Source organism: Pseudomonas sp. BR20 (genome assembly GCF_050780135.1).
Classification (GTDB): Bacteria; Pseudomonadota; Gammaproteobacteria; order Pseudomonadales; family Pseudomonadaceae; genus Aquipseudomonas.
Genome location: NZ_CP172012.1, coordinates 1 through 55,902, shown reverse-complemented (window position 1 = coordinate 55,902; position 55,902 = coordinate 1). Strand labels below are relative to the sequence as shown.

51 protein-coding genes and 1 pseudogene (1 of these 52 only partly in view) are annotated in these 55,902 nt (G+C 62.1%); 27 read left to right on the top strand and 25 right to left on the bottom strand.

Translation table 11 applies throughout. From position 1 onward, the window contains the following. The 10 genes from ACHPFG_RS00260 to ACHPFG_RS00215 form a co-directional block, all read left to right on the top strand. Positions 1–923: the 3' portion of a DotU family type VI secretion system protein gene (locus ACHPFG_RS00260; RefSeq protein ID WP_145337407.1), read on the top strand. The gene continues 367 nt to the left of window position 1, outside the view; only the last 923 of its 1,290 coding nucleotides appear in the window; its start codon lies off the left edge, out of view; its stop codon occupies positions 921–923. Further along, positions 920–4,420, top strand: coding sequence for a type VI secretion system membrane subunit TssM (tssM, locus tag ACHPFG_RS00255; RefSeq protein WP_431701301.1), 3,501 nt, complete (start codon positions 920–922; stop codon positions 4,418–4,420). The genes ACHPFG_RS00260 and tssM overlap by 4 nt, the downstream gene beginning before the upstream one ends. Further along, positions 4,417–5,070, top strand: a complete 654-nt coding sequence (gene tagF / locus ACHPFG_RS00250) for a type VI secretion system-associated protein TagF (RefSeq protein ID WP_131697662.1) — start codon at positions 4,417–4,419, stop codon at positions 5,068–5,070. Before tssM ends, tagF begins: the two co-directional genes overlap by 4 nt. Beyond that, complete coding sequence (locus ACHPFG_RS00245; protein WP_131697661.1) at positions 5,071–5,790, top strand: PP2C family protein-serine/threonine phosphatase; 720 nt, start codon at positions 5,071–5,073, stop codon at positions 5,788–5,790. Beyond that, entirely contained in the window at positions 5,787–8,798 is a 3,012-nt protein-coding gene (locus ACHPFG_RS00240) for a serine/threonine-protein kinase (protein WP_431701300.1), read from the top strand. Before ACHPFG_RS00245 ends, ACHPFG_RS00240 begins: the two co-directional genes overlap by 4 nt. Beyond that, positions 8,798–9,502 carry an ABC transporter ATP-binding protein gene (locus tag ACHPFG_RS00235; RefSeq protein WP_431701299.1) on the top strand — a complete coding sequence of 235 codons (705 nt, stop codon included), beginning with the start codon at positions 8,798–8,800 and terminating at the stop codon, positions 9,500–9,502. Before ACHPFG_RS00240 ends, ACHPFG_RS00235 begins: the two co-directional genes overlap by 1 nt. Beyond that, positions 9,502–10,686: an ABC transporter permease gene (locus ACHPFG_RS00230; protein WP_431701298.1), complete on the top strand. Its 1,185-nt coding sequence runs from the start codon at positions 9,502–9,504 to the stop codon at positions 10,684–10,686. The genes ACHPFG_RS00235 and ACHPFG_RS00230 overlap by 1 nt, the downstream gene beginning before the upstream one ends. Further along, positions 10,679–12,388 carry a formylglycine-generating enzyme family protein gene (locus ACHPFG_RS00225; protein ID WP_431701297.1) on the top strand — a complete coding sequence of 570 codons (1,710 nt, stop codon included), beginning with the start codon at positions 10,679–10,681 and terminating at the stop codon, positions 12,386–12,388. Before ACHPFG_RS00230 ends, ACHPFG_RS00225 begins: the two co-directional genes overlap by 8 nt. An 84-nt stretch (positions 12,389–12,472) precedes the next feature. Beyond that, on the top strand, positions 12,473–13,396 hold the full coding sequence (gene tagQ, locus ACHPFG_RS00220; protein WP_431701296.1) for a type VI secretion system-associated lipoprotein TagQ: 924 nt from the start codon (positions 12,473–12,475) through the stop codon (positions 13,394–13,396). Positions 13,397–13,520: 124 nt separating this feature from the next. Beyond that, entirely contained in the window at positions 13,521–13,895 is a 375-nt protein-coding gene (locus ACHPFG_RS00215) for a hypothetical protein (protein WP_058424462.1), read from the top strand. Positions 13,896–14,010: 115 nt separating this feature from the next. Here ACHPFG_RS00215 and ACHPFG_RS00210 read toward each other — a convergent pair whose 3' ends face one another. The 6 genes from ACHPFG_RS00210 to exbB all read right to left on the bottom strand — a co-directional run bounded on the left by ACHPFG_RS00210 (position 14,011) and on the right by exbB (position 20,785). After that, positions 14,011–15,411, bottom strand: a complete 1,401-nt coding sequence (locus tag ACHPFG_RS00210) for an aminoacyl-tRNA deacylase and HDOD domain-containing protein (RefSeq protein WP_431701295.1) — start codon at positions 15,409–15,411, stop codon at positions 14,011–14,013. 77 nt (positions 15,412–15,488) lie between these two features. Further along, positions 15,489–17,564, bottom strand: coding sequence for an ATP-dependent DNA helicase RecG (gene recG, locus ACHPFG_RS00205; protein ID WP_431701294.1), 2,076 nt, complete (start codon positions 17,562–17,564; stop codon positions 15,489–15,491). A gap of 8 nt (positions 17,565–17,572) precedes the next feature. After that, positions 17,573–18,493, bottom strand: a complete 921-nt coding sequence (locus ACHPFG_RS00200) for a hydrogen peroxide-inducible genes activator (protein WP_015886540.1) — start codon at positions 18,491–18,493, stop codon at positions 17,573–17,575. A 142-nt stretch (positions 18,494–18,635) separates the two neighbouring features. After that, on the bottom strand, positions 18,636–19,385 hold the full coding sequence (locus tag ACHPFG_RS00195) for a TonB family protein (protein WP_431701293.1): 750 nt from the start codon (positions 19,383–19,385) through the stop codon (positions 18,636–18,638). Continuing rightward, positions 19,382–19,807, bottom strand: a complete 426-nt coding sequence (gene exbD / locus ACHPFG_RS00190; RefSeq protein ID WP_003195519.1) for a TonB system transport protein ExbD — start codon at positions 19,805–19,807, stop codon at positions 19,382–19,384. Before exbD ends, ACHPFG_RS00195 begins: the two co-directional genes overlap by 4 nt. Before the next feature lie 6 nt (positions 19,808–19,813). Beyond that, on the bottom strand, positions 19,814–20,785 hold the full coding sequence (gene exbB, locus ACHPFG_RS00185; RefSeq protein ID WP_431701292.1) for a tonB-system energizer ExbB: 972 nt from the start codon (positions 20,783–20,785) through the stop codon (positions 19,814–19,816). A 187-nt stretch (positions 20,786–20,972) separates the two neighbouring features. On the opposite strand from exbB, the gene ACHPFG_RS00180 reads away from it, so the two are divergent. Continuing rightward, on the top strand, positions 20,973–21,824 hold the full coding sequence (locus ACHPFG_RS00180) for an SDR family oxidoreductase (RefSeq protein WP_431701291.1): 852 nt from the start codon (positions 20,973–20,975) through the stop codon (positions 21,822–21,824). A 64-nt stretch (positions 21,825–21,888) separates the two neighbouring features. Here ACHPFG_RS00180 and ACHPFG_RS00175 read toward each other — a convergent pair whose 3' ends face one another. The 6 genes from ACHPFG_RS00175 to ACHPFG_RS00150 all read right to left on the bottom strand — a co-directional run bounded on the left by ACHPFG_RS00175 (position 21,889) and on the right by ACHPFG_RS00150 (position 27,185). Then, positions 21,889–22,632, bottom strand: a complete 744-nt coding sequence (locus tag ACHPFG_RS00175) for a hypothetical protein (protein ID WP_259244246.1) — start codon at positions 22,630–22,632, stop codon at positions 21,889–21,891. Between the two features lie 56 nt (positions 22,633–22,688). Next, the gene (locus tag ACHPFG_RS00170) at positions 22,689–23,069 is read right to left on the bottom strand and encodes a RidA family protein (RefSeq protein ID WP_003176922.1); all 381 of its coding nucleotides are present in this window, start codon (positions 23,067–23,069) and stop codon (positions 22,689–22,691) included. A 24-nt stretch (positions 23,070–23,093) separates the two neighbouring features. Beyond that, positions 23,094–25,199, bottom strand: a complete 2,106-nt coding sequence (gene spoT / locus ACHPFG_RS00165) for a bifunctional GTP diphosphokinase/guanosine-3',5'-bis pyrophosphate 3'-pyrophosphohydrolase (protein WP_015886535.1) — start codon at positions 25,197–25,199, stop codon at positions 23,094–23,096. A gap of 60 nt (positions 25,200–25,259) precedes the next feature. Then, positions 25,260–25,523, bottom strand: a complete 264-nt coding sequence (gene rpoZ / locus ACHPFG_RS00160) for a DNA-directed RNA polymerase subunit omega (protein WP_017735757.1) — start codon at positions 25,521–25,523, stop codon at positions 25,260–25,262. A 167-nt stretch (positions 25,524–25,690) separates the two neighbouring features. After that, entirely contained in the window at positions 25,691–26,311 is a 621-nt protein-coding gene (gmk, locus tag ACHPFG_RS00155; RefSeq protein ID WP_431701290.1) for a guanylate kinase, read from the bottom strand. 10 nt (positions 26,312–26,321) lie between these two features. Then, the gene (locus ACHPFG_RS00150) at positions 26,322–27,185 is read right to left on the bottom strand and encodes a YicC/YloC family endoribonuclease (RefSeq protein WP_431701289.1); all 864 of its coding nucleotides are present in this window, start codon (positions 27,183–27,185) and stop codon (positions 26,322–26,324) included. Positions 27,186–27,402: 217 nt separating this feature from the next. On the opposite strand from ACHPFG_RS00150, the gene rph reads away from it, so the two are divergent. Further along, entirely contained in the window at positions 27,403–28,125 is a 723-nt protein-coding gene (gene rph, locus ACHPFG_RS00145; RefSeq protein ID WP_124411079.1) for a ribonuclease PH, read from the top strand. Positions 28,126–28,147: 22 nt separating this feature from the next. Then, positions 28,148–28,516 (top strand): DUF4870 domain-containing protein, encoded by a 369-nt coding sequence (locus ACHPFG_RS00140; RefSeq protein WP_131697647.1) that lies wholly within the window; start codon positions 28,148–28,150, stop codon positions 28,514–28,516. Positions 28,517–28,574: 58 nt separating this feature from the next. Here ACHPFG_RS00140 and ACHPFG_RS00135 read toward each other — a convergent pair whose 3' ends face one another. Then, positions 28,575–29,354: an exodeoxyribonuclease III gene (locus tag ACHPFG_RS00135; RefSeq protein WP_003195493.1), complete on the bottom strand. Its 780-nt coding sequence runs from the start codon at positions 29,352–29,354 to the stop codon at positions 28,575–28,577. Positions 29,355–29,436: 82 nt separating this feature from the next. Here ACHPFG_RS00135 and pyrE point away from each other — a divergent pair, with 82 nt between their 5' ends. Continuing rightward, positions 29,437–30,084 (top strand): orotate phosphoribosyltransferase, encoded by a 648-nt coding sequence (pyrE, locus tag ACHPFG_RS00130; RefSeq protein ID WP_431701288.1) that lies wholly within the window; start codon positions 29,437–29,439, stop codon positions 30,082–30,084. A gap of 62 nt (positions 30,085–30,146) precedes the next feature. On the opposite strand, the gene argB is transcribed toward pyrE, so the two are convergent. The 4 genes and pseudogenes from argB to coaBC all read right to left on the bottom strand — a co-directional run bounded on the left by argB (position 30,147) and on the right by coaBC (position 34,403). Continuing rightward, positions 30,147–31,052: an acetylglutamate kinase gene (gene argB / locus ACHPFG_RS00125; protein ID WP_015886532.1), complete on the bottom strand. Its 906-nt coding sequence runs from the start codon at positions 31,050–31,052 to the stop codon at positions 30,147–30,149. Between the two features lie 18 nt (positions 31,053–31,070). Next, positions 31,071–32,492 (bottom strand): annotated as a pseudogene (locus ACHPFG_RS00120) (phosphomannomutase/phosphoglucomutase); the annotation flags it as partial. Positions 32,493–32,733: 241 nt separating this feature from the next. Further along, positions 32,734–33,189, bottom strand: coding sequence for a dUTP diphosphatase (gene dut, locus ACHPFG_RS00115; protein ID WP_431701287.1), 456 nt, complete (start codon positions 33,187–33,189; stop codon positions 32,734–32,736). Positions 33,190–33,194: 5 nt separating this feature from the next. Further along, entirely contained in the window at positions 33,195–34,403 is a 1,209-nt protein-coding gene (coaBC, locus tag ACHPFG_RS00110; RefSeq protein WP_027608291.1) for a bifunctional phosphopantothenoylcysteine decarboxylase/phosphopantothenate--cysteine ligase CoaBC, read from the bottom strand. Between the two features lie 143 nt (positions 34,404–34,546). Here coaBC and radC point away from each other — a divergent pair, with 143 nt between their 5' ends. Further along, the gene (gene radC / locus ACHPFG_RS00105) at positions 34,547–35,221 is read left to right on the top strand and encodes a RadC family protein (protein WP_431701286.1); all 675 of its coding nucleotides are present in this window, start codon (positions 34,547–34,549) and stop codon (positions 35,219–35,221) included. A 44-nt stretch (positions 35,222–35,265) separates the two neighbouring features. On the opposite strand, the gene ACHPFG_RS00100 is transcribed toward radC, so the two are convergent. Then, complete coding sequence (locus tag ACHPFG_RS00100) at positions 35,266–36,858, bottom strand: ABC transporter substrate-binding protein (RefSeq protein ID WP_431701285.1); 1,593 nt, start codon at positions 36,856–36,858, stop codon at positions 35,266–35,268. A 458-nt stretch (positions 36,859–37,316) separates the two neighbouring features. On the opposite strand from ACHPFG_RS00100, the gene rpmB reads away from it, so the two are divergent. Further along, positions 37,317–37,550 (top strand): 50S ribosomal protein L28, encoded by a 234-nt coding sequence (gene rpmB / locus ACHPFG_RS00095; RefSeq protein ID WP_003176907.1) that lies wholly within the window; start codon positions 37,317–37,319, stop codon positions 37,548–37,550. Between the two features lie 11 nt (positions 37,551–37,561). Next, entirely contained in the window at positions 37,562–37,717 is a 156-nt protein-coding gene (gene rpmG, locus ACHPFG_RS00090) for a 50S ribosomal protein L33 (RefSeq protein WP_003176906.1), read from the top strand. 69 nt (positions 37,718–37,786) lie between these two features. Here the strand turns inward: rpmG and ACHPFG_RS00085 are convergent, their stop codons facing one another. Next, entirely contained in the window at positions 37,787–38,149 is a 363-nt protein-coding gene (locus ACHPFG_RS00085) for a cupin domain-containing protein (RefSeq protein WP_131697641.1), read from the bottom strand. Between the two features lie 230 nt (positions 38,150–38,379). Here ACHPFG_RS00085 and ACHPFG_RS00080 point away from each other — a divergent pair, with 230 nt between their 5' ends. Next, positions 38,380–39,873, top strand: a complete 1,494-nt coding sequence (locus tag ACHPFG_RS00080; RefSeq protein WP_431701284.1) for an aldehyde dehydrogenase — start codon at positions 38,380–38,382, stop codon at positions 39,871–39,873. A 148-nt stretch (positions 39,874–40,021) separates the two neighbouring features. Then, positions 40,022–41,164: an MFS transporter gene (locus tag ACHPFG_RS00075; protein WP_145337418.1), complete on the top strand. Its 1,143-nt coding sequence runs from the start codon at positions 40,022–40,024 to the stop codon at positions 41,162–41,164. Positions 41,165–41,176: 12 nt separating this feature from the next. On the opposite strand, the gene ACHPFG_RS00070 is transcribed toward ACHPFG_RS00075, so the two are convergent. After that, positions 41,177–42,745, bottom strand: a complete 1,569-nt coding sequence (locus ACHPFG_RS00070) for a phospholipase D family protein (protein ID WP_431701283.1) — start codon at positions 42,743–42,745, stop codon at positions 41,177–41,179. Between the two features lie 62 nt (positions 42,746–42,807). Next, positions 42,808–44,232, bottom strand: a complete 1,425-nt coding sequence (locus ACHPFG_RS00065; protein WP_431701282.1) for a PLP-dependent aminotransferase family protein — start codon at positions 44,230–44,232, stop codon at positions 42,808–42,810. 166 nt (positions 44,233–44,398) lie between these two features. Between ACHPFG_RS00065 and ACHPFG_RS00060 the strand changes: the two genes are divergently transcribed. Continuing rightward, positions 44,399–44,623, top strand: coding sequence for a DUF1127 domain-containing protein (locus ACHPFG_RS00060; protein WP_431703537.1), 225 nt, complete (start codon positions 44,399–44,401; stop codon positions 44,621–44,623). Here ACHPFG_RS00060 and ACHPFG_RS00055 read toward each other — a convergent pair whose 3' ends face one another. Beyond that, positions 44,624–45,916, bottom strand: a complete 1,293-nt coding sequence (locus ACHPFG_RS00055) for an NAD(P)/FAD-dependent oxidoreductase (protein WP_431701281.1) — start codon at positions 45,914–45,916, stop codon at positions 44,624–44,626. A gap of 115 nt (positions 45,917–46,031) precedes the next feature. Between ACHPFG_RS00055 and ACHPFG_RS00050 the strand changes: the two genes are divergently transcribed. After that, entirely contained in the window at positions 46,032–46,385 is a 354-nt protein-coding gene (locus tag ACHPFG_RS00050; protein ID WP_003176897.1) for a YkgJ family cysteine cluster protein, read from the top strand. On the opposite strand, the gene ACHPFG_RS00045 is transcribed toward ACHPFG_RS00050, so the two are convergent. Beyond that, positions 46,382–46,870: an Lrp/AsnC ligand binding domain-containing protein gene (locus ACHPFG_RS00045; RefSeq protein ID WP_003206849.1), complete on the bottom strand. Its 489-nt coding sequence runs from the start codon at positions 46,868–46,870 to the stop codon at positions 46,382–46,384. The genes ACHPFG_RS00050 and ACHPFG_RS00045 overlap by 4 nt on opposite strands. Before the next feature lie 156 nt (positions 46,871–47,026). Here ACHPFG_RS00045 and dadA point away from each other — a divergent pair, with 156 nt between their 5' ends. The 6 genes from dadA (at position 47,027) to ACHPFG_RS00015 (ending at position 53,126) form a co-directional block, all read left to right on the top strand. Next, positions 47,027–48,328, top strand: a complete 1,302-nt coding sequence (gene dadA / locus ACHPFG_RS00040) for a D-amino acid dehydrogenase (RefSeq protein ID WP_131697635.1) — start codon at positions 47,027–47,029, stop codon at positions 48,326–48,328. Next, the gene (locus tag ACHPFG_RS00035; protein ID WP_034116404.1) at positions 48,300–48,653 is read left to right on the top strand and encodes a RidA family protein; all 354 of its coding nucleotides are present in this window, start codon (positions 48,300–48,302) and stop codon (positions 48,651–48,653) included. Before dadA ends, ACHPFG_RS00035 begins: the two co-directional genes overlap by 29 nt. Before the next feature lie 80 nt (positions 48,654–48,733). Continuing rightward, the gene (gene alr, locus ACHPFG_RS00030) at positions 48,734–49,807 is read left to right on the top strand and encodes an alanine racemase (protein WP_431701280.1); all 1,074 of its coding nucleotides are present in this window, start codon (positions 48,734–48,736) and stop codon (positions 49,805–49,807) included. 116 nt (positions 49,808–49,923) lie between these two features. Beyond that, positions 49,924–50,472, top strand: a complete 549-nt coding sequence (locus ACHPFG_RS00025; RefSeq protein ID WP_003176893.1) for a cupin domain-containing protein — start codon at positions 49,924–49,926, stop codon at positions 50,470–50,472. Positions 50,473–50,653: 181 nt separating this feature from the next. Next, positions 50,654–51,067, top strand: coding sequence for a c-type cytochrome (locus ACHPFG_RS00020; RefSeq protein ID WP_090401453.1), 414 nt, complete (start codon positions 50,654–50,656; stop codon positions 51,065–51,067). Positions 51,068–51,203: 136 nt separating this feature from the next. Beyond that, positions 51,204–53,126: an acetyl-CoA hydrolase/transferase C-terminal domain-containing protein gene (locus tag ACHPFG_RS00015; protein ID WP_431701279.1), complete on the top strand. Its 1,923-nt coding sequence runs from the start codon at positions 51,204–51,206 to the stop codon at positions 53,124–53,126. A gap of 135 nt (positions 53,127–53,261) precedes the next feature. Here ACHPFG_RS00015 and ACHPFG_RS00010 read toward each other — a convergent pair whose 3' ends face one another. Together ACHPFG_RS00010 and rep are read right to left on the bottom strand one after the other, a co-directional pair. Continuing rightward, on the bottom strand, positions 53,262–53,834 hold the full coding sequence (locus tag ACHPFG_RS00010) for a xanthine phosphoribosyltransferase (protein WP_053258645.1): 573 nt from the start codon (positions 53,832–53,834) through the stop codon (positions 53,262–53,264). A 58-nt stretch (positions 53,835–53,892) separates the two neighbouring features. Then, entirely contained in the window at positions 53,893–55,902 is a 2,010-nt protein-coding gene (rep, locus tag ACHPFG_RS00005) for a DNA helicase Rep (RefSeq protein WP_027608306.1), read from the bottom strand.

Here is a 55,902-nt window from a genome sequence, read left to right as displayed (position 1 = left end):
GCGATTGGGGCAAGCAGAGCCTGTTGATCACCGTGCACAACGAAGCCTGGGGGGGCGAAAAAGTCTTCCAGTTGCTCGACCACTGCCTGCAAAGTCCACGGGAGCGCCTGTACCTGCTGGAGCTGTTGTACCTGTGCATGTGCCTGGGTTTCGAAGGGCGTTACCGCGTGATGAACGACGGTCGCAGCCAGTTGGAAGCCTTGCGTGAGCGCACGGCGGCGGCGATTCGCAGCGCGCGCGGTGACCACGAGCGCGAGCTGTCGCCGCATTGGCGCGGCGTCACCGTGGCGCGTGATCGGCTGGCGCAGTTCATGCCGCCGTGGATCGCCGTGGCGATTGGCCTGGCGTTGTTGCTGGCCTTGCTGTTCACCTTGCGCATGCTGCTCGCGGCGCAGGCGGAGCCGGTGTTCAAAAATATCCATGCACTGGGTGAGATCCCGGTGCAGGCCATCGACCGTCCCGTGGCGCAGCCCAAGGTAGTCGAGCGTCCGCGCCTGGCCGGCTTCCTGGCGGAAGACATCAAAGCCGGTCGCGTCGCAGTGGAAGACAAGGTCGACCGTTCTGTCGTCACCATTCGAGGCGATGAGCTGTTTGCATCCGCCAGTTCCAGCATCGTCGATGACTACCAGCCGCTGATGCTGCGCATCGCCGACGCCATCCGCAAGGTCAAGGGCCAGGTGCGGGTCACCGGGCACAGCGACAACCGCCCGATTGCCACGCTGCGTTTCCCATCCAATTGGGCCCTGTCCGAAGCGCGGGCCAAGTCGGTATTGGAGATCCTCGCGGCCAAGACCGGCCAGGCCGATCGCTTCAGTGCCGAAGGCAGGAGCGACACCGAGCCGTTGGCGACCAACGCGACTGCCGAAGGCCGTGCCCGCAATCGTCGGGTTGAAATCACCGTATTGGCGGAGGGCGTCGAGTGAAGGCGTTTTTCAGTTTCATGATTCGCTGGGTGATCCCCGTGCTGGGCCTGATCGCCCTGAGCCTGATCATCTGGTTTGTGGGGCCGTTGCTCGATGTGCTGGTGCCGGAGGGCCGGCGCTGGGCGCTGATCATCCTGGTGTTCGCGGTGTGGATCGCCTACCGCGTGTTCCGCATCATCCAGGCGCGGCGCCAAGCCGCCGAAGTGATGCGCAGCCTGGCTGCCGAAACCCCGGCCGACCCCAACAGCGTGGCCACCGCCGAAGAGCTCACCACCCTGCGCCAGCGCATGGACGAAGCCCTGGCGCTGCTGAAAAAGGCCAAGCTTGGTGGCGACGAACGCCGCAACCTCTACGAGCTGCCGTGGTACGTGATCATCGGCCCGCCGGGTTCGGGCAAGACCACGGCGCTGGTCAACTCCGGGCTGCACTTTCCGTTGGCGGCCCAGTTGGGCGCCGGGGCGGTGCGCGGCGTCGGCGGTACGCGCAACTGCGACTGGTGGTTTACCGACCAGGCCGTACTGCTCGACACCGCCGGCCGCTACACCACTCAGGACAGCAACTCCACGGTGGATAAGGCCGCGTGGCTGGGCTTTCTCGACCTGCTGAAAAAGCAGCGCTCGCGCCGCCCGATCGATGGCGCCTTTATCGCCATCAGCCTGTCGGATCTGCTGCTGGGCACCGATGCCGAACGCGCGGCCCATGCGGCGGCGATCCGCCTGCGTATCCAGGAGCTGTACACCCAATTGGGCGTGCGTTTCCCGATCTACCTGATGCTGACCAAGCTCGACCTGGTGCCGGGCTTCATGGAGTTCTTCGACAACCTGAGCAAGGAAGAGCGCGCCCAGGTGTGGGGCATGACCTTTGCCCTCGATGACGGCAAGAACAGCGACAGCCCGCTGGCGCACCTGCAAAGCGAATTCGCCGGTCTGGAGCAGCGCCTCAACGAACGTCTGGTGGAGCGCCTGCAACAGGAGCGCGACCCGGCGCGGCGCGACCTGATCTACGGCTTCCCGCAGCAGTTCGGCGCATTGAAGGACTGCCTGCAAAGCTTCCTCGAAGGCGTGTTCAAACCCAATGCCTTTGAAGAACGTGTGTTGCTGCGCGGCGTGTACTTCACCAGCGGCACCCAGGAAGGCAGCCCGATTGACCGCCTGATCGGCGCCATGGCCCAGAGCATGAACCTGGACCGCCAGCACCTGGCGCGTCAAAGCGGCACCGGGCGCAGTTACTTCATCGAGAAACTCTTCACCGCCGTGGCCTTTGCCGAGCGTGGACTGGTGGGTGTGAACCCGAAAGTCGAACGCCGGCGCAAGTGGATTGCACGCGGTGTACTCGCAGCCACCGTGGCCTTGGTGATCGTGGTCAGCAGCCTGTGGTGGGTGAGCTATCGCGCCAACCAGGCGTATATCGCCCAGGTCGACCAGAAGGTCGCCCCGCTGGGCCAGACCGTACAGAACCTGAGCCCGGCGCAGCGTGAAGTGCTCGCGGTGCTGCCGCTGCTCAATGCGGTGAAGCACCTGGCGGGCGATTCGCCGAGCTGGTCCGAAGGCCTGGGGCTGTATCAGGGCGATATGCTCGAAGCCGAGTCCGCCAGTGTCTATCGCAAACTGTTGATCGCCGTGTTTGCGCCGCGCCTGGTGACGCGCATCGAGGAGCAACTGCACGGCGGCGGCAACTCCGACTTCCTCTACGAAGGCCTCAAGGCCTACCTGATGCTCGCCGACAGCGAGCATTACGACCCGGACTTCATCAAGGCCTGGATAGCCCTCGACTGGGACCGCAACCTGCCGCGCGACCTGCCGGCCGATCAGCGCCTGGCGTTGACCGGGCACTTGCAGGCGTTGTTTGAACGCCATCCGCCAAGTGCGCGCCTTGACCCACGCCTGATCGACGATCTGCGTCGCCAGTTGCAACAACTGCCGGTGGCCCAGCGCGTCTACGACCGGGTCAAACGCCAGAAACTGCCTGAAGGCATCCCGGACTTCCGTATCAACGAAGCCGCTGGCCGTGATGCCGCGCTGGTGTTCAGCCGTAAAAGCGGCAAGCCGTTGGGCGAGCCGTTGAGTGGCTTTTTCACCGCCAAGGGCTATCGCCAGGCGTTTTTGCTGAGCAGCCTGAACCAGACCGGCACCCTGGCTGAAGAACAGTGGGTGTTGGGCCGCGAGCAGGCCGATCAGCAGAACGTGGTCAGCCTCGCCGCCGATGTGCGCCGCCTGTACTTCCAGGACTACCAGCGCCAGTGGGATGCGTTGCTCGCCGACATCGACTTTGTGCCGATCACCAGCGTGGCCCAGGCGGCCGATGTGCTGCGGGTGATTTCCGGCCCGAGCTCGCCACTGAAAAAACTGCTGGTGGCCGTGGCCAAGGAAACCGATCTGCAAGCTGAAGAACGCCAATTGGCCGCCAAAGGCGTGCCGGTGGAAGGCGGCGTCGACAAGCTCAAGGAGCGCCTCGGCAGCCTGCTCGGCCAGGAGCAACCGGCGGCCAATGCGCCGGCGGCAGCGGATGATCCGGTGACCGCGCACTTTGCCGAACTCAACAGCATCGTCAGCAAGAACGAAGGCGAACCGGCAGCCATCGACGGCCTGTTGTCGGACATGAACGCGCTGTATGTGCAGGTCAGTGCCATGGTCGGGGCCAGCGGCGATGCCTTGCTTGGCGAGGCCAAGAACCAGGCGGCGGCTGCAGCCACACGGGTCAGCCTGAACGCTGAGCGCCAACCGCCGCTGGTGCAGGGCATGGTCAAGTCGGTGGTCAACTCCACCACCAACAGCATGATGGGCGGAGTGCGTAACCAGCTGAACGCGGCATGGGTCAGCGAAGTGGTCAATGTGTACCGCCAGTCCCTGGCCGGCCGTTACCCGATGTCGCCGGGCAGCGCGCGGGATGCGACCTTGGATGACTTCGGCCAGTTCTTCGGCGTGGGCGGGGTGATGGACAACTACTTCCGCAAATACCTGCAGCCGTACGTGGACACCTCGGCACAGACCTGGCGCTGGCAGCCGGGCGCGGCGCAGAAGCTCGGGATTGCGCCGGGCGTGCTGCAAACCTTCCAACGTGCCGCAACGATCCGCGATGCGTTTTTCCGCTCCGGGGGTACCCAACCGATCGTGCGTTTCGAACTCAAGCCGGTGTCGATGGACCCGACCATCACCCAGTTCCTGCTCGACCTCGACGGCCAGCAATTGAGCTACGACCACGGTCCAAGCCGCCCCGTGGCGATGCAATGGCCGAACCCCGGTAGCATTGGCGTGGTGCGTCTCTCGATCATGCCGCCGTCGGCCAGTGGCCGCTCGGGCGTGACCCTCGACGGGCCGTGGGCCTGGTTCCGCTTGCTGGAACAGTCGGACCTCACCGCCGGTAACTCGCCGGACCGCTTCAACCTGCGCCTGCGGGTCGACGGTGCAAGCATCGCCTACGAGTTGCGCGCCAACAGCGCCTTCAACCCGTTCAAGAGCCGCGTGCTCAGTGGCTTCAGCCTGCCGGAGCGGCTATGACGACGCTGGGCTTCTACGGCAAGTTGGCCAGCCGCGGTGACTTCGTCAGCCGCGCTTTGCCCCAGAGCTTTATCGGCCCGTGGGACAGCTGGCTGGCGGCGGGGTTGCTCGCCAGCCAGAACAGCCTGGGCGCCGGCTGGCTCAATGCGTACCTGGTCAGCCCGCTGTGGCGCTTTGTGCTGGCGCCCGGCGTGTGTGGGCCGGACGCGGCGGCGGGCGTGGTGATGCCGAGCATTGACCGGGTCGGGCGCTATTTCCCGCTGGCGGTGGTCACCTTGCTTGATCACGACATCAACCCTGCGTCCCTGGTGGGCGGGCCGGACAGCTGGTTCGAGCAGGCTGAAGAGCTGCTGCTCAGCACCCTGGATGCCGGCGCCACATTCGAACGCTTCAACGCTGGCCTCGACGACCTGGGCTTGCCGGCGACAGAGCCGCGTGCGGTGGATAGCCGTTTCGCCGGCCTGCAGCGCGTGGCGGCCAGCGTGCCGCACCAGCGCATGACCGCGCTCGCCGAACAGGCCTGCGACGGTGCGAGCCTCTGGTGGGGGCGTGGTTCGCAGACGATTTCCCCTGGTTTATTGCGGTGTCAGGGCCTGCCTGCCGCTGGCGATTTTGCGCAGTTTTTGCTCGGACAAGAAGGTGTGGTGTAGATGGGGTCGACGTACAAATCCGCGAGCAAAAGCCATGTGGGCATGGTCCGCCAGGTCAACGAAGACGCGTGCCTGGACCTGCCGGAAAATCGCCTGTGGGTGGTGGCCGACGGCATGGGCGGGCATGCGGCGGGGGATTACGTCAGTAGCCTGATCGTCGACAGCCTGCGCAGTGTGCCGATGGGGCGCTCCCTCGATGAGTACTCGGCGGCCTTGCGCAATGACCTGATCCGCATCAACGCCGCCGTGCGTGAAGAAACCGCCAACCGTGGCGTGGCCATGATGGGCAGCACGGTGGTGGTGCTCGCTGCACGCGGTTTGCGCGGTGTGTGCCTGTGGGCCGGCGACAGCCGCCTGTACCGCCTGCGCGACGGCGTGCTCGAAGGCATCTCGCGCGATCACAGCTACGTGCAGGACCTGCAAGACAGCGGCCTGCTCAGCGAAGCCGATGCCCGCGTGCACCCGCGCGCCAATATCGTCACCCGCGCCATCGGCGTGGAAGCCCAACTGGAGCTGGCGGTGGTCGACCTGCTGATCGCTCCCGGCGACAGCTACCTGCTGTGCAGCGATGGCCTGAACAAAACCGTTGAAGACCGTGAAATCCGCGAAGTGCTCAGCCACGACGCGCCGGACGAAATCGTGCGCAGCCTGGTGCACCTGGGGCTCAACCGTGGCGCGCCGGACAACATCACCGCCATCGTCGTGAAGGTATCGGCATGAACATTGTGATTCCGGGCTACGACATCGAAGGCGAGATCGGCGAAGGCGCCATGGCCAGCGTGTACCTGGCGACCCAGCGCTCCCTGGAGCGCAAGGTGGCGTTGAAGGTGATGGCGGCGGCGCTGGCGGCCGACCCGAGTTTCTGCGAGCGTTTCCTGCGCGAGGGCAAGACCCTGGCGCGGCTGTCCCACCCGCACACGGTGACCATCCATGACATCGGCAATGTCGGTGAGCTGTATTACATGGCCATGGAATACCTGCCCAACGGCACGCTCAAGGAGCGCATCGCTGCCGGCCTGACGCCGGAGCAGGGCATTACGTTGATCCGCCAGATCGCCTCGGCCTTGGGTTACGCCCATGCCCAGGGGCTGGTGCACCGCGACGTCAAGCCGGCAAACATCCTGTTCCGCGCCGATGGCACGGCGGTGCTCTCGGACTTCGGTATTGCCAAGTCCCTGGACGACCGCACCCAGTTCACCCAGGCCGGTTTTGCCGTGGGCACGCCGAGCTACATGAGCCCGGAGCAGGCGCGGGGCCAGGAGATCGATGGCCGTGCCGACCTCTACGCGCTGGGCGTGGTGCTGTATGAAATCCTCGTCGGCAAGCTGCCGTACAACGGCAATGATGCGCTGTCCACGGCGCTGGCGCACCTGACCGAACCCTTGCCGGAATTGCCGGTGCACCACGGCCGTTATCAGGGCGTGCTGCGCAAGCTGTTGGCCAAGGACCCGGCGGAGCGTTTCCCGGATGCGGCGGCGCTGCTGCAGGCGCTGGACAATCTGCCGACGGACTCGCCGGAGGCCACGCTGGTGCGGCCGTTGCCGATTCCGCTGAGTTTTGACCTGGCGGGCATGACGCCGGTCACGATCGACATCCCGACCGATAAACCCCAGCCGCAACCGGTGCGCCAGCCGGTGGTGACGCCGACCCAGCATAATGCCGTGTCCGAGCAGCGGCGTGGACCGGTGTTGGCACTGGCTGCGGTAGCAGTGGCCGTCGCATTGGCCATTGGAGGCGGCAGCTACTGGTGGTTGAGCGGCAGTGATGAGCCGGCCAAGCCGCCGGCTGCCGTCGTGCCTCAGGCCAAGCCACCTGCGGCGGCAGCCGAAGTGCCCCAGGCAACGCCACCCGTGGCGGTGGCCGAAGTGGACGGCGGCCAACGTCCGTTGTTGATGGCCGGTAAGAAGACCCTGTTCCAGCGCGTCCTCAGCAAGCCCGGCGCCAAACTGTCGAATGACGCCGGCAGCGCGCCGGGCAAGGCCCTGCCGGCGTTTTCGGTGCTTTATGTGTACCAGCGCAAAGACGTCGACGGCAGCCCGTGGGTGCGCGTCGGTGCCGCCACCGATGGCCGCAGCGACGGCTGGTTGCCGGCCGCCCAGGTCAGCGATTGGAAGCAAAGCCTCGTGCTCAAATTCACCGAGCGCTCTGGCCGGGCGCCGGTGATGTTCCTGCGTCAATCCGCTGAAGTGGAAAAGCTGCTGGCCGACCCTGCCGCCGCCAAAGGCGTGTTGGCCAAGGCGCAGAAGAACCGCGAAGATAACGGCCAGGTCCTGGCCCTGGAGCCGTCCGCCAGCGCGGTGCCGCAGAACCAGTTCTACCTGCTGCCGATTTTCGACGCCAAGGAGAGCTTCGACGAGAACGGCCAGCCGGTGCAGTTGCTTAACATCGCCTCCATCGACCCAGGCAGCAGCGCGGCGGTCAAGCCCGCGACGCCGGTGATCAACGCCAATGCTGATGCCTTCCGCACGGCGGTGGTGCTGGTAGTGGACACCACGGTCTCCATGCAGCCCTACATCGACCAGATCCGCGACGTCGTGCACGAGCTGCAAACCCGCATCGCCGAGCGTGGCGAGCTGGACAGTGTCAGCTTCGGCATGGTCGGTTTCCGTAGCAGCATCAAGAAAACCCCGGGCCTGGAATACGTGGCCAAGACCCTGATCAGCCTCGACCAGGGCCGCGACCCGCAACGCTTCCTCGACATGGCGCGCCAGGTCAAGGCGTCTACCGTGTCCAGCCACTCCTTCAACGAGGACGCGTTTGCCGGCGTGATGCAGGCCGTGGACGGCATGGACTGGTCCGGCTATGGCGGGCGTATCATCCTGCTGGTCACCGATGCCGGTGCCTTGCGTAAGAACGACCCCTTTGCCGCCACCCAGATGAACGAAGCCGAAGTGCGCCAGGCCGCGCTGGGCAAGCAGATCAAGATCTACGCGCTGCACCTGCGCACCGACGCCGGCAAGAAAACCCACGCCGGCGCCGAGAGCCAGTACCGCATCCTCACGGCCGACGCCAACCCGCAGATCGGCGACCTGTACACCGCGGTTCCGGGTGGCGATGTACGCAAGCTGGGCGAGCGCGTCGACGAGATCGGCAGCGTGTTCGCCAACCTCGTGCATCAGGTGCGCAGCAATACCCCGCAACCGGTGCCGCTGCTGAGTGCCGCGCCGAGCCTGGCGGACAAATCCGCAGCGGTCGGCTATGCGATGCACATGGATTTCCTCGGTCGCAAGAGCGCGAGCCAGGCGCCGCAGCTGGTCAGTGCCTGGACCGCCGACCGCGACCTGACCAACCCCGCGCTGCCGGCGTTCCAGGTGTGCGTGATGCTGACCAAATTGCAGCTCAACGACCTGCAACAGTCGTTGAAACTGATCGTCGATGCGGCGCGCAAGACCCAGACCTCGCCCAAGGATTTCTTCCAGGAAATCGCCAGCGCCTCGGCCTATATGAGCCGAGATCCGCAGGCCCTGCGCAAGGGTGGCAACCTGGCCGACGGCGGTCTTCTTGGCGAATACCTGGAAGGCCTGCCGTACCGCAGCAAGTCGCTGAACATGACCCAGGACCTGTGGTTGTCGTTGAGCGTGGCCGAGCAGGAAGACTTTATCGACGAGTTGGATTCGAAAATCCGCCTCTACGAAACCTTCCACAATGACGTGGCCAACTGGGTCCGCTTCGGCGATGCCGAGCCGGGCGATGCGTTGTACCGCGTGCCCTTGTCGACACTGCCGTAATGCTGAACCTGAGCGCGGTGCATAAGAGCCGGGGGATCGGGAGCCAGCGTTACAGCCTGGTGATCCCGGCGCTGCACCTGCGTGCCGGGGAACAGTTGGCGATTGTCGGGCCGAGCGGGTGCGGCAAGAGCACCTTGCTGGACCTGTTGGCGCTGGTACTGGCGCCGGATCAGGTGGGTCGGTTCGACTTCAATCAGCAGGACATTGGCGGGCTGTGGCGCGCCGATCAGCAATCCACTCTGGCTGCGCTGCGCAGCCAGCACTTGGGCTATGTGCTGCAAACCGGCGGGCTGCTGGGTTTTCTGGATGTGCGCAGCAATATCGCGCTGTCCCGGCAACTGCTGGGCTTGAAAGACGATGGCAGCGTGACGCGCCTGGCTGAACAGCTGGAGATCAGCGACCAGTTGGCCAAGAAGCCGGCCGCGTTGTCGGTGGGCCAGCGCCAACGGGTGAGCTGCGCCCGCGCCCTGGCCCATGCACCGCAATTGGTGCTGGCCGATGAGCCGACGGCGTCCCTTGACCCGCTGAATGCCGAGCGCGTGATGCAGGCCCTGCTGGCCCAGGCCCGCGAGCACCGCACCGCCTGTGTGATCGCCACCCATGACGAACCCCTGGCCCGTGCCAGTGGCTTGCAGGTGCGGCGCATCAGTTGTCGACGCGACACCGACGGCGGCGTCACCGCGACCCTCGGGGAGGCGTGCTGATGCGCATCCCCCTGGTGGCGTCCCTGGCCTGGCAGGATTACCGCAACGATGCCTGGCTGTCGGCCTGTTCGGTGTTGGCGCTGGTGGCGGTGATCGCGCCGTTGCTGGTGTTATTCGGCCTGAAATTTGGACTGGTTAGCAGTTTGACCGAACGTTTGGAGACCGATCCGGCCACCCGTGAAATTATTCCGTTGGGCGGTGGTCGATTCAGCAGCGCATTTGTCGAACAGCTCGGCCAGCGCAGCGATGTGGCGTTCGCCTTACCGCGCACGCGGCAGATTGCGGCGACGGCGCAGGTGGGCACGCTGACCCTGGAAATGCTGCCGACGGCGGCGCGTGACCCGTTGCTGAACGGCCTGCCGATGCCCAAGGGCCTGGACCAGATTGTGCTGAGCCATACCGCTGCCGAGAAGCTTGCGGCGCGGCCGGGGGATTGGCTGGAGACCAGCTTTGCGCGGCAAGTGGCCGGGCGCGTGGAAGCCCAGCGCACGCGCTTGCAGGTACTGGCGGTGCTGCCGCTGGAAGCCTTCGCCCGGGACGGATTGTTTGCCGATTTGAGATTGCTGGAAGCGGCGGAAGATTACCGCGATGGCCGCGCGGTGCCGGCGTTGGGTTGGGCGGGTGATGAGGTTGCTGTGAGCGAACAGCGTGTGTATCCGGCGTTTCGCTTGTATGCGCGCAGCCTCACCGATGTGGAGCCGTTGCGGGTGTTTTTCGCCGGGCAGAATCTGTTGGTATCGACCCAGGCACAGACCATCGCGCAGGTGCAGTCGCTGAGCCGCAACCTGTCGATCGTCTTCTGGATCATCGCCGGGCTGGCCTTGGCGGGCGCGTTTGCGGCGATCTTCGCCGGGGCGTTGGCGGCTGTGGCACGCAAGCGTCGAGAATTGTCGGTGTTGCGCCTGTTGGGGTTTTCCACCGGCGCGCTGTTGCTGTTTGTGGTGCTGCAAGCGCTGTACAGCGCAGGGTTTGCCGCCTTGCTCAGTGCCGGGCTGTATGGCCTGGCCGAAACAGCTGTGAATAAACTATTTGTGCAGGTGCCGGGCGAACACGCCAGCCACCTGCTGGCGCGTCACTATGGCCTGGCCCTGGTTGCAGTCCTTGGCGTCAGCGCCGTGGCGGCCGCCTGTGGTGGTTGGCGAGTGGCGCGTATCCAGGCTTCTGAAGGAATCAGAGATGTATAAGTTACTGGGCGCCGTTGTGGCGCTGAGCCTGGCCTCGATGGCCTGGGCCGATGAGGCAAGCGACAAGCTCGACAACCCCAAGCCGTTGCCCGATGACGTCAGCCTGCCGCTGCCGTGCGAAGGCAATATGGTGTTCCGCTACGCCTACGTGCTGGCCCAAGGGACGTTGGATGACCGCGAGATCAGCCTCGGCTACCCCTTCGCCGAAGGCGAGGCGGGTTATCAGCAGTCGTTCATTTCCGGCTACCGCCGCGACTTTATCAACGGCCAGTTCACCCTCAAGGACTTGCCGAAAGACTGGAACAAAGTCATCGCGCCCCTGATGCCGAAGACCGACGCCAAGACCCCGCTCAAGCCCATGCTGTACTTCATCGGCAAGTACGAAGTGACCGCACGCCAGTACGCCCAGGTGATGGCCCAGGCGCAGTCGCTGGCCAGTGGCGAGCCGGCGCCTGCGTGCGATGCACCCTCCGGCATGGCCGGGCGTTTGCCCAAGGTGAAGCTGTCGCGCTTTGAAGCTGAGCGCTTCTCGGCGGTGTACAGCGCCTGGCTGATGAAATACCACCGCGACTTGCTGCCGGTGAGCGGGCGCGGTTCGTCGGCAGAAGATGGCGGCCTGGGCTTTGTACGCCTGCCCACCGAAGTGGAATGGGAGTTCGCCGCGCGTGGCGGCCAGGCGGTGAGCCGTCAGGACCTCGAAGGGCGCCTGTTTCCACGCCGCGTCGAAGGCAGCGACAGCGACGGCCCGCTGGCTGATTACGCGGTGTTCAACCAAGTCGCAGGCGGCACCGGCCAGGCCGCGCGCCTGATGCCCATCGGCACCAAATTGCCCAATCCAATCGGCATGTTCGACGTGATCGGCAACGCCGCGGAAATGGTCCAGGAATCCTTCCAGTTGGTGCACGCCGGTCGTCGCCAGGGCACTTACGGCGGCTTTGTGGTCAAGGGCGGCAACTACCTGGAAGGCGAGGGCACATTGTTTACCGGCATGCGCCGCGAATACCCGCTGTTCGCCGACGACGGCACCGAACAAAGCAATGAGACCACTGGATTCCGCGTGGCGATTGGTGCCTTGTCGGCGCCGCGCTCGCGTTACAAGGAGCTGTTTGCGCAATGGCAGAAAGAGGGCCGCCTGGCCTCGCTGACCGATGCCATCGACGACGCCCAGGACCCGACCAAGCGCCTGGACAGCATCATCGCCGCCAGTGTCGACCCCAAGCTGCAAGCCGAGCTGGGTCTGGTCAATGAAGAACTCAAGCGCAATGTCTCGCTGATCGCCCAGCAACGCGAAGAGGCGGCGGGCAACCTGATTCAGTCGGCCGCGTTGGTGGCCGAGACCATTGGCAACTACAACATTCGCCTGGCCAACCTGCAGAAGAGTCGCCAGCAGGCCCTGGACAATAAGGACGAGGCCAGCGCGGCGCTGTTTGCCACGGCCATCGACAACGGGCGCAGCGCCCTCGATGGCGCGGTGGCGATCTATATCGACAACCTGGCCACCGGCACGCGCTACACCGATGCGGTGATCCAGGCGCAGTTTCAACGGATCAAGGAAGAGTTGGATCGCAAGCCAGTGCTCGGCAAAAGCCTGGTGACGCGCGCAACACTGTTCGTTCGCCATGTCGGCAACTACCGCAAGCAACAGCGGGCCGACCCGGCGACGATCTTGAAGGAATTGCTCGCAGCGAGCGGTCAGCGCTGATCGCTGGCTGTATGGCGAGCTTGGAAGGGACTCAGGCGGCAGTGGCCGTGCTGGGCAAGTCAAACTTAGAAGAGAACACAACCTATGCTTTTTTCCCGTAAGGCGGTTTCCAAGCGTCATCTTTTGCTGATTGCCGCTGGCTTCAGCACCGTGTTGACAGGCTGCGCCACGTCGCCAGCCTCCAAGGTCGCGTCCAGCACCAAGGTCGAGTACTACCCCAACTGCTACGAGCCGGTGCAGCACTTGCGCGCCACCGACTCGAACATGACCAAGTCGGTGGTTACCGGTGCGGCCATCGGCGCGGCCGGCGGTGCCCTGCTCGGCGCCCTGACCGGCGACAAGGAAAAGCGTGGCCGTAACGCCGCCATCGGCGCAGCGGGCGGTGCCCTGGCCGGCGGCGCAGCGGGTTACTACACCGAGCGTCAGAAGCAGATCGCCGATGACAACCAGCGCATTGCCTCGTATGCGGCTGACGTGGACAAAAGCGCCTCCGACATCGACCGCAGCACCGCGTACGCCAGGGCGTCCCAGCAGTGCTACCAGAGCGCATTCACCAAGTTGGTGGCTGATCGCAAAGCCAAGACCGTCAACGACACCGAAGGCCGCAAGCGCCTGGCGGAAATCGTTGCGGGCCTGAAGGAATCCAATGACCTGATCGTTGCGGTCAACGGCAAAGCCGCCGAAGACCTGAACAACTACACCCAGGCCTACGAGAAAGACCTGCAGCAGGTTGGCGTGCAGCGTAACGACGTGGTCACCGTGGCCACCGCCGACACCGCACCCGCTACCCCGCCGGCCAAAGGCAAGAAAGCCGTCAAGCCGGCGAAAAAGAAAGTGCTGCCAGTCGTGCCTCAAGAAGCAGTGACTACCGAGAAGAGCATCCAGACCGTGCAGGCCAAGCAAGCTGAAAGCAAGCAGGTCGCCAGCGCCGGTAAAGCGCAGATCGAAGGCACTTGCCGCGATCCAAACCTGGCCGACTGGGCGCCGGTGCCTTGCCCTAACGTTTAAGTAAAATGCTGCTATAAGCGTCAAACGCCAGCCGATCTTCCGCTAATGCGCAAGATCGGTAGCGTTCTTTTTGCAATTCGTTAAACTGCTGCGGCCACTCAATAATTACACCGAGGCCGTGTGCATGAAATTTCGTCTTCTCCTGTGGGTGCTGGGCCTGATGATGGGCAAAGCCAGCCGCACCAATCCTGCCTTCCAGCAACAGTTGGGTGACAAAGACCTGGCGTTCCAGTTGCAGACCCTCGACGGCAAGGTTGCCCGTCACTTCATCGTCAAAGACCAACGCATCACCAGCCGCTCGGGTGTCCACCCGACGCCGGCGTTTGCCATCGCGTTCAAGGATGCCGCCTACGGCTTCGCCACGATGCAGGCGAAGAACAAGCAATTGGCGTTCATGACGGGGATTCAGGACAAGTCGATCCAGATCAAGGGCAACCCGGCGCTGGTGATCTGGTTCCAGGGGTTGACCAAGTATTTGAAACCGAAGAAAAAGAAGTAGGGCTTTCAGGTAGATCGAGTTGGATTCATCGGGGGCAAGCCCCCTCCCACACTTCGAATGCATTCCAAGTGTGGGAGGGGGCTTGCCCCCGATAGCTATCTGATAGGCGCCAGATTCAGCCCTGGCTGAACTGCGAGGCCAATTCGCGCAACAGCACCTCGGCATCCAGCACTTTGGCGACCACTTCCTCTGCCTTGTCACGCGTCAGCCCCAGACGCTCGAGCAGTTCGTCCGGGATGGTCTCATCCGGCCCGGAGCCAATCCCCCGGCTGCGCAACAGGCGCACGGCCAGACACACCAGGTTCGGGTACTCGGCGTATTGCCCATCGTAGGTCGGATCGTGCTGGAAGCGCAGGGCGGTGGACAGTTCGTCCGGCATGTCCCAGTAGCGCATCAGCCAGGCGCCGATCTGCTCGCGGCTGATGCCCAGCAAGTGTTGCTCCACATAGCTGTGGCACAGGTGCGGGTTGACCTCCAGGTGGCGGCAGATCAGCGAGAAGTGCGGCGGGAACACATGGGCCAGCAGCAGGTAGCCGAAGTTGTGCAGCAGGCCGGCGAGGTAGGTCAGGCCGGCTTCCGGGCGCTGGGCGCGGGGCATGGCGCGGGTCAGGCCCTCGATCACGGCGGCGGTGTAGATGGACTGGTGCCAGTACGGCGTGGCCTGGTGCGGGTGGTCCTTGGGCAGGCTCAAGGTCTTGCCCAGGGCCAGGCCCAGTGCGAGGTTGATCACCAGGTCAAAACCCAGCACGCGCACGATGGCGTCTTCCACCGAGCGGATCTTGCCCGGCGATGCGTAATAAGGCGACGCGGCCCAGCTCACCACTTGGGCAGCCAGGGCCGGATCGGTTTCGACCACGCTGGTGATGTCGTCGATAGTGGCATTGGGGTCGACGCGCAGCTTGATGATCTTCTGTGCGGTGTCGGCCAGCGGGGGAATCTCGATGGTCGCTTCCAGGCGTTGCTGGATGCGACGGGCGGTGAACGCCTGCATCGCCTGGGTGATTTCCTCACGGTCATCATTGGGGCGGTCGAGGTTCGGGCGGATATTGCTCAGTGGCTCACCGAACTGGGCGGCGCTGGCCTTGGTGAGCATGGTCTTGAAGGCGTCGCTGGCGATTTCCAGCAGCAGCCCGGCTTCACCCGAATGCACCAGCAGGCTCGGTTCATTGAGCAGGCTGCCTTCGTACAGGCACGGCGAACTGGTGAGTGCCGGCAGCCCCGGCAGCAGGCTCAGGTCGTGCTTGCCCAGCATGCGCGCGACGCGATCCGGCGCCACGGCCGTAAGGCGGCGACCCGTGAGTTCGGTGAGGCGGTTGAGGTCCAGCAGCTGGCTCTGCGGGAACAGCACCATCAGGGCGCCCACCGCGTCTTCCAGCAATACGACCTGGACTTTTTGCGCAGGATTCAGGCCCGGATGTTCGATGACTTCCGTGTAGCTGATGGCGAGTTTTGCGAGCAAAGCCCGAATGACCGGCGGGGCGGTCAGTGGGGCTGTGGCGTGGGCAACTTCTGACATGGCCTGATCCAATTTCCTACATTCACCGAAGTATAACCAGCTTGATACAACTGTAGGTCGGATAAGTGCGCCAAGCGTCACACTTGGCCGTATTGCTGCCCATGACGAAGCCAGCGATCCAGCAGCGGGCTGACGTGATCCGGCCAACGCTCCAGCAGTGCTTGCGCCGCGTCGCGCACGGCGGGCAGCAGGTCGGCGTCGCGCATCAGGTCGGCGACCTTGAATTGCAACAGGCCGGTCTGGCGGGTACCGAGCATTTCACCCGGGCCGCGCAGCTCGAGGTCTTTTTCGGCGATGACAAAACCGTCGTTGGTTTCGCGCATGATCCCCAGGCGCTGGCGGCCGATCTGCGACAACGGCGGGTGGTAGAGCAGCACGCAGTGGCTGGCGGCGCTGCCCCGGCCGACGCGGCCGCGCAGTTGGTGCAATTGCGCAAGGCCCAGGCGCTCGGGGTTTTCGATGATCATCAGGCTGGCGTTGGGCACGTCCACGCCCACTTCAATCACGGTGGTAGCGACCAGCAGTTGCAGGTTGCCGGCCTTGAATTCAGCCATCACCGCCGCCTTTTCCACAGGCTTCATGCGCCCGTGGATCAGCCCGACCTTGAGTTCGCCCAAGGCGCTGGTGAGGTCTTCATAGGTGGTCTCGGCGGCCTGGCAGGTCAGCTCCTCGGACTCTTCGATCAGCGTGCACACCCAGTACGCCTGACGGCCTTCGGCGCAGGCGCCGCGTACCCGTTCGATCACTTCGACCCGGCGCGTATCGGTGACCAGCACGGTGTTGACCGGTGTGCGGCCGGGGGGCAGTTCGTCGAGGATCGAGGTGTCGAGGTCGGCGTAGGCGCTCATGGCCAGGGTGCGCGGGATCGGGGTGGCGGTCATGATCAACTGGTGCGGGTTCATGCGCCCGCCCACGCCTTTCTGACGCAGGGCCAGGCGCTGCTGCACGCCGAAGCGATGCTGTTCGTCGATGATCACCAGGGCCAGGTTCTTGAACTGGACTTCGTCCTGGAACAGCGCATGGGTGCCCACCACCATCGGTGCGCCGCCGGCGATCTGCTCCAGCGCCGCTGCACGCGTCTTGCCCTTGAGCTTGCCGGCCAGCCATGCGACTTCCAGGCCCAGGGGCTCGAGCCAGCGCTTGAACGTGATGAAGTGCTGCTCGGCAAGGATCTCGGTGGGCGCCATCAGCGCCACCTGGTAACCGGCTTCCAGGGCCTGCAGGGCGGCGAGGGCGGCGACCACGGTTTTGCCCGCGCCTACGTCGCCCTGGATCAGGCGCAGCATCGGCTCGTGCTGACTGAGGTCGTAGGCGATTTCATTGCCCACGCGTTGCTGGGCGCCCGTCGGCGCAAAGCCGAGGTTGGCCAGGTATTGCGCAGGCAGGCGCGTGGCCTTGGGCATGGCCGGCGCACGCAGGGAGCGCATGCTTTCGCGCAGGCGTTGCTGGGACAGTTGGTGAGTCAGCAGTTCTTCGAACGCCAGGCGGTGCTGGGCCCAGTGATGACCGAGGGCCAACTCGTCGACATCGGCATCCGCGGGTGGGTGATGCAGGTAGCGGATCGCATCGGCCAGCGGTGCCAGTTGGTAGTCGCGGGCCAGTTCCAGGGGCAGCCAGTCGGGCAGGCTCTGCGGACCGAGCATGCCCAGGGTCTGCATGCACAATTGGCGCAGGCGCTGTTGGGTCAGGCCTTCGGTGAGCGGGTAGATCGGCGTGAGGGTGGTGTCCACCGGCGGCGGTTCATCGCCGGTAATGGCGCGGTACTCCGGGTGGTAGATCTCCAGGCCCGAGGCGCCGGGGCGGGCTTCGCCGTAGCAGCGCACGCGGGTGCCACGCTTGAGGCCTTCCTTCTGCGCATTGCTGAAATGGTAGAAGCGCAGGCTCAGGCCACCGGTGCCGTCCTGCAGGCGCACCACCAGGCTGCGGCGCTTGCCCATCACCACGTCGGCGCCGCTGACGGTGCCTTCGACCACCGCATCCTGCCCCGGACGCAGTTGACCGATGGGCACCACGCGGGTGCGATCCTGATAGCGCAGGGGCAGGTGAAACAACACGTCCTGGAGGTTTTCCAGACCGACCTTGGCCAGCTTCTCGGCCATGGCCTCACCGACACCCTTGAGTGCCGTCACCGACACCTGCGACAGCTCAGTCATACGTTTACTTAGCTCGCAGCAGGCGGCTTGGCCACCGAACACAGGCGGATCGAGTCGGCGAGGATCTCAATCGCTTTGGGCCGTGGGAAGCTGGCGCGCCAGGCGATCGCCACGGTACGGAACGGCACTGGCGGCGTGAGTGGACGCACTTCGATCACGCCGGGGGCGTAGTGATGGCTGTCCACCGCCGACAGCGGCAGGATCGAGATGCCCAGGCCAGAGGCGACCATATGGCGGATGGTTTCCAGGGAGCTGGATTCCACCGTGGTGTGCTTGGCGCCGTCGTTGCCCTTGGTCAGGGTCGGGCAGGCTTCCAGCACCTGGTCGCGGAAGCAGTGGCCTTCGCCGAGCAGCAGCAGGCTCTTGTCGTTGAGCAGGCCGGCGTCGATGGTGTCTTTCTGTGTCCACGGGTGGGAGGCGGGCATCAGCACGTAGAACGGCTCGTCGTAGAGCGGCAGGGTCAACACATCCGCTTCGTTGAACGGCAGGGCGATGATGATCGCGTCCAGCTCGCCGTTGCGCAGTTTGTCGCGCAGCACGTGGGTGAAGTTTTCTTCGATATACAACGGCATCTGCGGTGCGACGCGGTGCAGTTGCGGGATCAGGTGCGGGAACAGGTACGGGCCGACGGTATAGATGGCGCCGACTTTCAGCGGCGCGGTCAGCTGGTTCTTACCGGCCTGGGCCAGTTCGCGAATGCTCTGGGCTTGCTCCAGCACCTTCTGGGCCTGGGCAACGATGCCTTCGCCCACCGGGGTAAGGCGCACGGCGCTTTTGCTGCGCTCGAAAATCAGCACACCGAGTTCGTCTTCAAGCTTTTTCACGCCCACCGACAGCGTCGGCTGGCTGACGTGGCAACGCTCGGCCGCGTGGCCAAAGTGTTGCTCTTGGGCGAGGGTAACGATGTAGCGTAATTCTGTAAGAGTCATAGCGGGCGTCCATGAGGTTGCGGGCCAAGCATACCGGCTGCAATCGATAGACGCACGTTATCAGAACTTTGCTTGGGATTGAGGGGGGAATACGCGGGATTTTGCTGAGAGTGGCGAGGGGTGTCCCTCGCCACCTTCATTTTCAGCGACGACGTTTTTCGATGTTGTACACGAACGGTGCAACGATCTCGATGCTGCCGCCTTTGAGCATATCGGCCGGTGGCTTGGGCAGCGGCTGGGCACGACGGATCATGTCCAGGGTGGCGCGGTCCAGGTCGGCGTTGCCGGAACGGCCCACCAACTCGTAGGACAGCACGTTACCGTCGGCATCCACGACGAACTTCAGGCGGTTCAGGCCTTCCTTGCCACGGGCCTGGGCACCTGGCGGGTACTTCTTGTACTTCTGCAAGTGTGCCAGCAGGGTACCTTCCCAGGACGCTTTGGCGGCGATCTGCTGCGGCGATGGGCCGGGAGCCGGCTGGGCCGATTTTTCAGCCGGTGCTTTGGTTGGCGGAGCATCGCTCGGCGGTTCCTCGGAGGGTTTCTCCTTGGGCGGCTCGATCTTTTTCTCCACCGGCTTTGGCGGTTGCGGCTTGGGCTTTGGCTTGACCGGTTTGGGCACCTGGATCGTTGGCTTGGGGGCCTCGGCCAGTTTTGGCAGGGGCAGCTCTTCCACCGGTGCAGGCGGTTGCGGTGGCGTTACCACTTTCGGCGGCGCCGGCGGCGGGGGGGCAGGCATCGGGGCCAGGTCGATGACCATGGCTGCCGGCGGCAACTGCACCGTGTGCGGCGCCGACCAGTGGAGCGCGATGGCAATTGCGACGGCATGCACGCCCAGCACGACGGCGAGGCTGGTGCCATAACGCGTCAGTTTGTGGCGCGTCGTGATCATTTCTTGGCTGCCGTCTCAAGTCCGACCAGGCCGACCTTGAGGTAGCCGGCTGCCCGCAGGGCATCCATCACGCTCATCAGGTCGCCGTAGTCCACGCCCTTGTCGGCCTGGAAGAAGATCGTCGTGTCCTTCTTGCCTTGGGTCTTGGCATCGAGCACCGGCCCCAGGGTTTCGGCTTTGACTTCTTCTTCGCCCAGGAACAGGCGTTGGTCCGCCTTGACGCTGAGGAAGATCGGTTTCTCCGGCCGCGGCGCAGGCTTGGCGCTGGAGGCGGGCAGGTCAACCTTGATATCCACGGTGGCCAACGGTGCTGCCACCATGAAGATGATCAACAGCACCAGCATCACGTCGATAAACGGTGTGACGTTGATTTCGTGGTTCTCGACGAGTTCGTCGTCGCCTTGATTCAAATGCAGGCCCATGGCCGATTACCCCACTTTCACCATGTGCGGTTGCGAGCTGCGCTCGGTAGGCAGGTGATCGAGGTCGCGGCTGACCAGCAGCAGGACTTCTGCCGACGCGTCCGATACCTGGGCCTTGTAGCCGGCAATCGAACGGGCGAAGACGTTGTAGATCACGACCGCAGGAATCGCGGCGACCAGGCCCAGGGCGGTTGCCAGCAGGGCTTCGGCGATGCCGGGGGCAACGACGGCGAGGTTGGTGGTCTGGGTTTTGGCGATGCCGATGAAGCTGTTCATGATGCCCCAGACGGTACCGAACAGGCCGACGAACGGCGCGGTGGAACCAATGGTCGCCAGTACGCCGGTGCCGCTGCTCATGTTACGGCCGCAGGCTGCAACAAGACGCTCCAGGCGGAAAGCCACGCGCTCCTTGATGCCTTCTTTTTCGCGGGCGTTGGCCGAAAGGCGCATTTCTTCCAGCGCGTCGTGCACCAGGGTGTTGGCCAGGGTGCCTTTCTTGGTCGCGCTTTCGCTGGCTTCCTTGAGGGTGGTGGCCTTTTTCAGGTGGACGATTTCAGTGCGCAGACGGCGCTTGGCGCCCAGCAGCTCGAAACCCTTGGCGATCCAGATGGTCCAGGTAATGATCGAGGCGATGGCCAGGCCGATCATCACGGCTTTTACCACCACGTCAGCATTCTGGTACATGCCCCATGGCGACAGGTCGTGGGCCATGCCCAGGGTGTTGTCTTCTTCCAGCACTACACCGGTGTCATCGGCAGCGGTAGGAGCGGCAGTGTCAGTAGGGGCCGGGGCTGCGACGGGAGCGGCCGGGGTGGCGGCATTCTGCTCGGTGGCAGCCGGAGTGGCGGGTGCGGTGGCGTCAGCGAACGCGGCGGTCGGTGCCAGCAGTACGCTGAACAGCAGCGCAGCAATCGCACGCCAGGCGCGGGAAGGGCTGTGAAGCTTGGTTGGCGAAGCGGGGGTTGTATTACGTGTCATGCTGGCCGGACCTGAGAGAAAAAATGAGTGATCGTCCTTCCAGACCCAAGGGGTCGAGGACAAATGGGCGGTTATTATTGCAAGTAATTCTTGTTAACAGAAGTAATACAGTAACTTTATTTGCCCTTTTTCTGGCCGTCGGTCATCTGCGAGGGCTAATCTAGACCTTTAAGAGCGGAGTTTTGTGATGTCTGTGCCTTCTGTTGTGATTGCCGGTTGTGGCGATGTGGGTAGTCGGTTGGCTAGCCAATTGCTCGCCTCGGAATGGGAGGTTTATGGCCTGCGGCGCGATATTTCACGCCTTCCCGATGGGGTGATCGGCATTGCCGGCGACCTGTTCAACAAAGATTGTCCTGACACCTGGCCGATCGGCGGGGTGGATTACCTGGTGTACTGCGCCGCCGCGACCGACCACGATGAGGCCGGTTATCGCGCCGCTTACGTGCAAGGGTTGCAGCATGTGCTGGAGTGGCTGAAGGATTATGGCCAGGAGCCCAAGCACCTGCTGTTTGTATCCAGCAGCAGCGTATACGGGCAGCAGAATGGGGAGTGGGTCGATGAAACCTCCGAAACCCAGGCCAACGGTTATTCCGGGCAAGTCATGCTGGAGGCCGAGCAGGTGGCACTTAACAGTGGCATTCCCGCGAGCGTCGTGCGGCTGACCGGTATTTACGGTCCTGGTCGCGAATGGCTGCTGACCCAGGTGCGCCAGGGGTACCGCGTGGCGATCGACCCGCCTCTATATGGCAACCGGATTCACGCGGACGATGCGGCGGGCTTGCTCGCGTTTTTACTGCGGCATGTAGAGCAGGGCGGTTCGCTTGATCAGGTTTACATCGGTGTTGACGATGCACCGGCGCCGTTGGCCGAGGTGGTGGCTTGGTTGCGAGACTATCTGGGCGTGACGGAGTGGTCCGAGGATGCCAGTGTGCGGCGAGCGGGCAGCAAGCAGTGCAGCAATGCCCGCATAAAGGCGTTGGGGTGGACACCCACGTATGCGACCTACCGCGAAGGGTATGCAGCCATTCTTAAAGGCTGAAATGCGGTTTAAAAATGTGGGAGGGGGCAAACCCCCTCCCACATTTGGAGCTGGTTAATGACTGCTATTGTTTTTCAAGCAGCCATTGGCGAGGACCCGGCGTAAACGAAGGCACTTCGTCCGCCTGTGCGGTGTTGACCGCCTGGAAGATCTCCAGCTGCTTGCCCTTGCGCACGAAGATCCAGGGGTTGCCCACGCCGTTGAGTTGCAGCCACATGCTGTCGTAGCCACCGCTCATGGAGGCGCAATCGCCGGCCAGGCACAGTGAGTACCGATCAGCATTGGGCAAACCGGCGACCTTGCCGTCAGGCTGGAACTGGACAGTGGCGCCGTTGCCGAAGCCGTCGGTGATCTTCCAGTCGCCGCCCATATAGGCTGCGTACAGTGCGCGTTCGAAGTTGGCACCCAGTGGCGCGCCTTCCGGTGCAGGGGCCTTGGCGCGGGCGAACAGTTGCTCGGGCTCATTGTCGTTGGCGGACTGCAGCAGTTGCTTGCCTTTGCGCTTGAGTTCGGTGGCGGAGCTGCCGTAGAAATCCACGCTCCAGGCACCGGATTTCTCGCCCAGCAACTTGCCTTCGGCTACTTCAAAACCGTTGTAGTAGCGCGCCTGCGAGGCCTTGGGGTTGACCTCCCATTCGAGGTTCGGACCATAGCTTTGCAACGATTCACGCAAAGGGCCGCCTTTGGCTGCCGCATCGATGGCGACCTGGTTGATCCAGGTGCCGCTCACATCCAGATCGGCAGGGTTGCTGGCACAGCCGCCGAGGAGCAGGGCGAGCAACGAAGAGGCTACAAGCGCTTTGCGCATCATGAAATCCTTTTAAAACGAAGTCGGCGCAGCCTGTGGAGGCTGCGCCGGGTGTTTTACTCGATGACCAGAATTGCGTCCATCTCAACCTGCGCGCCCTTTGGCAGGGCTGCAACGCCAATGGCGGCACGGGCTGGGTAAGGTTGTTCGAAGTACTTGCCCATGATCTCGTTAACCTTGGCGAAGTGGCTCAGGTCGGTGAGGAAGATGTTCAGCTTGACGATGTCCTTGAACGAGCCGCCGGCAGCTTCGGCCACGGACTTGAGGTTTTCGAAGACCTGTACGGTCTGGGCTTCGAAGCCTTCCACCAGTTCCATGGTCTTTGGGTCCAGCGGGATCTGGCCGGACATGTAGACGGTGTTGCCCGCCTTGATAGCCTGGGAGTAAGTACCGATGGCGGCTGGGGCCTTGTCGCTGGTGATAACGGTCTTGGTCATGAATGACTCCTTGTAATGGATGGGCTACGCACGCATGCGGGTGATGCGGATCACACCGGTCAAGGCGCGCAGTTTCTTGATCACGCGGGCCAGGTGCACGCGGTCATGCACGCTGACCACCAGCTGGACCACGCTGATGCGACCATCGCGCTCGTCCATGCTGATTTTCTCGATATTGCCGTCGGCCGCGTTGACGCTGCTGGCCAGCAGGGCGATCAGGCCGCGCTGGTGTTCCAGCTCAACGCGCAGCTCGACGTTGAATTCGCCGGTGACATCCTTGGCCCACGAGAGCTGGATGCATTTTTCCGGGTTGTGACGGATTTCGGTGATGTTGCGGCAGTTGTCGAGGTGAACGACCATGCCCTTGCCAGCCGACAGGTGGCCGACAATCGGGTCGCCAGGGATCGGCGTGCAGCATTTGGCGTAGCTGAGCACCAGGCCCTCGGTGCCGCGAATCGCCAGCGGGCCTTCCGGGCTTGGCAGTTGTTCGCCTTCACCCAGCAGGCGGCGTGCGACCACATAGGCCATGCGGTTGCCCAGGCCGATATCTTCCAGCAGGTCTTCGATGGTTTCCTGGCGGTACTCGTGGAGCATCGCCTGCACGCGCTCCTGCGGAATCTTGTCCAAGGCACTGTCGAAGCCGTTGAGTACTTTGTTCAGCAGGCGCTCGCCCAGGCTGATGGACTCGGAGCGGCGCTGCAGTTTCAGCGCGTGGCGGATGTGTGTGCGCGCCTTGCCGGTAACTACGAAGTTCAGCCACGCCGGGTTCGGGCGCGCGCCCGGTGCGCTGACGATCTCCACAGTGGAGCCGCTTTGCAGCGGTTCCGACAGGGGCGCGAGACGACGGTTGATCCGGCAGGCAATGCAGCTGTTGCCGACGTCGGTGTGCACCGCGTAGGCAAAGTCGACCGCGGTGGAGCCTTTGGGCAGCTCCATGATCCGGCCTTTGGGTGTGAACACGTAGACCTCGTCCGGGAACAGGTCGATCTTCACGCTTTCGATAAATTCCAGGGAGTTGCCGGCACGTTGCTGCATTTCCAGCACGCCCTTGACCCACTGGCGGGCACGGGCATGGGTGCCTTTGGGTTGCTCGTCGCCGCTGGATTTGTACAGCCAATGGGCGGCGATGCCGTTGTTGGCCATCTCTTCCATTTCGCGGGTGCGGATCTGGATCTCGATTGGCACCCCGTGCATACCGAACAGCGTGGTATGCAGCGATTGATAGCCGTTGGCCTTGGGGATGGCAATGTAGTCCTTGAAGCGCCCCGGCAGGGGTTTGTACAGATTATGTACAGCGCCCAGCACGCGGTAGCAGGTATCGACCTTGTCCACGATGATGCGGAACGCGTACACGTCCATGATCTCGTTGAAGGCCCGACGCTTGCCGCGCATCTTCTTGTAGATGCCGTAGATGTGTTTTTGCCGGCCGCTGACCTCGCCCTCGATCTCGTCGATCGCCAGGCAATGGCTCAGGGATTCTTCGATCTTGTTGACGATTTCCTTGCGATTGCCCCGGGCGCGCTTGACGGCCTGGTAGATGCGCGCCGAACGCATCGGGTGCATGGCCTTGAAGCCGAGGTCTTCGAACTCGATACGAATGGCGTGCATGCCCAGCCGGTTGGCGATGGGCGCGTAGATTTCCAGGGTTTCCTTGGCGATGCGCCGGCGTTTTTCGCCGGACAGTACTTCCAGCGTACGCATGTTGTGCAGCCGGTCGGCCAGCTTGACCAGGATCACCCGGATGTCCCGGGCCATGGCCATGGCCATTTTCTGGAAGTTTTCCGCCTGGGCTTCGGCCTTGGTCTCGAAGTTCATCTGGGTCAGTTTGCTGACCCCGTCGACCAGTTCGGCCACGGTTTCGCCAAATTGCGCACTGAGCGCTTCCTTGGCAATACCGGTGTCTTCGATCACGTCATGCAGCATCGCGGCCATCAGGCTCTGATGGTCCATGTGCATGTCGGCGAGGATATTCGCCACCGCAAGAGGATGGGTGACGTACGCCTCACCGCTTCGGCGGCGTTGGCCGTCGTGGGCTTGTTCGGCGTAGAAATACGCTCGGCGGACCAGGTTGACCTGGTCGGGGCCGAGGTAGGTCGATAAGCGATCGGCGAGGGCGTCTATGCTCGGCAAAGTGTGAACTCCTGCCGAAGGCTGTGACCCCGCGCCGTGCTACGTCGACCAGGCATAGGCTTAGACGGCCTCGTTGGACTCGTCCTCGAACGCTGCAAACAGCGGTTCGTCTTCAACGATTTCAGCGTTGGCGATGAACTCGTAGCTCATCAGGCCTTCAGCGATTTCACGCAGGGCTACAACGGTAGGCTTGTCGTTTTCCCACTGGACCAGGGGCTCTTTGCCGCCAGTGGCCAGTTGACGGGCACGCTTGGTAGAGAGCATGACCAGCTCAAAGCGGTTTGCCACGTGGTCTAGGCAGTCTTCAACGGTTACGCGGGCCATGATATTCCTCGGAGCGAATGCAAGATGCGCGCTGCCCGGTTGGGCGAGCGGACTGAGCAGTTTAAAAAATCACCAGCGTTTAGGGAAGCGCTGATTTTTCGCAGACCCTCGCAAAACCGCTGCAAGCGCCAATGTAAAGCCCTTGCAGCGGTTTTGGGAAGGGCCAATCAGCCGAGCAATTCGGCGAGTAATTTGCCGAAACGCTGCTGTTGACGCTTTTGCTGGAGCTGATTGGCGCGGAAAATCGCCTTCAGGTCATCCAGCGCGTGGGAAAACTCGTCGTTAATGATCAGGTAGTCGTAGTCGACATAGTGGCTCATTTCGCTGACAGCTTCCCGCATGCGGCCTTCGATGATCTCGTCGCTGTCCTGGCCACGGTTGGTCAGGCGCTGGTGCAAGGCTTCGAGCGATGGCGGCAGGATGAAGATCGAGCGCGCCTTGGGCATCAGCTGGCGCACTTGCTCGGCGCCCTGCCAGTCGATTTCCAGGATCAGGTCGTGGCCTTCGTCCAGGGTCTGCTGCAGGTGACTTTGCGAGGTGCCGTAGAGGTTGCCGAATACTTCGGCGCGCTCCAGGAAGTCACCGTGTTCGATCATCTTGACGAACTCAGTGCGCTCGACGAAGTGATAATGCACGCCGTTCACCTCGCCCGGGCGCATGGCGCGGGTGGTGTGGGACACCGAAATACGGATCTGATCGTTGGTGTCGGTCAGCGCCTTGACCAGGCTGCTTTTGCCCGCGCCCGAAGGGGCGGAAATGATGTAAAGGGTACCGGTGCTGTGGGTCATGGAGGTTGCCTTACTCAATATTCTGTACTTGTTCGCGCATCTGCTCGATCAACACCTTGAGGTTGACCGCCGCCGTGGTGCTGCGCGGATCGAAAGCCTTGGAGCCCAGTGTATTGGCTTCGCGGTTGAGTTCCTGCATCAGGAAGTCCAGGCGCCGACCGGCGGCGCCGCCGGACTTGAGTACGCGGCGCACTTCAAGAATGTGGGTGCTCAGGCGGTCGAGCTCTTCGGCGACGTCGCTCTTTTGTGCCAGCAGGACCATTTCCTGTTCCAGGCGCACGGGGTCGAGGTCGGCCTTCATGTCGGTGAAGCGGTCGAGGACCTTCTGGCGTTGGGTGGCGAGCATTTGCGGCACCAGCTCGCGCAAGATGACCACGTCTGCTTCGATCGACGTCAGGCGCTCGTTGATCAGTCGGGCCAGTTCGGCGCCTTCGCGCTCGCGGCCGGCCTTGAGTTCCTTCAGGCCCTGGGTGAACAGGGCGAGGGCTTCGGCATTGAGGGCTTGCGGATCGGTGGCGTCAGCCACCAGCACGCCGGGCCAGGCCAGCACTTCCAGAGGGTTCAGCGCAGCGGGTTGCTTGATCAGGCCGGCGATGGTTTCGGCGGCGGCGACCAGTTGCGCAGCGCGTTCGCGATCCACCTGCAGCGGCTTGCCGGTGGTTTCTTCGGTAAAACGCAGGGTGCATTCCAGCTTACCTCGGGAGATGCCCTGGCGCAGTGCCTCACGCACGGCGCCTTCGAGGTCACGGAAGGATTCCGGCAGGCGCAGGTGCGGCTCCAGGTAGCGGCTGTTGACCGAACGCAGCTCCCAGCTCAGGGTGCCTTGGGCGCCGGCTTTTTCGACGCGGGCGAAGGCGGTCATGCTGTGCACCATGGAGGTACCTCGCGATGCAGTCCCGCGAAAGCGGGCTGATGGGTAAATTTGAAGCCGACAGGCTGCGAAGGCGCGGGATTGTAGCGCAGTGGGGCGAGTGCGCCCAAGCAATGGGCGATAGGCTGACCATTCGTAACCAGATTTTTAGCAGTGCCCCGAATCGACTCGCGGCTCTATAATGCTCGGCAGTTTTTCGTCCTCAGTACAGGTATCCCCTATGAAACGTCCAAGTGGTCGCGCTGCCGATCAGCTCCGCTCGATCCGCATCACCCGCAACTACACCAAACACGCCGAGGGATCCGTACTGGTCGAGTTTGGCGATACCAAGGTTATCTGCACCGTCAGCGTTGAAAATGGCGTGCCGCGTTTCCTTAAAGGCCAGGGCCAGGGTTGGTTGACCGCCGAATACGGCATGCTGCCGCGCGCCACCGGCGAACGTAACCAGCGTGAAGCCAGCCGTGGCAAGCAAGGCGGCCGCACCCTGGAAATCCAGCGCCTGATCGGACGTTCCCTGCGCGCGGCCCTGGATATGACCAAGCTGGGCGACGTGACCCTCTACGTCGACTGCGACGTGATCCAGGCCGATGGCGGTACGCGTACTGCGTCCATCACCGGCGCCATGGTGGCGCTGGTTGACGCGCTTAAAGTCATCAAGAAGCGTGGCGGCCTGAAAGGCGGCGACCCACTGAAGCAGATGATCGCCGCCGTATCGGTGGGCATGTACCAGGGCGAGCCGGTGCTGGACCTGGACTACCTGGAAGACTCGGCTGCCGAGACCGATCTGAACGTAGTGATGACCAGCACCGGTGGTTTTATCGAAGTGCAGGGCACCGCCGAAGGTGCGCCATTCCAGCCGGCCGAGCTGAACGCCATGCTGGCCCTGGCCCAGAAAGGCATGACTGAGATCTTCGAACTGCAGAACGCCGCACTGGCTGACTAAGCCGGCTTCAAGGAGAAGCGCCATGAGTGACAGTCAATTGCCGGTTCCGGCACCGACCAAGGAAGTTCGCCAGTGGGCGATGTTGTGTCACTTCGCGGCGTTCCTGGGGTTGGTATTCCCCTTCGGCAGCCTGTTGGGGCCGCTGATCGTGTGGCAGATCAAGAAGGATATGGACCCGCTTATCGATGATCAGGGCAAGGAAGCCCTGAATTTCCAGATCACGGTGGCCATCGCCTGGCTGGTCTGCATGGTGCTGGGGTTCGTGGTGATCGGCTTTCTGCTGATGTTGATCCTGGTGGTGGCGGCGCTGGTGCTGACGATCATCGGTGGCATCAAGGCCAACAACGGCACTGCCTATCGCTACCCGTGGACCTGGCGCCTGGTCAAATAATGAACACCCACAAAAAAACCGACAGCGATGTCGGTTTTTTTGTGCCTGGATAAAAACCTTAGATGGTCAGTGTCCAGTCGTAGTCCACGATCAGCGGCGCGTGCTGCGAGAAGCGCGGCTGGCGCGGCAAACGTGCACTGCGTACGAACCGGCGCAGACCAGGGGTCAGCAACTGGTAGTCGAAGCGCCAGCCCAGGTTGAGCATCTCAGCCTGTTCATTGTCTGGCCACCAGCTGTACTGGTCGCCTTCGCGGCTGACTTCGCGCAGGGCATCCACATAGCCCATGTTGCCGACAATCTCGTCCATCCAGGCCCGTTCCGGCGCCAGGAAACCTGGGGATTGCTGGCTGTCGCGCCAGTTCTTGATATCCAGCTTCTGTTGCGCCACGTACAGCGAGCCACAGTAAATGTACTCGCGACGTTTGCGTCGCTGTTTATCCAGGTAACGGGCGAAATCGTCCATTAGCTTGAACTTCTGGTTCAAGTCTTCATCGCCGTTCTGCCCCGAAGGAAGCAGCAAGGTCGCGATGCTGACCTTGTCGAAATCGGCTTGCAGGTAGCGCCCGTAGCGGTCGGCTGTCTCGAAGCCGAGGCCGCTGATGACCGCCTTGGGTTGCAACCGCGAGTACAAAGCCACGCCACCTTGGGTGGGCACTTCGGCATCGCAGGCATAAAGGAAGTAGCCATCCAGTTGGAAGGCTGGGTCGTCCAGTTCAAAGGCGGAGGCGCGGGTGTCCTGCAGGCAGATGACGTCGGCATTCTGAGCTTGCAGCCAACTGAGCAAACCACGCTCGACTGCAGCCTGAATACCATTAACGTTCACACTGATGATCCGCATAAATGGCCCCAAAAATCGCGTGCGTGTATGATACACGCCGTCTACCTAATTAGCTAAATCCGTGGTATCTGAGGCTTTTTTCATGCAGGCGTATCAACGCGATTTCATTCGTTTTGCCATCGATCGCGGGGTTTTGCGCTTCGGTGAGTTCACCCTCAAGTCCGGGCGCACCAGCCCGTACTTCTTCAATGCAGGCTTGTTCAACTCGGGTTCGGCCCTGGCTCAGTTGGGTCGTTTCTACGCGGCAGCCATTGTTGAAAGCGGTATTTCCTTCGACGTGCTGTTTGGCCCGGCCTACAAGGGTATCCCCCTGGCAGCTGCAACAGCCGTGGCCCTGGCTGAACATCATGGGCGCGATCTGCCATGGTGCTTCAACCGCAAGGAAGCCAAGGCTCATGGCGAAGGCGGTAGCTTGGTGGGTGCGCCGCTTACCGGCGATGTATTGATCATCGATGACGTGATCACGGCCGGTACGGCTATCCGTGAAGTGATGCAGATCATTGCGTCCCAGGACGGCGCCAGGGCCGCCGGTGTATTGATCGCACTGAACCGCCAGGAGCGAGGCAACGGTGAGTTGTCGGCGATCCAGGAAGTGGAGCGTGATTTCGGCATTCCAGTGGTAAGCATCGTCTCGTTGAACCAGGTGTTGCAGTTCCTGGAGGATGATCCGCAGCTCAAGCAGCACTTGCCGGCAGTTAAGGCGTATCGCGAGCAGTTCGGCGTTCAGTAATCGCCGAACCATAAAAAAGCCCCGCTCAACCAGGTTGAGCGGGGCTTTTTGTTTTCAGCGTTTTAAGGGCGCTTGCGGTTACTGATCAGCGTGCCCACGCCCGTATCGGTGAAGATTTCCAGCAGGATCGCATTCGGCACCCGGCCATCCAGGATCAGCGAGCTGCCGACGCCGCCTTGCACTGCTTCCAGCGCGCAACGGATCTTCGGCAACATGCCGCCGTAGATGGTGCCGTCGGCGATCAGCTCGTCCACTTGTTGAGTGGTCAAGCCGGTCAGCACCTTGCCTTCCTTGTCCATCAGGCCGGCAATGTTGGTCAGCAGCATCAGCTTTTCAGCTTTCAGCGCCTCGGCCACTTTACCCGCCACCAGGTCGGCGTTGATGTTGTAGGACTCACCGTTGGCACCCACGCCGATCGGTGCGATCACCGGGATGAAGTCACCCTTGACCAGCAGGTTCAGCAGGTCGGTGTTGATGCCGATCACCTCGCCCACCTGGCCGATGTCGATGATTTCCGGTTGGGTCATTTCCGGCGTCTGACGGGTAACGGTCAGTTTTTTCGCACGGATCAGCTCGGCGTCCTTGCCGGTCAGGCCAATGGCGCTGCCGCCGTGACGGTTGATCAGGTTGACGATGTCTTTGTTCACCTGGCCGCCGAGGACCATCTCCACCACGTCCATGGTCTGCGCGTCAGTGACGCGCATGCCATCGATGAAGTGACTCTCGATCGACAAGCGCTTGAGCAGGTCGCCGATTTGCGGGCCGCCGCCGTGGACCACCACGGGGTTGATCCCCACGGCTTTCATCAGCACGATGTCGCGGGCAAAGCCGGTTTTCAGCTCGTCGCTTTCCATGGCATTGCCGCCGTACTTGATCACCAGCGTCTTGCCGACGTAGCGTCGAATGTAAGGCAACGCTTCGGACAGGACCTTGGCGGTGTTGGCAGCGGCTTCGCGTTCGAGGGTCATTCAGGGCTCCGGTAAAAATCAGAACGGTAATTGGAGATCAGGGGCAACACGTTTCAACTGGGCGTGGAACACGTCCTTGATGCGCTGCAACTCAGCCTCGGTATCCGCCTCGAAACGCAGCACCAGCACCGGTGTGGTGTTGGACGCGCGAACCAGGCCCCAGCCTTTGGCGTAATCGACTCGCACACCATCAATGGAGGTCAGGTTGGCGCCTTCACCCCATTGCGCATCGTGCAGTGCGTCAATGATGCTGAATTTGCTCTCTTCGGTCACATGGATATTGATCTCTGGCGTAGAAATATCATTCGGGAAGGTCTGAAACAGCTCTTCCGCGGTGGATTTTTCCTTGCTGAGGATCTCCAGCAGACGGGCGGCGCTGTAAATACCGTCGTCAAACCCGAACCAGCGCTCCTTGAAGAACACGTGGCCGCTCATTTCGCCGGCCAACAGCGCACCGGTTTCCTTCATTTTCTTTTTGATCAACGAGTGACCGGTCTTCCACATTAGCGGACGGCCGCCATATTCCTTGATCAGCGGGGTGAGGCGGCGGGTGCACTTCACGTCGAAAATGATCTCGGCACCCGGGTTGCGCGCCACCACATCGCGGGCAAACAGCATCAGCAGGCGGTCCGGGAATACGATTTCGCCGGTTTCGGTCACCACGCCCACACGGTCGCCGTCACCGTCGAAGGCCAGGCCGACGTCAGCGCCGGTTTCCTTGACCTTGGCGATCAGGTCCACCAGGTTTTCTGGCTTGCCCGGGTCCGGGTGGTGGTTGGGGAAGTTGCCGTCGACCTCGCAGAACAGCGGGATCACTTCGCAGTTCAGGGCTTCGAGCAACTGCGGGGCGATCACGCCGGCCGCGCCGTTGCCGCAGTCCACCACCACTTTGAGGCGGCGTGCGAGTTTGACGTCGCGGGTGATTTCGTCAGAGTAGCGCTGCAGGATGTCAACTTTGGTGATGCTGCCTTTGCCGCTCGTCAGGTCGTTGGTCTTCAGGCGGGTGTGCAGGGCCTGGATCTGCTCGTTGGCCAGGGTGTCGCCGGCGATGACGATTTTGAAGCCGTTATAGTCCGACGGGTTATGGCTGCCGGTCAGCATCACCCCGGATTTGCCGGCCAGTACATTGGCGGCGTAGTACAGCGCGGGGGTGGGCACCAGGCCCACATCGCTGACATGGCAGCCGCTGTCGGCCAGGCCCTGGATCAGTTGCTCGACCAGTTCCGGACCGGACAGGCGACCGTCACGACCGACCGAAACGTTCGGCTCGTCCTGGGCCAGGCTCTGGGAACCAATGGCGCGGCCAATCCAGTAGGCGGTTTCGGCGGTCAGGGTCTTGGGTACTACGCCACGAATGTCATAGGCGCGAAAGATGCTGTCGGGGAATGTCGGGGCTACTCGGGCTGCGGTACTCATCGCGGGGGGAAACTCCATCTCAAGGGGGCAAGGCTGGCCTTAATGTGGCTGACCGGCAGGCTCAAACTGAAGGGTATGACGGTGTTTTCGGCAGAGAGTTCGTGGTGCAAAAGTGCCATCGGAGCTTGGCACCTGTCTTTTTGTCTGCGTAATACGTTGATTTCAATGGAGAAATCTCGCTGATAAAGTCCGCGCATTCTTCATCCTGAAAAGCCTTGCGGGGGGCGTCGAGCCGGGCAAAAGCGCCCGGCCAGGCTCAGCTTAGTCAGTGACTGCCGGAATGCCCAAAACCGCCTGCGCCGCGTTGGGTTTCGTCGAAATCCTGCACCAGTTCGAAGTGCGCCTGCACCACCGGCACCAGTACAAGCTGGGCAATGCGCTCGCCGACAACGATGTTGAACGACGTCTGGCCACGGTTCCAGCACGACACCATCAACTCGCCTTGGTAGTCCGAATCGATCAGGCCCACCAGGTTGCCCAGCACGATGCCGTGCTTGTGGCCCAGGCCGGAGCGCGGCAGGATCAGCGCCGCCAGGCCTGGGTCGCCGACGTAGATCGACAGGCCGGTGGGGATCAGGAGGGTCTGGCCCGGCTCAAGGACGGTGTCTTGCTTGAGCATCGCACGCAGGTCCAGGCCGGCGGAGCCTGGGGTGGCGTAGGCCGGCAGCGGGAATTCGGTGCCGATGCGGGGGTCGAGGATCTTGGCTTGCAAAGCGTGCATGGAAATTAAACCTGGTTCAGCCGTTGGGCGATAAAAGAGATCAGTTGGCGGGCAATCTTGCCTTTGCTGGTCTGGGCGAAAAGGGTGGCGTGCAGTTCGCGGTCGATCACGCTGCAGGCGTTTTCCTCGCTGTTGAAGCCGATGCTCGGGTTGGCGACATCATTGGCAACGATCAGGTCGAGGTTTTTGTCTTTCAGTTTGCGTGCGGCGTAGTCCAGCAGGTGCTCGGTCTCGGCGGCAAAGCCGACACTGAACGGGCGGTCCGGACGCGTGGCGATGGTGGCCAGGATATCCGGGTTGCGCACCATTTGCAGGAGCAGGCCGTCACCGCTTGTGGGGTCTTTCTTGAGCTTTTGCGGGGCGACGACTTCCGGGCGGTAGTCTGCAACCGCTGCCGAAGCGATAAACAGGTCACAGGGGATGGCGGCCTCACAGGCGGCCAGCATGTCCCGAGCGCTGACTACGTCGATTCGCGTGACGCGATCGGGGGTCGGCAAGTGCACCGGACCGGTGATCAGGGTCACGCGTGCGCCTGCCTCGACCGCTGCTTCGGCCAAGGCAAAGCCCATTTTTCCTGAACTATGGTTGGTGATGTAGCGCACCGGGTCGATGTTTTCCTGGGTCGGGCCTGCCGTAATCAGCACGTGCCTGCCGGTCAGGGCCAGGTGCTGGAAGCACTCGGCGGCGCACAGTGCCAGGTCGGTGGCTTCGAGCATGCGGCCCATGCCGACGTCACCGCAGGCCTGGCTGCCGGAGGCCGGGCCGAACACCTTGAGGCCACGGCTTTGCAGGAGTTGGGTGTTGGCCTGGGTCGCAGGGTCACGCCACATGGCCTGGTTCATGGCCGGGGCGATGGCGACGGTGGCGTCGGTGGCCAGTACCAAGGTGGTCAGCAGGTCATCGGCGATGCCCTGCGCCAGGCGCGCGATCAGGTCGGCGGTGGCAGGAGCGATCAGCACCAGGTCGGCCCACTTGGCCAGTTCGATATGACCCATGGCGGCTTCGGCTGCCGGGTCCAGCAGGTCCAGGTGAACCGGGTGTCCGGACAAGGCCTGCATGGTCAGCGGGGTGATGAACTCACTGCCGCCGCGGGTCATGACCACGCGCACTTCGGCGCCCTGGTCGAGAAGCCTGCGGACCAGCTCTGCGCTCTTGTAGGCGGCAATGCCGCCGCCGACGCCGAGAACGATGCGTTTCCGATACAGACGCTGCATTGGTTTGCCTTTCCAGTTCAGTGAAGCCAGTTCAGTGACGCCTGCGATGCCCCCTCCCCAGGTGAAATCGCACGCAAAAAAGAGGGCCTACGATAACACAGCGTCCGCCCCGCAACAGCGGCGCACATGCACAGGGAGGTGGGATGAGTATTCGTGATTGGCCGGCGGCAGAGCGGCCGCGAGAGAAGCTTTTGGAGTGGGGCGCGGCGAGTCTGTCCGATGCTGAATTGCTGGCGATCTTCCTACGCACCGGGGTAACCGGCAGGAGCGCGGTGGACCTGGCGCGCCATCTGCTGGCGCAATTTGGCGGTTTGCGCCCGCTGCTGGAAGCCAGCCAGGCGCTTTTCAGCCAGCAATTGGGCTTGGGGCCAGCGAAGTTTGCGCAGTTGCAGGCGGTGCTGGAAATGTCCCGGCGCCATATGGCTGAGCGCCTGCGCAGCGATTCGGTGCTGGAAAACCCGGTGGCGGTGCGCGATTACCTCAAGGCGTTGTTGCGTCATGAGCCTCACGAGATCTTCGGCTGCCTGTTTCTTGATTCAAAGCACCGTGTGCTGGGGTTCGAGGCGTTGTCCGAAGGGACCATCGACACCGCCGTGGTCTACCCCCGGCAGGTGGTCAAGCGCGCCCTGGCCTATAACGCAGCGGCGTTGATTCTGTGTCACAACCATCCTTCCGGGAACGCGCAGCCCAGCGCGGCTGATCGAAAATTGACCAAGCTGCTGCAAAAGGCCTTGGAAGTGGTGGATGTGCGGGTACTGGATCACGTCATCGTGGGGGACGGTGATCCGTTGTCGATGGCGGAGTATGGCTGGATGTAGGAGGGAAGCAGCTGCAAGCCTCAAGTGGGCTTGCAGCTTTCAGCTTAGGGCTTGACGCTGACCTGCGAGAAATCCTGGCGCCCGAACGGGCTCACCTGATAGCCCTCGACGTTCTTGCGCGCCAGGGCGAACGCCGTCGGGTGCGCCAGCGGCAACCACAGCGCCTGCTGTTGGATCTGCGCCTGGGCCTGCTGATACAGCTTGCTGCGTACGCCTTGTTCGCTGGTGGTCTTGCCGGCGCTGATCAGTTTGTCCAGCGCCGGATCACAGTAGCGGGCGAAGTTGGTGCCGGATTTAACCGCCGCACAGGAAAACTGCGGGGTCAGAAAGTTATCCGGGTCGCCGTTGTCGCCGGCCCAGCCCATGAACAGCAGGTCGTGTTCACCCGCTTTCGCCCGGCGAATCAGCTCGCCCCATTCGATCACGCGGATCTCGGCCTGGATGCCAACCTTGGCCAGGTCCGCCTGCAGCAATTGTGCGCCGAGGTTCGGGTTAGGGTTCAGCAGGCTGCCGGTGGGGCGCGTCCAGAGGGTGGTCTTGAAGCCGTCCTTGAGGCCGGCGCGGTCCAGCAAGGCCTTGGCCTTGGCGAGGTCCTGTGGATAACCCGGCAAGTCCTTGGCGTAGCTCCAGGTATTAGGCGGGTAAGGGCCGTTGGCCGCTTCGGCGGTGCCTTCGAACACGGCCTTGAGGTAGCTGCCCTTGTCGAAGGCGAGGTTGATGGCCTGGCGCACCTCGGGCTTGTCCAGTGGAGGGTGCTGGCTGTTGATGGCCACGAATGCGGTCATGAATGCTGCGGTTTTTTCTACCTTGAGTGCGGGGTCCTTTTCAGCCTCGCCCACATCCAGGGGCTTGGGCGACAGGGCGATCTGGCATTCGTTGCGGTGCAGTTTCTGCAGGCGCACGTTCGCGTCTGGGGTAATGGCGAAGATCAAGTTATCCACAGCCGGTTTGCCGGCGAAGTAGTCCGGGTTGGCCTTGTAGCGCACCACGGCATCTTTCTGGAAACGGCTGAAGATGAACGGCCCGGTGCCGATCGGCTGGCTGTTGAGCTTCTCCGGCGTGCCGGCCTTGAGCAGTTTGTCGGCGTATTCCGCCGGGTAGATCGAGGCGAAGCCCATGCTCAGGGCCGCAAGGAAGGTGGAGTCGGCGTGATCGAGGGTAAAGCGCACGGTCAGCGGGTCGAGGGCATCGATCTTCTTGACCAGTATTGGCAATTGCAGGGACTGGGCGTGGGGAAAGCCGCTCTGAGCGATCTTGTGCCAAGGGTTGGCCGGGTCGAGCATGCGTTCAAAGCTGAAGCGCACGTCTTCGGCGGTCAAGGTGCGGCCTGGGGTGAAATACTCGGTGCGATGGAATTTCACGTCCGGGTGCAGTTTGAAGGTATAGGTCAGGCCATCCGGCGAGACGTCCCAACTGTCCGCCAGGCTTGGCACCAGTTTGCCGCTGGCCGCGTCGTAGTCCACCAGGCGGTTCATCAGCACGTCTGCCGAGGCGTTGGTGGTGGTCAGCGAGTTGTATTGCACCACATCGAACCCTTCGGGGCTGGCCTCGGTGCAGACGCTCAAGTTGCTGGCGGCAGAAGCCAGCGGCGCGATAAATAGAGGGGCTAGCAATAGCGGTAGGGCAGCGAGGCGCATGTTCGGTTTCCTTTGCAGATCGAAGGCCCATCTGCGAGTGCAGTCTGGAAAAGTCCTACCGTAGTGGTCTGATTGATAAATGACTAGCCCATTTTTGCCTGTGCTTTTGCCCTAAATGCTGTTTTGATGGCGCCTCAGCGCGTTTCGCCGTGCGCTTAACTGCGTGCGCGAGCGCTGTAAATCATTCTGTGCGACGAGCGGTCGGCTGTTACAGCGGCCCCTCCTGGCAACGGTTCGGACGTCTGTCGCCGAGATTTACACCGGTAAAAATACACGGGCTGTTGTTGCACATGGGTCTTTCTGGTATAAAGCAGCGCTCTTTTCTAGGGGCCCGGTTCCTTCGCTTGTAGGTGTAGCCGGTAAGACCCTAAAGAAACGCGGCGCCTGGCGCCAAATGACTGAGAGATTAAGCGGCCAACCCATGCCGGGTTGGGCATGTGGTTTTAGAGGGCTGAGGCATGTCGAGAGTCTGTCAAGTTACCGGTAAGGGTCCGGTGACTGGGAATAACATTTCCCACGCAAATAACAAAACCCGTCGTCGTTTCCTGCCGAACCTGCAGCATCACCGCTTCTGGGTTGAAGAAGAGAAACGTTTTGTTCGCCTGCGTGTATCTGCCAAAGGCATGCGTATTATCGACAAGCGTGGCATCACTGTCGTGCTGGCCGAAATCCGCGCCGCTGGCAAGATCTAAGGAGCTCTATCATGCGTGAATTGATTCGAATGATCTCTAGCGCCGGTACTGGTCACTTCTACACTACCGACAAGAACAAGCGTACTACCCCGGACAAGCTCGAAAAGAAAATGTTCGACCCGCGCGTTCGCAAGCACGTGATCTACAAAGAAGGCAAAATCAAGTAATTGATTTTCCTCCTTGTGAAAAAGCCCGTATCTCACGATACGGGCTTTTTTTTGCGTCGGATTTACTGATCAGGCTTTCTGCTCGAACACCACGTAGATCTTACGGCACGGCTCCAGCACTTCCCAGGTGCCGCTGAAGCCGGCGGGGATCACAAAACGGTCGCCAGCACGCAAGGTTTTCGCATTGCCCTCGGTGTCGCGCAATACAGAGACGCCCTGCACGATCTCGCAATACTCATGCTCGGTATAGTTGACCTTCCATTGCCCAACTTCACCTTCCCAGACCCCGGCGTTCATCTGGCCGCACGGGCTGTTGTAATGGTTGTACACCGTTTGTTCGGGATCGCCCTTGAGGATTTTTTCGGCGGCAGGGCGGTAGCGGTCTGGGGCGGTGTTGGCTTGGCTGAAGTCGACGATGTCCTGGATGCTCATGTGCGTGTCCCGTCTGGCCTGGGGTTGGAGAGCCCAAAGTCTATGTTTATTAAAATGAACATCGCAAGGGCGTTTACCGGCGTTATGTCAAATATATTGAAACATCCCCGGCCGCTGGTTTAGGGTGGCAGCTGCCTTTGAGCCGAACAGTTGGCTGGCGGGCAAGCATTCTTTGAGGCTGCCGGGGGACATCGCCTGGCCCTTGTATTCAATAAGAGGAGGACACTCGCATGACCACCCTGACCCGTGCCGACTGGGAACAACGTGCCAAGGATCTGAAAATCGAAGGCCGCGCCTGCATCAATGGCGAATACACCGCTGCTGTTTCCGGTGACACCTTCGAATGCATCAGCCCGGTCGATGGTCGCCTGCTGGCCAGCGTGGCCAGTTGTGACGCCGCCGATGCCCAGCGTGCCGTAGAAAACGCCCGCGCCACCTTCAATTCCGGTGTGTGGTCGCGCCTGGCGCCGGCCAAACGCAAAGCCACCATGATCCGTTTCGCCGCGCTGCTCAAGGCCAATGCCGAAGAACTGGCGCTGCTCGAAACCCTGGACATGGGCAAGCCGATCAGCGATTCCCTGAACATTGACGTACCCGGCGCGGCGAATGCCCTGAGCTGGAGCGGTGAGGCAATCGACAAGATCTACGACGAAGTCGCTGCCACCCCGCATGATCAGTTGGGTCTGGTGACCCGCGAGCCGGTCGGCGTTGTGGGGGCCATCGTGCCGTGGAACTTCCCACTGATGATGGCCTGCTGGAAGCTCGGCCCGGCGCTGTCCACCGGTAACTCGGTGATCCTCAAACCTTCCGAAAAATCCCCACTCACCGCCATTCGCATCGCGGCCCTGGCCGTTGAGGCCGGTATTCCGAAAGGCGTGTTCAACGTGCTGCCGGGCTACGGCCACACCGTCGGCAATGCGCTGGCGCTGCACATGGACGTCGACACACTGGTGTTCACCGGTTCGACCAAGATCGCCAAGCAACTGTTGATCCGCTCCGGCGAATCGAACATGAAGCGTGTATGGCTGGAAGCCGGCGGCAAGAGCCCGAACATCGTTTTTGCCGATGCTCCGAACCTGCAAGCCGCCGCCGAATCCGCTGCCAGCGCCATCGCCTTCAACCAGGGCGAAGTCTGCACGGCCGGCTCGCGCCTGCTGGTGGAGCGTTCGATCAAGGACACCTTCCTGCCGCTGGTGATTGAGGCCCTCAAAGGCTGGAAACCCGGCAACCCGCTGGATCCGGCGACCACCGTTGGTGCGCTGGTGGACACCCAGCAGATGAACACCGTGCTCTCGTATATCGAAGCGGGTCACGCCGACGGCGCCAAGTTGGTGGCGGGTGGCAAGCGCATCCTGGAAGAGACGGGCGGCACCTACGTCGAGCCGACGATTTTCGACGGTGTGACCAACGCCATGAGAATCGCCCAGGAAGAGATCTTCGGCCCGGTGCTGTCGGTGATCACCTTTGACGGTGCCGAAGAAGCGATCAAGATCGCCAACGACACCCAATACGGCCTCGCCGCTGCGGTGTGGACATCGGACATTTCCAAGGCGCACCTCACCGCCAAGGCCCTGCGCGCCGGTAGCGTGTGGGTCAACCAATACGATGGCGGCGACATGACCGCACCGTTTGGCGGCTTCAAGCAGTCGGGTAATGGTCGCGACAAGTCGCTGCATGCGTTCGACAAGTACACCGAGCTGAAGGCGACCTGGATCAAGCTGTAAGCAACACCGCAGGCAAATGTGGGAGGGGGCTTGCCCCCGATAGCAGTGTGTCAGGCACTAACAGTGCTCAATGATCCACCGCAATCGGGAGCAAGCCCCCTCCCACACTGTTTTGTGTGAACCCATGATTATCCACAGGAGCGTGGCAATGCGTTGGGCGACCTATTTCGCCGTCCTGGCCTCGGTACTCAGTGTCGGCCTGGCCCTCGGCGTCAGCATGCCTCTGGTCTCCCTGCGTCTTGAGGGCTGGGGCTACGGCAGCTTCGCTATTGGCGTAATGGCCGCCATGCCGGCCTTTGGCGTATTGCTTGGCGCCAAGGTCTCCAGCCGCCTGGCCGCCTGGCTCGGCACCGCGAACCTCATGCGTCTGTGCCTTTGGGCCGGTGCGGTGTCCATCGGTTTGCTGGCCATTCTGCCCAGCTACCCGATATGGCTGGTGCTGCGCCTGATGATCGGGGTGATCCTGACCATCGTGTTTATCCTTGGTGAAAGCTGGATCAACCAGTTGGTGGTGGAGCAGTGGCGTGGCCGGCTGGTGGCGCTGTATGGCTGCAGTTATGCCTTGAGCCAGCTCTCGGGGCCGTTGCTGCTGGGCGTGATCGGTACCGGCCATGACTATGGTTTCTGGGTCGGCGTTGGCCTGCTGGTGGTGGCTCCGCTGGCATTGCTGGGTCGCTCCGGTGCGCCCAGTGCCGAATCGTTCAGCGTGACCTTCGCGGATTTGTGGCGCTTCTGCCTGAGCCTGCCGGCGATTGCCTGGGCGGTGGCGCTGTTCGCCGCGTTTGAGGCGATGATCCTGACGCTGCTGCCGGTGTATTGCCTGCAACAGGGGTTCACTGCCGAAATTGCCTTGGCGATGGTCAGCACGGTGGTGGTCGGTGACGCGCTGCTGCAACTGCCCATCGGTGCGCTGGCGGATTATCTGCCACGACGCACGCTGTTTTTGAGTTGCGCACTGCTGTTGCTGGCATCGAGCCTGGCGATTCCATTGCTGATGCACACGCTGCTCATCTGGCCACTATGGGTGCTGTTCGGCGCCAGTGCTGGCGGGTTGTTCACGTTGTCGCTGATTCTGATTGGCGAGCGTTATCGTGACGATGCGCTGGTGCGTGCCAATGCCCACATCGCGCAGTTATGGGGAATCGGCTGCCTGATCGGTCCGCTGGTGGCCGGCGCCGGCAGCCAATGGATCAGCGGGCACGCGCTGCCGTTGCTGATGGCCGTCGGGGCCTTGGGTTTGGTGGTGCTGTTGCTGCGCCAAGGTGCATTTGGTGCTGCTCAGCCGGCTTGATCCTCGCTGTTCCTAGAGCATGCGCTCCAGGCCGACCGAGGTGGCGAACCAGGCATTGAACCGCCGCCACCAACTGCCCGGCTCACGGGTCAGGGTATGCAGTTGGCCGTTGTCCTCGGTCACCCACACCACGTTGCCGTCCTGCAACTTCGCCTCGTAGCTCAAGGCCGGCGCCATGCCTTGCAGCGCCAGGTTGCGCACGTGTTCCGCCAGCTCCGGGCTGTCCACCAGCACGCCGACTTCGGTGTTCCACAGCACGGAGCGAGGGTCGAAATTGAAAGAGCCCACAAACGACTTCGTCCGATCAAAGATCATCGCCTTGCTGTGCAGGCTCGAGTCCGAGCCACGGAACGTGCCGCGACGAAACAGGTGCGGCCCGCTGCCTGCGCTCGGATCGCCCGGTTGGCGGCGCAATTCGTAGAGTTTCACGCCGTGCTCCAGCAACGCCTTGCGGTACGGTGCATAGCCGCCATGTACCGCCGGAACGTCGGTAGCCTCAAGGGAGTTGGTCAACAAGCTTACCGACACACCCGCATCGGCGCGGCCGGTGAGGTACACCAGCCCAGGTTGCCCTGGCACAAAGTACGCCGAGATCATGATCAGCTCACGGTTGACGCCTTCCAGCTCCGGGGCCAGTTGGGTGGTCAGCAGCAGGTGCGGGTCCGGGTCGGCCTTGGACAGGACCTTGCTCGGCGCGTCCCACAGTGCCTGGTTCCAGGCCCAGATCAGTTCGCGGCGCCAGGTGTCCATGCGTGGCTGGGTCTGGTAGGTGCGCAAGCGTGCATACAGCGCGTGCTTCTGCTGGCGCGACTCGGCCAGCGATGCTTCCAGGCCCAGGCGCGCGGCGGCCAGGTCACCTTTGGAGGGCATATTGGAGACAAAGTCATCAATGGGTTTGCTCAGGGCGCTGTTCCAGTACTGATCGAAACTGTGCCCGAGTTGTTCTGCCACCGGCCCGACGCTGAGCATGTCGATATCGGTGAAGTTCAGGTTGGGCTCGGCGTCGAAATACTCATCCCCCAAGTTGCGCCCGCCGACGATGGCCACGCTGTTGTCCGCCAGCCACAGCTTGTTGTGCATGCGCCGGTGTTGCAGCGACAGATTGAAAAGCCGGCCCATTGACCGTGTCACACCGGTGCTGCGCCCCAGATGCAGAGGGTTGAACAGGCGAATCTCGATCTTGGGGTGGGCGGCGAGTGTGGCGATGATCTGGTCGAGGCCGTCGCTGGTAGTGTCATCCAGCAGGATGCGCACGCGCACGCCTCGGTCGGCGGCCTTGAGCAGTTCATCCACCAGCATCCGTGTGCTGATGCCGTCGTGCACGATGTAGTACTGCAGGTCGAGGCTGGTCTGGGCGTTGCGGATCAACTCGGCGCGGGCCATAAAGGCTTCACTGCTGTTGGGTAGCAGGCGAAAGCCCGAGCGTCCTTGATACGGCGCGGCCTGGGCCTGGATCGAGCGGCCGAACGACGACTGGGCGGCCGGCAGGGCATCGCTGGGTATGCGCGGTGTACTCACCGTGGCGCAGCCGCTCAAGGCCAGGGCTCCCAACAGGAAAAACGGTAAAAGCCGTCGGATCATCAAGGGAGTCGCTTCCAGGTCAGGGCGGTAGTCGACATATGACGGCGATTTCTCGCGAAAGGTCAGTCCACCACTTCGGCCAGCATCTTGATCGCGGCAGCACCGACTTTGCGCACGGCCTCTTCAATCTGCGCGGTTGGCTTGGCAGCGTAGTTCATGCGCAGGCAGTTACGGTACTTGCCCGATGCGGAAAAGATGCTTCCCACCGCCACCTGTACGCCTTGTTCCACCAGCACGCGGTTGAGCTTGAGGGTGTCGAAACCTTCCGGCAGTTCTATCCATAGCATGAAGCTGCCTTGTGGGCGGCTGGCGCGTGTGCCGGCAGGGAAGTAGCGGCTGACCCAGTCGAGCATCAGGTCGCGATTACGCTGGTATTGTGTGCGCATCCGTCGCAAATGCGGTTCGAAATGGCCCCCTTTGAGAAACTCGGCAATGGCGATCTGCGGCTGCGTGGCGGTGGAGCCGGTGCTGATGTACTTCATGTGCAGTACCCGCTCCAGGTACCGGCCGGGCGCGACCCAGCCAATGCGCAGGCCCGGCGCCAGGGTCTTGGAGAATGAGCTGCACAACAGCACGCGACCGTCTTCGTCGAAGGATTTGATGGTGCGCGGGCGCGGGTAGCTGTAGGCCAGTTCGCCATACACATCGTCTTCGATGATCGCTACGTCAAAGCGCTGGGCCAGGGTCAGCAACGCGCGTTTGCGCGCTTCCGGCATGATGTAGCCCAGCGGGTTATTGCAGTTGGGGGTCAACTGGATGACCTTGATCGGCCACTGTTCCAGGGCCAGTTCCAAGGCTTCGAGGCTGATGCCGGTGATCGGGTCGGTGGGGATTTCCAAGGCTTTCATGCCCAGGCCCTTGAGGGTCTGCATGGCGCCGTGGAAGCTGGGCGAGTCCACCGCGACGATATCGCCAGGCTCGCAGATGGCGTGGATGCTGGCGGATAGCGCCTCGTGGCAGCCGGTGGTAATCACGATGTCCTCGGCAGTCAGCTGGCAGCCGGAATCCAGTGACAGTCGGGCAATCTGCTCGCGCAGTTCCATACAGCCGAGGATATTGTCGTAATACAGCCCCGGCAGATCCTGGCGCCGGCTGACGCGAGCCAGGCTGCGCAGCAAGGGCTTGAGGGTGGGTGACAATACATCCGGCATGCCGCGACCCAGCTGTATGACGTCCTTGCGCGGAACGGCGCGAATCAGCTCCAGAACCAGGTCCCACTGGGAGATTTCCACCGGGCGCTGGGCCGGGCGGCCGACCTCGGGCAGTGCCGGCAACTCCCGGCCCACCGGTACAAAGTACCCAGACTTGGGCTTGGGCGTCGCCAGGCCATTGTCTTCCAGCAATCGATACGCCTGCTGCACGGTGCTCAGGCTGACCCCGTGCTCCACGCTCAAGGCGCGTACGGACGGCAGTCGATCACCGGGGCGATAGAAACCCTGCTCGATGCGCGTGCCCAGTAATTCGGCGAGGTTGACGTAAAGCGTCATGGCGGTCGCTCCCGGGGGACCAGTACAGATAGGGGGAAAATACAGGATTCAGCCGCGTACAGGCAGTGTCTGTATGGATTTAATAAAGGCGGGTTGAATCTGTAATGGTTTTGCCTGCTCGCCCATTCTAGTCACTCATGGCAACAAGCAAATGAGGGGCAGCAAAATGAACGGCATGAGCGATGTGCGGCTGATGTTACACAGTCAGGAGTTGCAGGCTGGGCAAGAGCGGGTGACGTCGCCGCGCGAGATCAGCCGCTGGGGTCTGTTCTGGCACCGCCGCCATACGCGCAAGGCCTTGTTGCACTTGACCCGCGAGCAATTGCGCGATGTCGGGTTGACCCCAGAGCAAGCCCGCCAGGAAGGCCTGAAACCGTTCTGGCGTGATTGATCAGACCAGCTCTTTGAGGCGGTGCCAGAGCATTCCCAAGGCCAGCAGCGGCGAGCGCAGGTGCTTGCCGCCGGGGAAGGTGATGTGCGGCACCTGGGCGAACAGGTCGAAACGTCCCTGCTGCTGGCCACTGATGGCTTCGGCCAGCAGCTTGCCCGCCAGGTGCGTGGCGTTGAGGCCATGGCCTGCGTAGGCCTGGGCGTAATACACGTTAGGCTGGTCCGCCAAGCGGCCGATCTGCGGCAGGCGGTTGGCGCCGATGCCGATCATGCCGCCCCATTGGTAGTCGATGTTCACGTCGGCCAGCTGTGGGAACACCTGCAGCATCTTTGGCCGCATGTAGGCGCCGATGTCCTTGGGGTCGCGTCCGGAGTAGTGGCAGGCGCCGCCGAATAACAGACGGCGGTCGGCTGACAGCCGGAAATAATCTACCGTCACGCGCTGGTCACACACCGCCATGTTCTGCGGTAGCAGGTTGGCGGCTTGTGCCTGGCTCAAGGGCTCGGTGGCGATGATGTAGCTGCCGGCGGGCAGCACCTTGCCGCTCAATTGCGGGTTCAGTCCATTGAGATAGGCATTGCAAGCCAGTACCAGGGTCTTGGCGCGCACAGTGCCTTGGGTGGTGTGCACCTTGACCTCGGGGCCGTAGTCGATACGCGTGACTTCCGACTGTTCGAACAACTGCACACCCCATTGCTGCGCGGCGGCGGCTTCGCCGAGAGCCAGGTTCAACGGGTGCAGGTGGCCGGAACCCATGTCGATCATGCCGCCCACATAGCGGTCGGAGCCGATCACGCTGCCCATTTCGCTCGCTTGTAACAGACGTACTTCGTGGCGATAGCCCAGGCTGCGCAGCTCTTCGGCGTCTTCGGCCAGGCCTTGCAGGTCGCGAGGCTTGTTGGCCAGGTCGCAGTAGCCCCAGGTCAGGTCGCAGGGGATCTGGTAGCGTTCGACGCGTTCACGCACGATCTCCACGGCTTCCAGGCCCATCAGCTTCATCTGGCGCACGCCATCGGTGCCGATCACGTTGGTGAACTGCTCCAGGCCATGACCGACACCGCGAATCAACTGGCCGCCATTGCGCCCGCTGGCGCCCCAGGCGATCTTGCGCGCCTCCAGCAGCACCACCCTGAAGCCGCGCTCCGCCAGCTCCAGGGCCGTGTTGAGCCCGGAGAAACCGCCGCCGATCACGCACACATCGGCGCTCACTTCGCCCGTCAACGCTGGGTAATCGGGTTGCGGCACGCTGCTGGCGGCGTAGTAGGAAGCGGTGTGCCGGGCGCTGGCAGTCATGGGGAGCATCCCTGTTTGGAAAATTTGACGCAGGATACAGCGGTCGGACGAGGCTGTCTGCGCAGGGCGTTTTGCTTCAGAATCCACCTCTATTTGCCGTTTGGTACGTGTTTCGATGAGTTGCAACAGTCAGAAAATCAGCGCGCTGCGCCGTCAGATTCCTTCGTTCGAGTGCGTCCCCGGCTGCCACGACTGCTGTGGGCCGGTCACCACTTCGCCGGAGGAAATGTCGCGCCTGCCACGCAAGACCGCCGCCGAGCAGGACGCGGCGATGGACGAGCTGAACTGCGTGCACCTGGGCCCCAACGGCTGCACCGTGTATGACGAGCGGCCGCTGATCTGTCGGCTGTTCGGCACCACCAAGACCTTGCCTTGCCCCAATGGGCGCGGGCCCGTAGAGCTGATTCACCCTCGGGTGGAGAAGCAGATCCATGAGTACATGGCGAGTACCCGGCAGGTGCTGGTTTAATCAGGAATAGGCAGGTTAAGGCTCTCTTTCACCTCTTCCATCACGATATAGCTCTTCGATTCCCGCACATGGGGCAACTTGAGCAGGATGTCGCCGAGTAATTTGCGGTACGAGGCCATCTCGGAAATCCGCGCTTTCACCAGGTAGTCGAAGTCTCCCGACACCAGGTGGCACTCCAGCACATGGGGCAGTTTCAGCACGGCGCGGCGGAACTCTTCAAAGGTGTCGCCGGATTTGTAATCGAGGCTGATCTCGACAAATACCAGCAAACTCCCCTTCAAATGCTGCGGATTGAGCCGCGCGTTATAACCCATGATGATCCCCTCGCGCTCCAGCCGCCGCACCCGCTCGGTACACGGCGTGGTGGAGAGCCCGACCTTTTCCCCCAGCTCGGTGAACGAAATTCGCCCGTCGGCTTGCAGGATGCGCAGGATGTTGCGGTCGATCTTGTCCAGCTCCCGCTTGGTCTGGGTGTTGGTACGCATAGGGGATACGCCTCTGTGAAAAGGGTTTTTGCCGAGAATTGTCGCCAAATATAGGCATTTATATAGTGAAATGCACTGGCGATTGCTTTTTATACTGCGCCCATCATTGCTCGAATAACACACGTCAGCGGCCAAGCCCGCGATGAGGATATAAAAATGCGCGTTCTGGTCTTGGGTAGCGGCGTCATTGGTGTGACCAGTGCCTACTATTTGGCGCGGGCCGGCTTTGAAGTCGTCGTAGTCGACCGTCAGCCCGCCGCTGCCATGGAAACCAGTTTCGCCAACGCCGGCCAGGTGTCCCCAGGCTACGCTTCGCCATGGGCCGCGCCGGGCGTGCCGCTCAAGGCCATCAAATGGTTGCTGCAACGCCACGCGCCGCTGGCGATCAAGGCCACCGCCGATATCGACCAATACCTGTGGATGGCGCAGATGCTGCGCAACTGCACCGCCAGCCGTTATGCGGTGAACAAGGAGCGCATGGTGCGCCTGTCCGAGTACAGTCGTGACTGCCTCGACGAACTGCGTGCGGAAACCGGTATTGGGTACGAAGGCCGCAGCCTGGGGACTACGCAGCTGTTCCGCACCCAGGCCCAGCTTGATGGCGCCGCTAAAGACATTGCCGTTTTGAAAGAGTCCGGCGTGCCGTTCGAACTGCTTGATCGCGCCGGTATCGCCCGCGTGGAGCCTGCCCTGGCCAGCGTCACCGATATCCTTGCCGGTGCTTTACGTCTGCCGAATGACCAGACCGGCGATTGCCAGATGTTCACCACCCGCCTGGCAGAAATGTGCAAGCAACTGGGCGTGGAATTCCGCTTCGAACAGGATATCCAGCGCCTCGACTACGCGGGCGAGCGCGTCAACGGTGTGTGGATCGACGGCAAGCTGGAAACCGCCGACCGCTACGTACTGGCCCTCGGCAGTTATTCGCCGAAGCTGCTCAAGCCGCTGGGGATCAAGGCGCCGGTGTACCCGCTCAAGGGTTACTCGCTGACGGTGCCCATCACCAATCCGGCAATGGCGCCGACCTCGACCATTCTGGATGAGACCTACAAGGTCGCGATCACCCGTTTCGACAACCGCATCCGCGTCGGCGGTATGGCCGAAATAGCCGGTTTTGACCTGTCGCTTAACCCGCGGCGACGTGAAACCCTGGAGATGATCGTCAACGACCTTTATCCTCAGGGCGGCGATCTGACCGAAGCCACTTTCTGGACCGGCCTGCGCCCGACCACACCCGACGGCACGCCGATTGTCGGTGCCACGCCGTTCAAGAATCTGTTCCTGAATACTGGCCACGGCACCCTCGGCTGGACCATGGCGTGTGGCTCTGGTCGCTTGCTGGCCGACCTGATGGCGAAGAAAACGCCGCAGATCAGCGCCGAAGGCCTCGATATTTCCCGTTATGGCAACCACCAGGAGTCCGCAAAACATGTCAATCCAGCGCCAGCTCACCAATGAGCGCATGAGCCAGATCGTTGTTCACAGCGGTACCGTGTATCTGGCCGGGCAAGTCGGTGACGACATGAGCGCCGGGATCGAACAGCAGACCCGTGAAACCCTGGCCAATATCGAGCGTTTGCTGGACCTGGCCGGCACCGACAAAACCAAGCTGCTGTCGGTGACGATCTACCTGAAGGACATCGACGCCGACTTCGCGGGTATGAACGCGGTGTGGGACAAGTGGCTGCCCAAAGGTGTCGCCCCGGCCCGCGCCACGGTTGAGGCCAAGCTGTGCGAACCGGAAATCCTGGTAGAGCTGTCCGTCGTGGCCGCGCTGCCTTAAACAACGATCCCTCTTCCGGTGCTGAGGTTGTTGATCGGTGCCGGTTTTTTCTTCACTTTGCCGCCTAGAAGCCTGCCGCCATGCGTCCTGCCCGTGCCCTGATCGACCTCCAAGCCCTGCGCCACAACTACCAATTGGCCCGTGAAGTCACGGGCGCCAAGGCCCTCGCGGTGGTCAAGGCCGACGCCTACGGCCATGGTGCCGTGCGCGTCGCCCAGGCGCTGGAAGCCGAGGCCGATGGGTTTGCCGTGGCGTGTATCGAGGAGGCGTTGGAGCTGCGCGCCGCCGGTATTCGCGCGCCAGTGCTGCTGCTGGAAGGTTTTTTCGAAGCCGACGAGTTGCCGCTGATCGTCGAGCATGATTTCTGGTGCGTGGTGCATTCGCTGTGGCAACTGGAGGCCATCGAACAGGCCAGCCTGCTCAAGCCGCTGACCATCTGGCTCAAGCTGGATTCGGGAATGCACCGCGTTGGCCTGCACCCCAAGGATTACCACGAGGCTTACCAGCGCCTGCTGGCCAGCGGCAAAGTCGCAAAGATTGTGTTGATGAGCCATTTTGCCCGCGCCGATGAGCTCGATTGCGTCAGCAGCGACGAGCAAGTGGCGGTGTTTGATGCGGCGCGCCAAGGGTTGGTGGCTGAGGTCAGCCTGCGCAACTCGCCGTCGGTGCTGGGCTGGCCGAGCGTATCCAGCGACTGGGTACGTCCGGGCATCATGCTTTATGGCGCCACACCGTTTGGTGAGGACCAGGCCTTGGCCGCGCGTTTGCAGCCGGTGATGACCCTGGAATCGAAAGTGATCTGCGTGCGTGAACTGCCAGCCGGCGAGCCGGTGGGTTACGGCGCCCGGTTCATCACGCCCAAACCGATGCGTATCGGTGTGGTTGCCATGGGGTATGCCGACGGCTACCCGCGCCATGCGCCCACCGGCACGCCGGTGCTGGTGGCGGGGCAGCGCAGCCAATTGCTGGGTCGCGTGTCCATGGACATGCTGTGCATTGATCTGACGGACGTCCCTGAGGCGGGTCTTGGTTCCACCGTGGAGCTGTGGGGCAAAAACATCCTCGCCAGTGACGTCGCCGTCGCCGCCGAGACCATCCCGTACCAGATCTTCTGCAACCTGCGTCGTGTGCCAAGGCTCTATTCCGGCGCTTGACCGTCAGGTACGAACACCGCTCCCTGGGATTTAGGCCCAAGTGTTGTAAATACTGAACGCTGTCGCCATGATAACGCTCAATTACAACAAAGCCAGAATCCTAGGAGGCTCCCGCATTGGACGTCGGCGAACGACTGCAATCCATCCGTAAGCTGAAGGGTCTTTCCCAGCGTGAGCTCGCCAAGCGCGCGGGCGTCACCAACAGCACCATTTCGATGATCGAAAAAAACAGTGTCAGCCCCTCGATCAGTTCCTTGCGCAAGGTGCTGGGCGGCATCCCCATGTCCATGGTCGAGTTCTTTTCCGAGGAGATCCTCCAGGAAATACCGACGCAGATCGTCTATAAAGCCAATGAGCTGATCGACATCTCTGATGGCGCCGTCACCATGAAACTGGTGGGTCGTGCTCACCCGAGCCGGGCGATCGCGTTTCTCAACGAAATCTACCCGCCGGGCGCCGATACGGGCGAAGAAATGCTCACCCACGAGGGCGAAGAAACCGGGATTCTGGTGGAAGGCCGTTTGGAGTTGGTGGTCGGTCTTGAAACTTTTGTGCTCGAAGCCGGCGATAGCTACTACTTTGAAAGCACCAAGCCCCATCGTTTCCGTAATCCGTTCGATGTGCCGGCGCGACTAATCAGCGCAGCCACACCCGCGAACTTTTAACAAAAGAGGCGTCCTGCCAGCGTTGCAGAGACACCCGAGCAGCATTCCGCGAGACTGAATCTCCCTTTGTTTAATAGGGTTGTTTCGGCCGGACGGGCTAACCGTTATACTTTCGCCGCCTGCGAAACCGTGGCCGCAGGCGTGAATAGCCACCATTGAGGGTGAACGCGTGAATCTAATTATGAAAATGCTGGCTGCACCAGCAACCGTACTGGCCCTATGGGCTGTCAGCGCTCAAGCTGCGACCAATGATGACATTGCCAAGCGCCTGGAGCCTGTGGGCCAGGTGTGCGTCCAGGGGCAGGAATGCAAGGGGATGGAAGTCGCTGTGGCAGCGGGCGGCGGCGGCGGAGCGAAAACGCCAGATGAAGTGATCGCCAAACACTGCAACGCGTGCCACGGCACCGGCCTGTTGAACGCGCCGAAAATTGGCGATACCGCGGCCTGGAAAGAGCGCGCCGACCACCAGGGCGGCCTCGATGGCATCCTGGCCAAGGCAATCACTGGTATCAACGCCATGCCGCCAAAAGGCACCTGTGCTGATTGCTCGGATGATGAGCTTAAAGGTGCAATCAAGAAGATGTCCGGCCTTTAACCGTCGATCTTCGCCAAAAACGCCGCTTACGAGCGGCTTTTTTGTGCCCGTAATTTGTGTTTTGAGGCTGTTCTTTGCAGCAAAGACCCGCCACTCTCTGTCCAACCCCTAATCATGGAATGTTCAGGAGGGTCGGATGGTGCAGTTGTGTTCAATCGAGCAAGCAGTTGACGACGTACTCGCGCGGCTACCGGCGCATATCCACATGGGCATGCCCCTGGGGCTGGGCAAGCCCAACCTCTTCGCCAATGCGTTGTACCGGCGTATCGCCAAGCTGCCGGAGCGGGCGCTGACGATTTACACCGCGTTGAGCCTGGGTCGCCCGACCTTGGGCGATGGCTTGCAGAAGCGCTTTCTCGAACCCTTTATCGAGCGAGTGTTTGGTGATTACCCAGAGCTGGAGTTTCTCGCCGCGCTGCACTCAGACAGCCTCCCGAAGAATATCCATGTGCAGCAGTTCTTCATGCAGCCCGGCAGTTTGCTGCACAGCACGTCGGCCCAGCAGCATTACGTCAGCAGCAACTACAGCCACGCCGCCCGCGACATCAACGCCGCCGGCCTGAACCTGGTGGCACAACTGGTTGCGAGCAGCGCGGAACACCCGGACCGCCTGAGCCTGAGCTGCAACCCCGACATCACCCTCGACCTGCTGCCCATGATCGCCAAGCGCCGTGAAGCGGGCGAAACCGTTTTGATCGTTGGCCAGGTTCACACCGAGTTGCCGTACATGCCGGGCGACTCCGAGTTGGGCATGGACGCGTTCGACTACCTGATCGATGCAAAGGACAGCAGCACGTTGTTCTCCACGCCGAACATGCCGGTGGGGTTCCAGGACCATTTCATCGGCTTGCACGCCAGCACCCTGGTGCGGGATGGAGGCACCTTGCAGATCGGTATTGGCTCCATGGGCGACGCACTGACCGCCGCTTTGCTGGCGCGCCAGGCCGATAACGAAGCTTATCGCCTGCTACTGACTGACCTGGATGTGTATCAATGGGCCCCGCTGATCAGCCGTGAAGGTGGTGTCGATCCCTTCGCCCGTGGGCTCTACGGTTGCAGCGAAATGTTCGTCAACGGCCTGCTGGTGCTGGCGGATGCGGGGATTATCCGGCGCAAGGTCTACCCGGATGTGGCCACTCAGGAACAGGCCAACGCCGGTTTGCTGGACGATGCGGCGCAGCCCGACGGCGTTTCGATCCACGGCGGTTTCTTCCTGGGGCCGCGCAGTTTTTACCAGCGCTTGCAGGAGATGACCCACGCCAAGCGCCTGGAATTCAACATGACCCGCATCAGCTACATCAACGAGCTGTACGGCCAGGAAGCGCTCAAGCGCCTGCAGCGCCAGGATGCACGGTTTATCAACAGCGCGATCACGGTGACGTTGCTGGGCGCAGGCGTGGCCGACCAGTTGGAGGACGGTCGCGTGCTCAGCGGCGTGGGTGGGCAATACAACTTTGTGGCTCAGGGGCATGCGCTGGAGGGCGCGCGCTCAATCCTGATCCTGCGCAGTTGGCGTGAGTCGGCGGGGGAGGTCAGTTCCAATATCGTCTGGGAGTATGGGCATTGCACCATTCCCCGCCACCTGCGGGACATCGTCATCACCGAGTACGGCATTGCCGACCTGCGTGGGCAGACGGATGCCAAGGTGATCGAGGCGTTGCTCAACATCACCGATTCACGCTTCCAGGCCGACTTGATCGAACAAGCGCAAAAGGCTGGCAAGTTGCCCAAGGATTTCCAGCTCGATCCTCGCTTCAGCGACAACACCCCGGAGCGGCTCCAGGGTATCCAGGCGCGGCACCGCCGTTTGTTCCCGGAATATCCGCTGGGCAGCGACTTCACGGATGAAGAGCGGGACCTGTTGCGTGCATTGAACTGGCTCAAGAGCAAATTCAAGCTGACGGAGATTCTGGAGTTGGGCAAGGCAGCGCTGGATGCCCCGGAGCCGGAGGCGTTTCCAGCGCATTTGAGGCGGATGCGGTTGGATAAACCGGAGGGGCTGAAAGAGGATCTCTATCAGCGCCTATTGCTCGCTGGCTTACAAGCAACCGCACACTAAAAACCAACACAAAGCCAAATGTGGGAGGGGGCTTGCCCCCGATAGCGGCGTATCAGTCCCAAATGTGTTGGCTGAACCACTGTTATCGGGGGCAAGCCCCTCCCACATTTTGATCCGTGTTCACCTCGTAGCAAATTACTCGATGAAGGTGACGACGCCACCGGCCAGCGACTTCACCCGCGCCAGCGACTCAACCCGATAACCCTGCGCATCCAACTCCGCACGGCCACCCTGGAACGACTTCTCGATCACAATCCCCAAACCGGCAACGGTCGCACCGGCCTGCTTGATGATCGAAATCAGCGCCTGGGATGCCTTGCCGTTGGCCAGGAAGTCATCGATCACCAGTACGCGGTCGCTGCTGGTCAGGTGACGCGGCGAGATCGCCACGGTGCTTTCGACTTTCTTGGTGAAGGAATACACCGTCGCCGACAGCAGGTTTTCGGTCAGGGTCAGGGACTGCTGCTTGCGTGCGAAAATCACCGGTACGCCAAGGTTCAGACCGGTCATGATTGCCGGAGCGATGCCCGACGCTTCGATGGTGACGATCTTGGTGATGCCCGAGTCCTTGAACCGCGCGGCGAATTCGTCGCCGATCAGTTTCATCAGCGCCGGGTCGATCTGGTGATTCAGAAAGGCGTCGACCTTGAGTACCTGATCGGAAAGCACGATGCCTTCTTCGCGAATTTTCTTGTGCAGTGCTTCCACGGAAAGCTTCCTCTAATGGCGGGTTGTGCGCCGAAAGTAGATTAAAAAGTAGTCGATTCTAGCGCTTTAACATCGCGCGTATATCCGCCAGGGCGGTGTTGCCGCGAACGGCCTTCACCTCGGTCGGGGTGTCGTCATTGCCTTCCCAGGCCAGGTCATCCGGCGGCAATTCGTCCAGGAAGCGGCTGGGGGCACAATCGATGATTTCGCCGTATTGCTTGCGCTTGGCGGCAAAGGTGAAGGCCAGGGTCTGACGTGCGCGGGTAATGCCCACGTAGGCCAGACGCCGTTCTTCCTCGATGGTGTCGGCTTCGATGCTGGAGCGGTGCGGGAGGATTTCCTCTTCCATGCCCATGATGAACACATAGGGAAATTCCAGGCCCTTGGATGCATGCAAGGTCATCATCTGTACACCTTCGGCGCCGTCTTCCTCTTCCTGCTGGCGCTCGAGCATGTCGCGCAGCACCAGCTTGCCGATGGCGTCTTCGACGGTCATTTCGCCGTCTTCGTCTTTTTCCAGGGTGTTCTTCAACGCTTCGATCAGGAACCAGACGTTGCCCATGCGGTAATCCGCGGCCTTGTCGCTGGAACTGTTGGTGCGCAGCCAGTTTTCATAGTCGATGTCCATGACCATGCTGCGCAGGGCGCTGATCGGGTCTTCGCCGGCGCACTGCTCGCGCACCTTGTCCATGAAGCGCTTGAAGCGCGACAGGCGATCGGTGAAGCGCGTGTCCAGGTGTTCGCCCAGGCCGATTTCGTCGGTGGCGGCGTACATCGAGATCTTGCGTTCGGTGGCGTAGTTGCCGAGCTTTTCCAGGGTAGTAGAACCAATCTCGCGGCGCGGCACGTTGATCACGCGCAGGAAGGCGTTGTCGTCGTCCGGGTTCACGATCAGGCGGAAGTAGGCCATCAGGTCTTTCACTTCCTGGCGTCCGAAAAAGCTGTTGCCGCCTGACAGGCGATACGGCACCTGGTGATGCTGCAACTTCAGTTCGATCAGCTTGGCCTGGTAGTTGCCGCGATAGAGGATCGCGAAATCGCTGTAGGGGCGGTCGGTGCGCAGGTGCAGGCTGAGGATTTCCACGGCCACGCGCTCGGCTTCGGCGTCTTCGTTGCGGCAGCGGATCACGCGGATCTCATCGCCGTGGCCCATCTCGCTCCACAGTTGTTTTTCAAACTCGTGGGGGTTGTTCGAGATCAGCACGTTGGCGCAACGCAGGATGCGGCTGGTGGAGCGGTAGTTCTGCTCCAGCATCACCACTTTCAGGGACGGGTAGTCATCCTTGAGCAGCATCAGGTTTTCCGGGCGGGCGCCGCGCCAGGCGTAGATCGACTGGTCGTCGTCGCCCACCACGGTGAACTGGTTGCGCGTGCCGATCAGCAACTTCACCAGCAAATATTGGCTGGCGTTGGTGTCCTGGTATTCGTCCACCAGCAGGTAGCGCACCTTGTTCTGCCACTTTTCGAGGATGTCGGCGTGTTCCTGGAACAGCTTCACCGGCAGCAGGATCAGGTCGTCGAAGTCCACCGCGTTGAACGCCTTGAGCGTGCGCTGGTAGTGGGTGTAGACGATGGCGGCGGTCTGTTCCTTGGGGTTGCGTGCATTTTCCAGGGCTTCGGGCGGCAGGATCAGGTCGTTTTTCCAGGCGCCGATCATGTTCTTGATCTCGTCGACGCCGTCGTCGCCCGCGTACTCCTTCTGCATGATGTCGGTCATCAGGGCCTTGACGTCGGTCTCGTCGAAGATCGAGAAGCCCGGCTTGTAGCCCAGCCGCACATGCTCCTTGCGGATGATGTTCAGGCCCAGGTTGTGGAAGGTACACACCGTGAGGCCACGGCCTTCGCCACCCTTGAGCAAGGTGCCGACGCGCTCTTTCATTTCCCGCGCCGCCTTGTTGGTAAAGGTCATGGCGACGATGTACTGGGCGCGGATGCCACAGTTCTGGATCAGGTGCGCGATCTTGCGGGTGATCACGCTGGTCTTGCCGGAGCCTGCACCGGCGAGCACCAATAGAGGGCCGCCGACGTAGTTCACGGCTTCTTGCTGCCGGGGATTGAGTCGGGACAT

What these genes read in the sequence shown, in the direction of transcription:
- ACHPFG_RS00150 (WP_431701289.1), bottom strand. Translation starts at nt 27,185, where the DNA reads ATGGTGCACAGCATGACCGCCTTCGCCCGCGTCGAAAAAGCCGGCGCC.
- ACHPFG_RS00075 (WP_145337418.1), top strand. Translation starts at nt 40,022, where the DNA reads ATGCGTTGGGCGACCTATTTCGCCGTCCTGGCCTCGGTACTCAGTGTC.
- recG (WP_431701294.1), bottom strand. Translation starts at nt 17,564, where the DNA reads ATGACTGAGCTGTCGCAGGTGTCGGTGACGGCACTCAAGGGTGTCGGT.
- rph (WP_124411079.1), top strand. Translation starts at nt 27,403, where the DNA reads ATGAAACGTCCAAGTGGTCGCGCTGCCGATCAGCTCCGCTCGATCCGC.
- ACHPFG_RS00240 (WP_431701300.1), top strand. Translation starts at nt 5,787, where the DNA reads ATGAACATTGTGATTCCGGGCTACGACATCGAAGGCGAGATCGGCGAA.
- ACHPFG_RS00200 (WP_015886540.1), bottom strand. Translation starts at nt 18,493, where the DNA reads ATGACTCTTACAGAATTACGCTACATCGTTACCCTCGCCCAAGAGCAA.
- ACHPFG_RS00140 (WP_131697647.1), top strand. Translation starts at nt 28,148, where the DNA reads ATGAGTGACAGTCAATTGCCGGTTCCGGCACCGACCAAGGAAGTTCGC.
- ACHPFG_RS00245 (WP_131697661.1), top strand. Translation starts at nt 5,071, where the DNA reads ATGGGGTCGACGTACAAATCCGCGAGCAAAAGCCATGTGGGCATGGTC.
- coaBC (WP_027608291.1), bottom strand. Translation starts at nt 34,403, where the DNA reads ATGCAGCGTCTGTATCGGAAACGCATCGTTCTCGGCGTCGGCGGCGGC.
- ACHPFG_RS00100 (WP_431701285.1), bottom strand. Translation starts at nt 36,858, where the DNA reads ATGCGCCTCGCTGCCCTACCGCTATTGCTAGCCCCTCTATTTATCGCG.
- dut (WP_431701287.1), bottom strand. Translation starts at nt 33,189, where the DNA reads ATGCACGCTTTGCAAGCCAAGATCCTCGACCCCCGCATCGGCACCGAA.
- ACHPFG_RS00225 (WP_431701297.1), top strand. Translation starts at nt 10,679, where the DNA reads ATGTATAAGTTACTGGGCGCCGTTGTGGCGCTGAGCCTGGCCTCGATG.
- ACHPFG_RS00175 (WP_259244246.1), bottom strand. Translation starts at nt 22,632, where the DNA reads ATGCGCAAAGCGCTTGTAGCCTCTTCGTTGCTCGCCCTGCTCCTCGGC.
- pyrE (WP_431701288.1), top strand. Translation starts at nt 29,437, where the DNA reads ATGCAGGCGTATCAACGCGATTTCATTCGTTTTGCCATCGATCGCGGG.
- ACHPFG_RS00060 (WP_431703537.1), top strand. Translation starts at nt 44,399, where the DNA reads ATGAACGGCATGAGCGATGTGCGGCTGATGTTACACAGTCAGGAGTTG.
- ACHPFG_RS00215 (WP_058424462.1), top strand. Translation starts at nt 13,521, where the DNA reads ATGAAATTTCGTCTTCTCCTGTGGGTGCTGGGCCTGATGATGGGCAAA.
- ACHPFG_RS00195 (WP_431701293.1), bottom strand. Translation starts at nt 19,385, where the DNA reads ATGATCACGACGCGCCACAAACTGACGCGTTATGGCACCAGCCTCGCC.
- ACHPFG_RS00230 (WP_431701298.1), top strand. Translation starts at nt 9,502, where the DNA reads ATGCGCATCCCCCTGGTGGCGTCCCTGGCCTGGCAGGATTACCGCAAC.
- ACHPFG_RS00070 (WP_431701283.1), bottom strand. Translation starts at nt 42,745, where the DNA reads ATGATCCGACGGCTTTTACCGTTTTTCCTGTTGGGAGCCCTGGCCTTG.
- radC (WP_431701286.1), top strand. Translation starts at nt 34,547, where the DNA reads ATGAGTATTCGTGATTGGCCGGCGGCAGAGCGGCCGCGAGAGAAGCTT.
- gmk (WP_431701290.1), bottom strand. Translation starts at nt 26,311, where the DNA reads ATGACCCACAGCACCGGTACCCTTTACATCATTTCCGCCCCTTCGGGC.
- rpmB (WP_003176907.1), top strand. Translation starts at nt 37,317, where the DNA reads ATGTCGAGAGTCTGTCAAGTTACCGGTAAGGGTCCGGTGACTGGGAAT.
- ACHPFG_RS00235 (WP_431701299.1), top strand. Translation starts at nt 8,798, where the DNA reads ATGCTGAACCTGAGCGCGGTGCATAAGAGCCGGGGGATCGGGAGCCAG.
- exbB (WP_431701292.1), bottom strand. Translation starts at nt 20,785, where the DNA reads ATGACACGTAATACAACCCCCGCTTCGCCAACCAAGCTTCACAGCCCT.
- ACHPFG_RS00050 (WP_003176897.1), top strand. Translation starts at nt 46,032, where the DNA reads ATGAGTTGCAACAGTCAGAAAATCAGCGCGCTGCGCCGTCAGATTCCT.
- rep (WP_027608306.1), bottom strand. Translation starts at nt 55,902, where the DNA reads ATGTCCCGACTCAATCCCCGGCAGCAAGAAGCCGTGAACTACGTCGGC.
- exbD (WP_003195519.1), bottom strand. Translation starts at nt 19,807, where the DNA reads ATGGGCCTGCATTTGAATCAAGGCGACGACGAACTCGTCGAGAACCAC.
- rpoZ (WP_017735757.1), bottom strand. Translation starts at nt 25,523, where the DNA reads ATGGCCCGCGTAACCGTTGAAGACTGCCTAGACCACGTGGCAAACCGC.
- ACHPFG_RS00180 (WP_431701291.1), top strand. Translation starts at nt 20,973, where the DNA reads ATGTCTGTGCCTTCTGTTGTGATTGCCGGTTGTGGCGATGTGGGTAGT.
- tagF (WP_131697662.1), top strand. Translation starts at nt 4,417, where the DNA reads ATGACGACGCTGGGCTTCTACGGCAAGTTGGCCAGCCGCGGTGACTTC.
- tagQ (WP_431701296.1), top strand. Translation starts at nt 12,473, where the DNA reads ATGCTTTTTTCCCGTAAGGCGGTTTCCAAGCGTCATCTTTTGCTGATT.
- ACHPFG_RS00135 (WP_003195493.1), bottom strand. Translation starts at nt 29,354, where the DNA reads ATGCGGATCATCAGTGTGAACGTTAATGGTATTCAGGCTGCAGTCGAG.
- ACHPFG_RS00035 (WP_034116404.1), top strand. Translation starts at nt 48,300, where the DNA reads ATGTCAATCCAGCGCCAGCTCACCAATGAGCGCATGAGCCAGATCGTT.
- ACHPFG_RS00020 (WP_090401453.1), top strand. Translation starts at nt 50,654, where the DNA reads ATGAAAATGCTGGCTGCACCAGCAACCGTACTGGCCCTATGGGCTGTC.
- ACHPFG_RS00085 (WP_131697641.1), bottom strand. Translation starts at nt 38,149, where the DNA reads ATGAGCATCCAGGACATCGTCGACTTCAGCCAAGCCAACACCGCCCCA.
- ACHPFG_RS00080 (WP_431701284.1), top strand. Translation starts at nt 38,380, where the DNA reads ATGACCACCCTGACCCGTGCCGACTGGGAACAACGTGCCAAGGATCTG.
- ACHPFG_RS00170 (WP_003176922.1), bottom strand. Translation starts at nt 23,069, where the DNA reads ATGACCAAGACCGTTATCACCAGCGACAAGGCCCCAGCCGCCATCGGT.
- ACHPFG_RS00055 (WP_431701281.1), bottom strand. Translation starts at nt 45,916, where the DNA reads ATGACTGCCAGCGCCCGGCACACCGCTTCCTACTACGCCGCCAGCAGC.
- dadA (WP_131697635.1), top strand. Translation starts at nt 47,027, where the DNA reads ATGCGCGTTCTGGTCTTGGGTAGCGGCGTCATTGGTGTGACCAGTGCC.
- ACHPFG_RS00210 (WP_431701295.1), bottom strand. Translation starts at nt 15,411, where the DNA reads ATGTCAGAAGTTGCCCACGCCACAGCCCCACTGACCGCCCCGCCGGTC.
- rpmG (WP_003176906.1), top strand. Translation starts at nt 37,562, where the DNA reads ATGCGTGAATTGATTCGAATGATCTCTAGCGCCGGTACTGGTCACTTC.
- ACHPFG_RS00015 (WP_431701279.1), top strand. Translation starts at nt 51,204, where the DNA reads ATGGTGCAGTTGTGTTCAATCGAGCAAGCAGTTGACGACGTACTCGCG.
- ACHPFG_RS00045 (WP_003206849.1), bottom strand. Translation starts at nt 46,870, where the DNA reads ATGCGTACCAACACCCAGACCAAGCGGGAGCTGGACAAGATCGACCGC.
- ACHPFG_RS00065 (WP_431701282.1), bottom strand. Translation starts at nt 44,232, where the DNA reads ATGACGCTTTACGTCAACCTCGCCGAATTACTGGGCACGCGCATCGAG.
- alr (WP_431701280.1), top strand. Translation starts at nt 48,734, where the DNA reads ATGCGTCCTGCCCGTGCCCTGATCGACCTCCAAGCCCTGCGCCACAAC.
- argB (WP_015886532.1), bottom strand. Translation starts at nt 31,052, where the DNA reads ATGACCCTCGAACGCGAAGCCGCTGCCAACACCGCCAAGGTCCTGTCC.